Here is a 57,671-nt window from a genome sequence, read left to right on the forward strand (position 1 = left end):
TCCTTTTGTTTGTAAATTTTTTATTTCTCTTTTAATCCTTCCCCTACGCCTTTTAACAAGTTTAAAGAGAATTTAATTGCCCGATTAACATCTGGATCTTTCAATGACCGAGCAAGTTCAAACATACTCATTTTTTTCTCCTCTTTTAATCCTTCTTCCGCTTTTTGCAATCCTTTGGCAAACCCGCTTGCCAGCTTTTCTGTTGTTTGAGGATTAACATCTGTTAGCGCTCCTGCTGCTGCCATAGCGTTATTAATAGCATTTGTCACAGGAGGACGAAGCATCTGTTCAACAGCAATTTTCGTCACGTCTTCTTTGGCTTCTACAAGGTGATTAACTGCTCCTAATATTCCACTCTTATGAAGCTCTTGAAGTAATGTCATCGTTTCTTTCACGCCACCCACATTTTTAGAAAGCTCGTGAAGCACTTCTTGAAGGGTTCTTTCTTGCTCTTCCTCTTCTGTTAATACTGGCTTTTCAATTTTTGTAATAGGTTTCGCCATTATACTCCCCCCTTACCTTACGTTTGTTTCTTTTCTTACAGGTTGGTTTTGATCTGCAATCGGTTCATAATCATCGCGCTTCCATTTTCGCTCAACTTCAACCCCAAGCTGAGGATAACGTTTGGCATAACGGTGATTGTAAGATGGAAGTGGCTTTTCTCCGCTTTCTGCTAAAACATCCATCTTTACTTTTGTTTGTTTATAAGCAGGAGTTTGGGTTTGAAGATCTCCTGCCGTTCCGGTTAAAAGGTTGACGGCATTTTCATGCTGAACAGAGTGCATCGGTACATAAAGTTCATTTCCTTCAACGCGATCTGTGATAAGGGCATGAAGTTTAATCGCCCCATATGGAGAGCGAAGGCGAACGAGCGAACCATCCTTTATGCCTCTCTCTGCTGCCAGATGTGGGGAAACTTCTACAAATACTTTAGGAAGCTTGTACTGAATGCCTTTTGATTTGTTTGTCATATTCCCAACGTGAAATTGTTCTAAAAGTCGGCCATTATTTAACGTTAAGTCATACTCTTTTGGAAACTGAAGTGGAGGTACATATTCTTTGAGTGAGAACCGTGCCTTTCCATCTGGAAAATTGAAGCGTTTTGTATAGAGAAGCGGCTCGTCTTTTCCACTGTGTTGAACAGGCCATACAAGACTCTTCCATCCTTCTAATCTCTCATATGAAACACCCGCGAAGTTTGGGCAAAGGCGAGCAATTTCATCCATAATATCGCTTGGATGGTGATACTTCCACTGAGCCCCGCATCTGTTTGCTATTTTTTGAATAATCCACCAGTCTGGTTTAGAATCTTCTAATGGTGGGATCGCTTGGTAAAGACGTTGAATTCTTCGTTCTGTATTTGTGAAGGTTCCATCTTTTTCAAGGGACGGTGAAGCTGGCAAAATTACATCTGCAAACTGAGCCGTTTTTGTAAAAAACAAATCTTGCACAACGAAGAAATCTAGCTTACTCAGTGCATCCTGAACATGATCTGCATTTGCATCAACTAAGGCCATATCTTCTCCTATTAAATAAATGCCTTTTAAACTTCCCGCTTGCGCTCCTACTAACATATTTACGTTCGTTAAGCCGCTTTCTTTTGAAATAGACACGCCATAAGCCTCTTCAAACCTTTGTCTTGCTTCATCATCTGTAAGAGGTTCATTTCCAGGAAGCGACTGTGGAAGTGCCCCCATATCACAGGACCCTTGTACATTATTGTGCCCCCGAAGCGGATAAGCGCCTGTTCCTGTTCGTCCAAAATTACCAGTTACAAGCAAAAGGTTCACAATCGCGCCTGACGTGTGGGACCCAGCGATATTTTGCGTCACACCCATTCCCCAAAGAATACAGGTTCCGTCCGCTTCATAAATCATTTTTGCTGTATTGTGAAGGGTTTCTTTAGAGAGACCTGTCACTTCTGAGGCATAATCAAGCGTATATTTGTCTAAGAGCTCTACATATTCCTCATAATTGCCAATACGCTCTCGGATGAATTTTTCATCATGCCAGCCTTTGTCAATCATATATTTTGCAAGAGCCGTTAACCATACATAGTCTGTTCCTTGTTTCGGGCGAAGAAATAAATCTGAACGTTCTGCTAATTCGTGTTTTCTAAGGTCAGCTACAATGAGCTTTTGGCCGCGAAGTTTACGAGCGCTTTTGACACGGGTTGCTAATACGGGATGTCCTTCTGTTGGGTTTGCGCCGATAGTGATCACAAGACCAGCATTCTCAATGTCTTGAATTGTGCCAGAGTCTCCTCCATAGCCAACAGTTGCAAGCAATCCATTTGTGGCAGGAGATTGACAGTAGCGGGAGCAGTTGTCAACGTTATTTGTTTCAAAAACTTGACGCGCAAGCTTCTGCATTAAATAGGCTTCTTCATTTGTCGTTTTAGAAGAGCTCACAAATCCAAGGGCATCTCCACCGTACGTTTCTTTTATAAACGTGAGCTTTTCTCCAATGAGCGTAAGAGCTTCATTCCATGATGCTTGAACAAACTGATCACCTTTTCGGATGAGAGGGGTTGTTAAACGTTCATCACTATTTACAAAATCCCAGCCGAATTTCCCTTTAATACAAGTTGAAATACTGTTAACAGGAGCCTGTTCGGTTGGTTCAATCTTTAAGATTTCTCGGCCTTTTGTCCATACTTCAAATGAACAGCCAACACCACAGAAAGTACACACTGTTTTGGTTTTCTTTGTTCGTTTTTCTCGGGCTGCTGCTTCTACTTCCGATAGGGCAAAAACAGTCTTGTAGTCTGGCTCGACTTCTTTCACAAGATCAATCATTGGATTTAATATCTTTTCCGACATCCCCGTTAAAAACCCTGCTTCTCCAATCATCGATTTTTCCATTAGGGCATTACATGGACAAACAGTGACACATTGGCCACAGGATACACAAGAAGACTCGTTAATACTTTTTCCGTTGTCCCACAGAACGCGTGGCATTTTACGTTCCCAGTCAATTGTAAGCGTTTCGTTTACCTGAACGTCCTGGCAAACTTCTACACATTTCCCGCATAAAATGCACTGATCTGGATCATAGCGGTAAAAAGGATGAGAATGATCCTTTTCATATCCTTTTTCACGAAACGGGCGTGTTTGATGTTCAATCTCAAGCTGTTCTGCTGTATTATGTACACGACAGTTTCCATTGTTGTTATCACAAACTGTACAGTATAATAAATGATTTTCCAACAGGCGATCCATCGCTTCTTTCTGAGAAGATTGGGCACGTTCAGATGAGGTTGAAATCTCCATTCCTTCTTCAACTTCAGTAGAACAAGCTCGCATAATATCGCCATTAATTTCACACATACATGTATCACATGTTTGAATGGGACCTAACGTTTCGGAATAGCAAACATGAGGGTGGGGGATATTTTGAGCTAGTAAATAATCTAAGAGCCTTGTCCCTTGTTGAATTTTATGTTCTTCCCCATTAATTGTAACTGCAACCGTCTTTTCCATCTTTTCTCCCCTTTTCTCTTGAACTCCAACTCTCCTCTTTTTTTGAAAATAGTTCACTTACTGAACTATTCTAGTTGTTATTATACTCTTTTCTCTTTTTTTATCTCAAATTACAATAGGCTTTGCATGGCTATCCTTATCTAGAAAAGATCTCTTTTTAGGAAGGAAAAATAATACGTTCACTTCCTGTATAAACATTAAAGCCCTCTCCTCGAATGAAGCCGACGGTTGTCATCCCAAGCTCTTCTGCAAGTTCTAGCGCTAGCTCGGTTGGAGCAGATTTCGATAGCAAAACCTCACAGCCTATCTTATTTGCTTTAAGTAAAATTTCAGAAGAAATTCGACCGCTAAAAGCCACAACTTTCCCATGTAAATCAATGTTATTTTTTAAGCAATAGCCGTAGATTTTATCTAAGGCATTGTGCCTTCCAATATCCATTCTCTCTAGAGAGAAACCGTTTTGGTCATAAAGAGCGGCATTGTGAACACCTCCTGTATGTTTGAACGTATCTGCACTGTTTTGGAGCTTATTCATAAAATGAATACATTCCTCAGAGGTAACGCTTACATGTTTGGAGTTTATCTTCTTAGCCGCAAGCGCGTCTGTTGTAAAAACGAAACCTTGTCGACTTCCTCCGCAACATGATGTAATATAGCGCTTGTTTTGAAAGGTTTCATAATATGTATGAAGGTTTTCAATTTCAACATGAACAAATCCTTCTTTTTCTTGTATCCATAAATTCTTAATATCTTTGTAGGACTGAATGACTCTTTCAGAAGCTAAATAGCCAATTACCATATCCTCTATATACTGAGGTGTGCATACCAGTGTCACAAATTCTTTTTCATTCACTTTGATGGTAACTGGAAATTCTGTAACAACAGAATCTTCTATATTTATTATCTTCCCATTCATAAATTTAATAATATTGCGTCTTTTAATGATTGATTCCATCCTATTTTACACCCTTCAACCTATATTTTCTCTAACTTTTTCCCTTTTTCCCCCAAAAAGAATCCTGCTATAAAACAAAAAGCAGGATTCTTTCTGAGCATTCTATATTGATGTTTATGATAGAATCCATTTTTTTACGCCCCATAAAATGATTAACCAAAGTGGAATCGACATTAGGACTCCATAAAAGCAGCCTGTTGCAAAAGATGGTTCTCTTTTCATCGCTGTATCCTCTACTTTCACTTCTTATTTTATGGTTATTTTTTCATTTTATCATGCTTGCTCTTTCGTTTAAAACAATACGTGACAAAATTCCCTTCAATCCTTCACCAGACTGCTATATTAATTCATTATCTGACACTCTTGAGAGGATTTTTGAAAGAAATTAGAATAAAGCTGAATAAACAGAAAGGAGAAAAAAATATGGAACTTTCATGGCTTTTACCCTACATACTTGTATCCATCACGATTGTCCTTATTCCAGGTCAAGACATGCTTTTTGTTCTTACCCAAAGCATATCTTCTGGACAAAAAGCAGGACTGCAAACTGTAGCAGGCTCTATTACCGGAACAGTGTTTCATACGCTGCTTGCTTCTTTTGGACTTTCCGTTGTTTTTGCAAGCTCGCTGCTTGCTTTTAATATTTTAAAAATCATTGGGGTCATTTATCTTCTCTACTTAGCTTTTCAAGCTTTCCGGGAAAAGAATCCATCAGTAGTGCTTCCTCATAAAAAACAAGGACACTATTTTCGAAAAGGCATGATTATGAACTTATCAAATCCAAAATGTGCCCTGTTTTTCTTGACGTTTCTTCCTCAATTTGTACGTCCAGATCTTGGACATGTGAATTTCCAAATGCTTTTATTTGGTTTTATTTTTATTATCGAAACGTTAATCATTTTTAGCATCATTGCCTTTTTTGCTTCTAAGCTTGGCCAAAAGTTTATTCAAAACTTACGCTTTCAGTATGTTTTAAAATATACAAAAGGAACGGTTTTTGGACTACTTGGTATTAGTTTATTATTTTCAAGTCGTTAAATTTTGCTCAAAGAATTTTCTTTGAGTTTTTTTTATTTAATATCTTTTAGAACATAGTTTTCTTGAATTACTGTTCTTTTTATCAGGTTATTCTTCCTTTTAAACTGATTGATGTTTGTTTTTTGGTTTTTAGAGGAAAATATAATATTGTTTTTTGTTATATTTTTAATAAATCTATTTTGTGATAATTTTCACAAAGTAGACAAAATAATTGGAATTTATTTGTTGTCACCTATAAAAATATGATGTATGATTTAATTGTGAAATGATTCACAAACGAATTTATACATTTTCTTAACGTCAGAAAGGATGAGTTATTCATGGAAAAAGTAAACCGCGTCGCATTAATTGGAACAGGATTTGTAGGATCAAGCTATGCTTTTGCTCTTGTAAACCAAGGTATTGCAGATGAACTAATTATGATTGACTTGAATGAAAAGAAAGCAATGGGAGATGTGATGGACCTTAATCACGGAAAAGCTTTCGCCCCTCATCCGACTCACGTTCGATTTGGTAATTATGAAGATTGTAAAAACGTAGACCTTGTCGTGATTTGTGCAGGGGCTAACCAAAAACCTGGCGAAACTCGCCTTGATCTTGTTGAAAAAAACTTAAAAATTTTTAAAAACATTGTTGATAACGTAATGGCTAGCGGATTTGACGGCATCTTTCTTGTCGCAACAAACCCAGTAGATATTTTAAGCTATGCAACTTGGAAATTTAGTGGCTTGCCAAAGGAACGCGTAATCGGCTCTGGCACAATTTTAGATACGGCTCGCTTCCGCTTCCTTCTCGGTGAATATTTCAATGTTGCTCCTAAAAATGTACATGCTTATATTATTGGAGAACACGGTGATAGCGAGCTTCCTGTTTACAGCTCTGCTGATGTTGGTAGCATCCCTGTTCTTAAAATGATTGAACGCAATGAAAAATACAAACTAGAAGATTTAGATGACCTATTTATAAATGTACGTGATGCTGCTTATCAAATCATTGAAAGTAAAGGTGCTACCTTCTATGGCATTGCAATGGGACTTGTGCGTATTACAAAAGCGATTTTGCGCAATGAAAACAGCATATTAACCGTATCTGCCCTCTTAGAAGGTGAATATAACGAAGAAAACGTCTATATTGGGGTTCCAGCTGTTATTAATCGAGATGGAATTCGAGAAATTGTAGAACTTGATTTAAATAAGGAAGAAGAAGAAAAGTTTGCTCATAGTGCACATGTATTAAAAGAGATTTTAGCTCCACACTTTGAAGAAGTAACAAAATAACACAAAAGAAAGAGTGGGTCATCATGTGGATTCAAAACTATAATCCTTTAGATAATGTTTATTTATCAGCACTACTTGCAGCTCTACCTGTACTATTCTTTTTGCTCTCACTCACCTTATTTAAAATGAAGGGCGTCATAGCCGCCCTTCTTACCTTACTTATTAGTGCTTGTGTTTCTGTGATTGGCTTTCATATGCCAATCACAAAGGCATTAGCAGCAATTGTACAAGGCATCGCGAACGGACTTTGGCCAATTGGCTACATCATTATTATGGCTGTTTGGTTATATAAAATTGCCGTGAAGTCTGGAAAGTTTGCGATTATACGAGGCAGTATCGCCAACATTTCCAGAGATCAACGCCTGCAAGTGCTATTAATCGGATTTAGCTTTAACGCCTTTTTAGAAGGAGCAGCAGGCTTTGGCGTTCCAATTGCTATTTGTGCAGCTCTGCTCACAGAACTTGGTTTTCGTCCACTAAAAGCTGCTATGCTTTGTTTAATTGCAAATGCTGCTTCTGGGGCGTTTGGAGCTATTGGCATTCCTGTTATTGTAGGAGCACAAATGGGAAATTTAAAAACATTGGACTTATCACATACGCTTATATTCATTCTCCCTTTCATTTCTTTTATCATTCCCTTTTTACTTGTCTTCATCTTAGATAAGTGGAAAGGAATTAAAGAAACGCTTCCAGCACTTCTTGTTGTAAGTTTAGTTTTTGCAATTTCCCAAACATTAACAATGTTCATTTTAGGTCCAGAACTTGCCGACATCATTCCTGCTCTTCTCAGCATGGCAGCTCTAGCTATTTTCCTTCGAAAATGGCAGCCAAAGCATATTTATCGAGAGAACAAAGAAGAAAAAATCAGCACACAGCCTCATTTTTCATTTAAAGATATTGTACTTGCATGGTCACCTTTTTATATTTTAACAATCATGATTATGCTATGGAGCTTACCTGTTTTTAAAGCTCTTTTTGCAGAAGGTGGTCCTCTAGCGAAAACAACGCTAATGATTCACATTCCTAGCCTAGATCAAGCGGTTATGAAAATACCGCCTATCTCAGCTGAAAAAATGCCGCTTGATGCTATATTCAAATTTGATATTTTAGCGGCAACAGGGACAGCTATCTTTATTGCCGTATTGTTAACAGCTCTTTTAAGTCCTAATATGAATGGGAAAAAAACGTGGGAAGGACTTGGTGAAACCGTAAAAGAGCTCTGGCTTCCGATTGTGACAATCTGCTTGATTATGGGCTTTGCAAACCTTGCCAATTTTGCTGGTCTTTCTTCTTCTATTGGTCTTGCGCTAGCTAAAACAGGTGACATCTTTCCCCTTCTTTCTCCTGTGCTAGGCTGGATTGGCGTTTTTATTACAGGCTCTGTTGTTAGCAATAATGCGCTATTTGGTAACTTACAAGTTGTAACAGGCGCTCAAATTGGCACAAGCTCATCGCTTCTTCTCGCAGCTAATACGAGCGGAGGCGTTATGGCTAAGCTTATTTCACCACAGTCTATTGCGATTGCAACAGCTGCTGTTAAAGAAACAGGTCAAGAATCTAAACTGCTTACAATGACGCTTAAATATAGTTTATTTTTACTTGTACTTATTAGCTTATGGACATATGTTCTTTCATTGCTTGGTATATAATACAAAAAAGCCCTGATTTTTAGTCAGGGCTTTTTTGTTCTTGGATAACATGGATCATTTTTACGATAAACGTCTCTCTTTTTGCTTAAAAACTCTTAAAAATAGAAAAAGCAGCAAAATGGGACAAAAAGGCGAAAGAAGAATAAGGGTATAATAAAGTGCATTTCCTCTTTCAAATGCCTCATGCATCATAAAATCTCCGTTCCATACAAGCAAGAGCTCGGCCAATAAAAGAAGAAAAATAACTCCGATTTCAGCAGCCTTTATCCGTCGGCGCCTCTTTCTTCGTTCTCTCCAAACTTCAAACTGAACAATTTTCATGAACATCCCTCTTTTCTCTTTTAGAGTTTGCACAAAAAAGATGACAAATTCTGCAGTTTTTCTCCTCTCATTATAATAAAACTATTCTGAAAATAAAATACACGAAAAAAGCTAAGTAGATCTACTTGGCTTTTTTCATGCTTATTGAAGTTTTCCAGCACGAATATCGTCTGTCATTCCTTCATATGGAGCTTTTGAAATGATGTTTTCGTTGTCTGTTCCAACGTTTTTAAGATACGTAATGTCTGCAAATTCAGGTACAACATATTTTGGATATGTTTCGTATTTTTCTCTTGACTCTTTCATTAAATCAAGATGATCGTTTTGGTAACAAACCGTAATCTCTGGATGTTCATGTACCCATTTTGGGAAGAAAATAATGCCGTGCATGCGTTTTTCTTCAGGCATAAAGTTAAGAGATACATCTGTTCCTGTTGGCTCTGTCCATGATACTTTATAAACGCCTTTTGTCAATTTTACAATATCAACTTCTTGATCACGTACCCAGCGTCCGCCAACCATTCCGCTATGAATACGATAATCGATTGTATGGTCATTCTTAATATACATTTCATATTCCCAACCGTTTTCATACGTATAAATCATGTGATTTCCAATAAAGTTTTCCATGTTTCTCTCTCCTTCTTGATTAAAGTATCTTGTAAATATCTAATATTACCTTTGTCTCTGTACGAAGAGCCGCTCCAACAAACAGGGAATTTTCAAGCCATTCGTATTTCTCACTGCTTGTTTCAAACGTCGGAACAGTGCGGAAATAAACGTGCTCAGGATCAATAATTTCCCCTTTTGAAGCGCGATCTCTAAACCGCTCGCTCACTTGGCGTATACCGTTGTTTTCGATATAAATAAGTTCACCATCGTTCGTTTCGATAACGTAACGAGCAGATAAATCTGTTCGTCCGTTAGCACGAATGATTTGCGAGTCGGCTCCACCGTCTATAATATTGCCATTTATCTCTCCGGTTATTTTCCCACCTTTGATTGGAATAAACTGTCGTCTTCCAAGCCTTGTGTGGCCAACAACCATTGGTGCGGCAACTTCAATTTCTGCAGAAGCCACTTTTTTCAATGACGGCTTATTCATAATAGTTTTTCCCCCTTCTTCTTCTAAGTAAGAAGAAATCATGTAACTATTTACATGTTTATATTAACGCTATGATATAATAGTGTCAAATAATAGAGCTGGAGGCAAAGCATGCGGATTTTAAAATATGCGATACTAGGACTTCTCTACAACGAGAAATTAACAGGGTACGATATTACAAGTAAATTTAAAGGACCACTTGGACAGTTTTGGACAGCAAAACACAGTCAAATTTATCCTGAATTACGAAAGCTGACAGATGAAGGATTTATTCAATATGAAGTCGTTGTTCAAGGAACAAAACTTGAAAAAAAAGTATATGAAATTACTTCGCTTGGAGAAAAAGAGCTTTCAGAGTGGCTTGAAAAAGTGGAGCGAGATTCAAGTGTAAACAAAGATGAATTTATGCTAAAAACATACTTTATTTCAGCTATGGAGAAAGAAGAAGCATATGACCTTTTTAACGATCAGCTTGTTAAGAGGAAAGAAAATCTTTCAAAGCTTCAAAAGACGCTATCTTTACTAGAAGAAGATGAAATATCGATTACGTTCTCTTCTCCTCAATTTGGTCACTACCTCGTCTTAACGAGAGCCATTGAAAGAGAAAAAGGATATATTGTCTGGCTTGAAAAGACAATTGACCTATTGAAATAAAAAAAGCCTCCGTCGTTGCGGAGGCTTTTTTTTATCTATTTAACTCTTCTAACAGTGGATATAGTTCTTCTAAATGAGTAATTTCGTACGTTGGAGTAACTTCATTACGTTCTTTATTTTCACGGTTAATCCACACTGATTTCATTCCAATGCGTGAGGCGCCCAAAATATCTGTCATTAAGTTATCTCCTACCATAATCGCATCGTCTTTTTCTAATCCCATTTTTTCAAGAGCGTGTTCGAAAATGGTTGGATCAGGCTTACCACGACCAAATGCTCCTGAAATAATAATCTCGTCAAAATAAGGAGCAATCTCAGGTGTGATCTCAAGCTTTGTATTTTGAAGATCTGGAGAACCGTTTGTTAATAAAAGAAGACGGTAATTCTCTTTTAGCTTATCTAACGTACGAAAGCTTTCTTCATATACAAACGGATGCTTACGACGTTCAAGTGGAAAGCGTTCTGCAAGCTCTGCTCCAAATGCTTCATCATCGATGCCAAGCTCCTTTAATCCTTGTGTCCACGCTTCTTTTCGATAAGCTGGTACAATATCTTTCATTTTGCGAAAGTTATCATCATCATCTAAAAAGTTTCCCCATAGTCCTTCAAAAGGATTGATTCCAATCATTTGAGTAAACTCATACGTTTCATAAGAAGAGTAAAGTTCACGGGCTTTTTCTCTTACCGCTTCTTCTAATTTTTCTACATCTACATTACGTTTCTGACTTGCATATGTACACGTTGCCACAAAGGCTTCCTTTACGCTTTTTTTGTCCCAAAGCAGCGTATCATCAAGATCGAAAAAAACAGCTTTAATCATTCTGCGTTCCCCACTTTTTCATTATGTTTTAAAAATTGCTTTATTTCTATAAGACTACATCGAAAAAATGAATAAGTAAATGAAAATTCTCTATTTTTTATTATTATTTACTCTTTTTCCGAACATTTTTTTGAATAGACGTTTAAATAAGTACCCTAGACCGAACAACACCATTAAAATCAACAAGAACTGAACGCCAATTTTCCCATTATCTCCAATCGTAATTTCTCGTGAAATGAGCGCATCACTTCCCCATACAAGCACTGAACCAATGGTAACAAGCACAACAAAACCAACTAATAAAAGAGCTAGTTCGTAAAAACGGAGCTTTTTTAACATATGTCGGTGTGGCCAACTAAAGCTAATAACCGCAAGTAAAAGCAGCAACAAAAGCCATTCGGACTGGATAAACCAAACGGTAATGCTGTATGTAATAATAGATGTATAGGCAATATTTGTTGCATCAAATCTTTGTTTCACAACTTCCCCTCCACTTGTCTTACACAAGATGTTAAAGATATTCGTATTAAACATTATAGAGCATATATGACGCATTTATCTTTATATGACTCCTTCTCTGTAATAAATATACATTGAAAAGGATGAATAATAAGCGTATAATTAAGATTAGTTAGAAAAATTATAACAGATTTCCTTCACATGTTAACAGTATTCATAAATGTACCATCTTAGCGAATACAAGGAGATATGTGAATTTTTTATTTGTAATGCTTAGACAGGCTGAATCGCTTTCATCTAATGGCAATATAAATTAAGCAAACAAACAGATTCGTTCTCCTTACAAAGCGTGACAAACGTGAACGTACTCTGTCAAAAAAGAGGAGTGGTGTTATGCATTGGAGTAAACGAAATACCGAAGAAGAAGTACAAGAAGAAGTTGCTGTATGGGAATGTGAATCAACGGAATGCGTAGGATGGATGCGAAAAAACTTCTCGTTCGATGAAAAGCCAAGCTGCCCTTTATGTGGTTCCTCAATGAAAAGCGGCGAGCGCATGCTGTCTAAATTGACAAACTTGCAAGGTCGATAGTATCTTTGTGTCTTTTATCTAGCACGAAATGCCTCCCTTTTGAGTACAATAGAGGTGGTGATGTGAAATGAAAAATCGTGATAAAAGTATCCGAAAGAAGCGACTTTTAAAAGAATACTTGAAAAAACAGCTTAAAAATTTAAGACCAAAACCCGCAAAAAAACCCGCATCAAATTATAAACCTTCGGCATAAAAGGAAAAAGGCTTCTCCATCTAGGAGCCTTTTTTTGTTGTAGTATGCGTGAATTCTTTTTTATTACACATACTAGCGTTAACTTATAAAAAGGAGACGCACAATGACTATTTTACTTATCAAACTGATCTTAACCCCTGTTTTAGCAACATTTGCGGCCTTTATTTTCCCCGGTATCTTTTATTCTTCCTACTGGCAACCAATTGTCATTGGTGTGGCGATTGCTCTTGTCACAAGGTATGTGGAACGCATTTTGCTTCGTTCTCATACTAAAATTATTACGCTCATTATCGACTTCTTCACGGCGTTCTTTATTACCTATATTTTGCCGTACGGATTTGAAAATGCATACGTTCTTTTTCCTGGCGCAGTCTTTACAGCTATTTTATTTACAGTTGCAGAGCTTCCGCAACATTATTTTCTTCTTAAAGAAGATGTTGAACAAAATTCAATCGTATAATGTTCTAATAGGTGCATTATAGCAAAAAAAACATAGGAGGTTAACCCCCTATGTTTTTTTGTTGCATCTCTAATCTTTCTTCCTCTCCTTCCACTGATACTATACCCTTCTTCATTTCACCATTTACTTCAACAATCAAAATAAAAAACGAATATCTTGTCCTTCCCAAAACACGGAACCAATCTCCTCCATTCTTATCTTTTTCGTTACTTTTTCTTCTTTCACGGTTGACTTAGCTGACTTGCTTGTTATTATTTTGTCACTGCAAGTAATAAAGAAATAACAAACAATGATAGGACAAGAAATCCTATTTTCTTTATTTTGCTTTCTCCTATCCCGTGGATCTATCCATTATTTTTTCTATACGATGATTTAAGAGAAATGAAGTTAATTAAAAACATTAAAAAACCGCTAAGAATTGGCAAGCCAATCATGTCTCTCCACTCGGGCTGTTTTTGTGGAAGACCGCTAACCAATACATAGAGCGTAAAAAATACAAACATAAATGTAAGAGATTGAAAAAAGATTTTTTCATTTCTCTTTTATAATCGTTGCTGCTAAACGTATCCGTATATTCCATTCCAGAGAAAATATATCTTAAAAAGATGTAGATAACCTGTCCAACTACGACAAAACTAAAAAACATGTTCGTTTCTATTATATGAAGTGGATACGTATAGCTTGCAATTAGAAATAAAAGACTAACACATATCCCTAAAATAGCGGCTTCTCCTAAAAAGTATAAAATCCTTTTTTCTATGTATTCATCTTCTGGTAAAAAGATCGATAGCCACGATTTCTTCATCTTCATTCCCCTTTCCAAAATAGGTCATCTAACGTTTTTCCTAAAGCATGGGCAATATTAAGACAGAGCTTTAGCGACGGATTATATTCTCCTTTTTCAATTAATCCAATCGTTTGTCTTGTCACATTAACTTTCTTAGCTAAGTCTTGCTGAGTCATCGACTTTTCAACGCGCGCTAATTTCACTTTGTTTTCCAGACTAACACCTTCTTAATATAATGCAATATATATATTACTTATTGTTATATATAGATTACATCAAACAAAAGGTTAATTCAATAAATTTCCATAAAAATAAACTTCTCTTATATAATAGGAAGAGAATTAATCAGTTTTTAAGGATGGGAAAAGAGAAATATGATCATTGTTGAAACGCTTTTTGCCCTAATTATTTTCTTTATGCTTAATCTTTTATGTGACAGAAAAAAGAAAGCTCATAAAAAAGGTTAGGCATTGTGTCATGTATGCAAACGATGATAGCAATGATTCTTTTTTCGATATTCTAATTTTTTGAATCTCATATAAATAACAAAGGAGTTTTTAGATATAGATGTAAAAACAGAAAAATTTTAAAGAGCTTTTCATTTCTTTGGCTAATTCTTAATATTAAGGAGCTACCGAAGATTTTGAAGTAAAAGTATAAAAAAAGAGTTCCATATCTAGTATAGAGCTCTTTTTGCTTATGCATCTTTTCATTGTTATCGTGCTTTTTGGATTTAAAGTAAAACACCCCTCTAAAGTAACAGAAACATATTGTAGTAGGTTACTATTGACCTAAACTATGTAAGACATTCTATCTCACTAAAATAGGTTCATCCTCCTGATCCAACAAATTCACTAGAATTACTTTATGATAAAGTGATATAATCTCCACATTCAGATTGTTTAAGTAAATAAAATTCAAAATTATATCTAAATATGAGTATTTATCTAAAAGGAGGCTGTTTCATGTCTAATGTATTATTTATTAACTTACCAGCCGAAGGACATGTCAATCCAACTGTGGGATTAGTCAAAGAGTTAGTTGAGAGAGGCGAAACGATTACATATTATTGCGCAGAACGTTTTAGAGAGCGCCTCGAAAACGTTGGTGCTGTTGTCCGAACATACGAAGATTTTTCAGAAACGATGAATGCAAATACTCTTCCTAGCATGTCAAAAATCTTAGAAGCGAACAGTTTTCTATTAGACAAAATTATGGCTGACATTCACGGGGAAACATATGACTATATTGTTTACGATGAAGTTTGTCTAGCCGGCGTCATTTTAGCGGAAATGCTAAACATCCCTAAAATCTGCAATTGCACAACGTTTGCTTTTACAAAAAACATGTTAGAAGACATGAAAAAACATCTAAATATAACAGAAGATATAGAAGGTTTTGATGAAGAAAGTGAAAAAATATTAACAGATATTGAACAGAAATACAATGTAGATTTAACCTTTATCCGTAATAAAGGTTCCATTATGCCGAATCCTGGGGACCTAACGATTGTCTATACTTCTGAACATTACCAAATGCATCGTGAAGAGCTTGATGATACGTTTAAATTTGTTGGACCTTCTATTGTCAAAAGACAGCATAATATCGAATTCCCATTAGAAAAACTAGAAAACGATTCTGTAATCTTTATTTCTCTTGGAACAATATTCAATGAGAACATTGAATTTTATCAAACATGCTTTAAAGCTTTTTCAGATTTTGAAGGAACCGTTGTGATGTCCATCGGTAAAAAATTAAAAATAGATGAGCTTGGTGATATCCCTGCAAACTTTATTGTGAAAAACTATGTTCCTCAGCTAGAAGTGCTGCAACATACAGATGTGTTCTTTACACATGGAGGAATGAACAGTTCAAGTGAAGGATTATATTTTAATATTCCATTAGCTGTACTGCCTGTAAGTGTTGATCAACCTATTGTTGCAAAGCGCATTGCAGAGTTAGGAGCGGGTATTCATCTTGATCTCAACAGTATTACCGCAGAGAAATTAAAAGAAACAGCTCATACCCTCTTATGTGAATCTTCTTACAAAGAGAACGCTACAAAAATTAGCACCTCTTTCAAAAATGCAGGTGGCTATAAGAAAGCTGTAGACGAAATTTTTTCTTTTAAACGTCAAGCACTTAGTGAAAGTGTGAAATGACATTAAATAAACTAAAAAAGATCCCCCATTTATGAGGGATCTTTTTTTCTATCTTCCTTTATGCTTCGCTTTTGCTTTTTTCTTTTTAAGGAGATATTTTCGCTGTTTTTCTTCTTCACGGTGCTGCTTTGTGATGTGCTTATGTTGCTTTTTTCGTTCTTCATATTCTTGCCTAACTGCTTCTTGGGCTTTTGTTGAGACTCCAGTTCTTCTCATCTCTTTTGCTACTCTGCGCTGTAAACGCTTAGGGTTGATGCGTTTGAGGTCGTTTTGTTTTACATTGACACCTGATTGATGTGAATTATGAATAAAAGTTGAAAGTTCATGATAGATAAAAGTTAACACTTCTGAATCTTTCGGTTCTCCTCCAAACACGTGACGAAATGCTTTTAAATGGCCGTCACTTACAACTTCAATTGTTCCAACCCAAAACTGACCATCATGGTAAATCGTTAATCTCATAACGATTCCCGTTGCCAAAACCTTATAAAATCTATAAAATTTGTTTATTTCCCTGTTCTACGTGTCCGATTTTGCCAAAGCTACTCTCGTTTGGTCTAACACTCCGAGGGCGTAAATTCCGATACAACGAATCGTATACATTAACGATAACATTCAGATGTTAATTTGTTGATTGATAATGCGATGAGTTAATAGAAGCATTCAAATCCCTATCCATCACAAGCCCACAGTCACATTGATATAATCGGTCAGATAACTTTAGGTCTTTTTTAATTTTCCCACAACATGAACACATTTTAGAAGATGGATACCACTTATCAGCTTCAACGACTTCAACGCCATGCTTCTCACATTTATACTGAATTTGGCGTTTGAATTCGTATAATCCTTGTTTGGCAATCGCTTTTGATAAACGCTTATTCTTCATCATTCCTTTGATGTTCAAGGTTTCCATTACAATTCGATATGGTTTGGTTTTCACGATATCGTTTGTTGCTTGATGGAGATGGTTAGTTCTGATATTTGATAATCTTCTATACAGGTGTCGTATCTTACTTTCGATTTTTATAATGTTGCTTGTTTTGATGAACCGGTTTCCCTTCTTGTTCATTTGATATTTTCGAGAAACTTGACGTTGCAACCTACGAAGGCATTTCTCTGTCTTTTTTACTGATTTTGTTTTGTTAATGTTTCTAAACTTTCTACCATCTGAACACACAGCTAATTCTTTCACCCCAACATCAATTCCTACAGATATATACCAGTACTTACCATCGAAACTAATTCTCGGATTTGAGTACTTTCTGCCCATAGGTATTCGTTCAGATGTTTTAATCCAACCAACTTTTTCAATCAATACTTCGCCCTTTTTAACTTTGAGTTTGACGTTATCATTGTAAAAAGACGGTTTAGATTTCTTTCTGTTTTTAAAACGTGGTTTCTCTGTTTGTTTCTTAAAGAATTTCTTATACGCATTACAAGCATCTTTAATAGCTTGTTTTGTGATATTATTTGATACCTCATACAACCAAGCATACTCTTTAGTTTGTTTCAAAGCAGTCAATTCTTTACGAAGGGTGCCATTGGATAAGAATTTGCCACCATTCTTGTGATTTTCTTCTTGTTTCCTCAATGTCCAGTTATATGTCCAACGAGCTGTTCCTGCTGATTTCCAAAGCCTATGTTCCTGTTCTTTAGTTGGTTTTATCCTTATTTTCTTCGTGAGAATCACTTTCCATCAACTCCTTAATCATCCTCTCAGCTTTTTTCGCTCTTTTACCTTGAAGTTTACAGCTAAACACTGTAACACTTTAAATTAAATCTTCAACCAATTTCTGTTCTTCGATCTTTGGAGCGTTATCTATTGCTTCAATATTCGTTCCTTATTTATTACATAGGTTTTCTATTAGTTCAAAACCCAATCTTATCAACCAATCTTTATATAGAATAAATATCTTTTCTACTTTCGAATTAGTAACCTTGTCTATTAGTTTAAATGTTTGTGTTGCTGTTCCTAAAAATGCAGCAAATTCGTCTATTGAATAGTACTTTATTTATAAAACTTAGTTGTTTTATAATCTTTTTTAGACTTATTTTAACTGCTGTTCACCTCCTCTACCAAATACCATGAAATGATGAACATTTCGAGGAGAGGAAGGCTATTGATATTCATTTATCATCATGCATCCAGACTACCAACCGAATTGTGTTGTTTATGAGCAAACCTATATGTAAATGAGATCGCCATTCCTCCATCATGCTCACACTTCTGCCTCCCCTAAATTCTGTAAGAATGCTAATAATACTCCTTTCCTTTTTACCTACTCAAGAAGGTTTTCCTTAATATTCCTACTAAAACAAAAACGTGGTAAAATATGTATAAAAATTCAAAAAGGAGTGATACTTATTGTAAAAAAAGGGTTAATATCAGGCATGCTTATCTTGCTTATTGTCCTTATTACTACCTATTTTATAGGTGAATGGAAATATGTTTACTATGTTTGCGGGGGAGCTGCATCTATTAATATCTTTTTAGCACTAGCCTACTTCCTTGACAGTCTCATTCTAGGAAATAAAGGCACAATGTCTTCTCGTCGAAAAAAACGCAAAATCGGACGTGTGGAGGAATCGAAGAGATTTATATCGATTGCCATTCCAAACATCCTCGCGGTTTTAGTTTATCTAGTTGTATAGTACCTATAAAAACATAATAAAAAAGAGAGAATCCCCTCTCTTTTTTATTGCGCGACTAAGTTCACGTGACTTATCGTATGGTCAGCACTTTCCACAAATTCAAGCGCATAGTCTCCTAAATCATAAATATGATTTGTTTCATTTGTGCCTGTGATAATGTGTGTGCGGTCTTCTTTCCCTAAATGCTTTATCATCATGTCAGGTGTAATGCCGCCAAGATTTGTTTGGCGTTCCACATTTGTTCCAAAGTAGCGCACTTCTTTCAACACTCCTTTTTTATTATAGGAGAAGTCGTAAGAAGCTTGCCCCATTGAACCTGAATAATGTTCAAAGTTACCTTCTACTGAATAAGGCTTACCAATGCTGTTATATACCTCTGTACGCGTTGTTTCTCCAACAACGAACTGATCGCTAAATCCTCCATAAACTTTTCCTTCTTGTGCTTTACTATACAAGCCTAGCAGAGTATTTAGCGCCATTTGTTTTTGCTCATCTTTAATATTTGTTGTTTTTTTTGTTGTTGGGCTCTCTGCATGAACAGTTGCGCCAATGCCGCCTACAAAAGATGCTCCAATTAAAGCTGTAGCAGCGATCATTTTCGCTTTTTTCATGATTTAAACCTCCTCATTTATCTTCTATCTTCAAGTTTTCCACTCCCTATACTTCTACCCTTCACTTCATGTACTCAAACAAATTAGTTCAAACGAATCCCTTATCAATTTAACGTGTTAAAGAGAAAAATTAGATAAGCAATCTTTTTTCTATTTGCATATAGTAAAAAGCGCCTAGTTTCGGCTTTTCGTGCTTTCGAAACTTTCTTAATACTTCCAACGGGGTTTGAAAACAAAATATATGGGCAACTTTAATAAGTATACGGTGAAGTTAGATCTTTAGTGAAATTGATCTTAAAAAAGGGGTTTTTACGATGATTGACAATCAAGAAGTGCTCTTTTTTCGAAAAGAGCTGGCCCGGTTGCTGGACGACTATAGGAATTGTGAAAAACCTTCATTAAAAAAAGAAATTTCAGAAGATATTTCCTTATTAAGCGAAGTCATATACGGTGATGAACACCCTCCACACTCTCTCTGATCATACACTTTTGTGAATAAAAATCTCGTTTAAGTTGGCTGAAAATGAGATTTTCTCTCTTCCTCTTCTCTTTTTTATTGTACTGTGTGACAGTTTCCTTTATAATGAAAGAATATTCGCTAAATATCTCTAAAGTGGGGCTATGGTATAATGGGATTACGCTTGACTGGCAGTCAAGTAATGCGAGTTCGATTCTCGCTAGCTCCATTCTTTCTCCCCCTTCTTATCTGTAAAAAGATGAAGAAGGGGGATTTTCATTTCTTCATGATAAAAGATTGAAGCTCTTTTTTCTTATTTGTTTACTAAATACCGAATATCACTTAATATTTTCCTCTTATCAATTGGTTCCTCCGAGTAAGCCATATCGTAAAGGGCTCTAATTTTGTTATTTTCATCGATTAAATACATCGTTGTAGAATGAGAAAGAAAATTCCCTTCTCCTTTTTTGTACTGCATTTTTAAATCATCTGCAATTTTTTTCGTATCCTTTAAAGAGCCTCTTAACCATTTCCATCCGGAAGAGTCCGCCCCAAAAGATTCCGCATATTTCTTTACAACAGATGGTGTGTCTTGTTCTGGATCAAGTGAAATAGCTACAAGTTCTACCTTTGAAGCAAAGATCTTCTCCTTCTTGAGCTCTGCTTGTAAATCTTTAAAATCAGCCATTGTTAACGGACAAATATCTGGGCAATTTGTATAAAAAAAAGTGGCAAGCTTAACTTTTCCGCTCTTAAAATCATACTCTCCACCATGGACATTTTGTAGTGCTACACTTTTTATTCCATCTAATACGGGGAGTTTTTCATTCTTTGGCCAAAGCCAATAAACAAGCACAAAAGCAACCATACATATGCTTAGTAAAATGAACAATCGATGCTTTTTTGTCATGATATCCACCTTCTCTTATCTAATTAAGAAGCTAATGCTTTTTCTTTAGCATTTTTAGAGGCGGAAGGTTTTTTTGTTGTTTTTTATGCACACGTATAATTCCCCACATGCCTTGTTCAATGTCCCAACGAATATTCCCAGAGCGGTACATATAATCACCAGGAAAGTTAAAAAAGCTTCCTGCTCCGTAATGCAGCTGAATATCAAAGGCGTCTCCTAAGACAATATGATCTCGGATGGACTTCACTTGTGAGAAAATATCTTTGTCATCTGTGTTCCAATAGTGACCATGCACATGAAATCCGTGGGCGCGTCTTCGTTCAGACGGATTTGCAAAGCGAATTGTAATAGGATCTCCAGGATAAGCCTCAAGAATTGGTGTAGACGGATCTCCATGTACTTTCGAACTAAATAAGTCTTTTAATACAGGAACCTGGTTAAGTCGATTAATTAATCGTTCTGTCCGGTAGTTAAACCCTCTTGACCCATTATCATACGTATCAACAAGATCCCCTATTTCCTCTGGATCTACGCCACCTAATATACCGTCAACAGGGTCAATAATTAACTTTCCGTTTTTATCTACTAATCTAGCTCCATCATACATAATAAGCGCAAATTCCCGTGTAGTCGGTAAAAAAGGCTGCTTTATAATAGCTCGATCTGTTGTAATAACAGGTTTTAACGTTTTCTGGCTTAATAATTGAGCCCCTCTTGGTTCCGCAATAAACATCCCGAACGTCCCTAACGAGCGATGATTGCGAATATCGGCCATATCCCACATTCCGCATGCGCCAAGAGGAAGATCAACATACCATCGATACGTAATCTTCTCACCAGGTCCAACGGTCTGGTCTGGATTAAAGCCAACTGTTTCTCCTGCCGAAGATTTCACATCATATTGAATAAGCTGCGGATGCAACGAAATCCGGACAGATGGTGGATAAAATGCCTGCTCTTTTACAGGAGGATATGGCCAAATCCCATCAGGAAATGGGAATTCATCGAATTCTAGTCGGCTTTCTAAGTTAATTTCCACCACATCACCTTGATTTGCACGGATAATGAGCGGCTGAATTTTTTTCTTTCCAGCTAAAATAGCTTTTACATCTTTTCTATGTGCAAAGACGATACCAAACGGGTCTTTTTCGCCCCATTTGCTGTAAGGAATCGGGATATGAAACGCAACAATATCAAAGCGCTTCACAGGGGCATTAGGAGGTGCATCTACTTCAACAAGTTTTGCTTTTTCTGGCGGTTTTCCTGTGCAAACAGGTAAAGGCTTTGTTCGCTTTGGCGGATCAGACCTATCTGGAAGAGGAATAAGAAAATCTACTTCCTCGTCAAATGCACGCACTAGCCCCCAGCAGCCGTTCCACAAATCTTCTTCTGTTTCAAACGTCCAAAGATAATCTCCTGAATTTGGCACAGTCAATTCGAATGTAAAGGACTCAGATATTCCAATATGTTCTTGACAAACAAAGGATGTTTCACTATCAGGCCGCTCTGCTTTCCAGCGTAAACCATGCATGTTAAAACTGTGAGATTCTTCTTGAGATCCTTGCAGTACGCGAATTCTAATAGGGTCTCCTTCATAGCAGTTTAAAATAGGTGTGACGGGATCTCCGTTCACAAAGGAGCTGAATGAATAAGCGGGATCACAGTCTTTTCCTAAGCGAAACTGTAGTGGTTCATTTTTATAGTTCACTCCGAACAAACCAGGGTCATCTTCAGATCCAGGAAATTCCGGTGCTTCAAGTGGACAACCGTTTTTATCAAATAAAAGGGTGAAATCTTGGACCATTAGGGCAAAATCTCGATAATCTGGAATTAAAGGATGTGTGATAGTCACTTGTGCGCCTGACTGTACTTCCTCCCCTGTTTTCGAATCTAACACTTTTGAAAATCTTGCATGCACATTTCCTGACCCAAATACACCATGTTGCTGATGAAAGCCCGGAAAAAGATGGTCATGAAAAAACCATGCTTTCAGTTCTGTGTCTGCAAAATATTCATAGCGAATTGTTTCACCAGGAAGAACGCTTGAATCATAATTCCAGCCAACATTAGCTGCATCGCTTACTAAAACATCAAGTTTAACAAAGTGAACGTGAAAGCCTACTTCGTACGTTCGCGTAACAAGCTGAAACGCATCTCCACCTGCTACTTCATTAAGGCGATTTGTAAAGTTAACAGATATACATGATCCAGCATTCATATGAAGAATAAGCGGTTCTGGTTCCTTCCGTCCTGCTAAAATGTCATCTATATCTTCATCAAGAACGTAAATTCTTCCTTTTGGGTCATTCCATCCTTCTCGGTTATAGACAAGAGGAATTTCAATAAGAGAAACATTGAATTCCTGCACAACAGGATTTTCTTCAATAATACAAGGATCTGCAAAAACAGCTCCTGGTCTTGCAGTAGGAACAGCTGCATTTCTCTCAAGCTCTGTTAACCCACGTCCCCCAACAATTCCAAGTGGCGGCCTTGGTGCTTTACAACCTACTTTTCCTGGAATAAAGTTAGGAAACCCTGGTCTTTCTTTCGTTGGTTTAGGTGGACTAGGACGATCTGGCAAAGGTTGAAGCGGTTTAATTGGAATTCCATTTGGATAACATTGACTTCCGTCTTGAAGAGTATCAAAAATCCGATTAATTGCCCACATGCCAACCCCAAAGTGAGGATACAAGTGACAGTGAACAATAGCATCTCCAATCGCTTCTTGAAGGGAGCCTAACCCGTAAAGAACATCAATTGTATACCAGTTTTGTGGACTAATAGATTGAGCATCAAATATAACAGAATCTGTATTTAGCGGATCCCTAAACCATGTATGAATATGGTAATGAAAAACATGCGTTTCTTTTACACCACCATGCACAAGTCTAAACTTTACAGGATCTCCCTTGTACCCTCGATAAATAGGAGTTGCAGGATCTCCAAATACCCATGAATCATGATGAACTTCCTCTCCTTCACAATCCGGACATACAACTCCTTCTTCAATTAGCTTTCTACGGTTTTGAAGGGGTTCATAACGATAGTTAATCGCATGAGTAGATTCTCTTTCTTGATTTGTGACAGGATCAAGAGGCCTGTTTCCTGTAATATCTTGCGTTGGCATTTCATCATGAAAAATAAAGCCAAACTCTCGAAATGATGGAGCAAAAGGGTGATGAACATCTGCAATAGCTCCACTCTTTAAAGGGCCACCTGTCACAGGATCTGTCCAGGTGGATCCCGTTTTTTGCACGAATAAAGCTCCAAACAAGCCATTGATATTTGTGCCATCGTCACTGCTATCAGGATCTCCTAAGTCAGAAAAAAAATAGATTCCCTCATGATTTGCTGTTAAACGATAGAGAATCTGCTCTCCAGGCTTCACAAGTGTATTCGGATTAAATCCTACATTTGCTCCGTCTGAATTTAATACATCATAGTCTGCTTCTTGAAAATGCATCCCTGCTGAGGTTTTAATTTGATTTTCAAACAAAATCTCAATTGTATCTCCTTTATTGGCTCGAATGCAAAGTGGTTCAACTAAGTCAACAGGTGTAAACGGGTTTTTATCGACAGCTTTTCTCACTTTATCAACATTTTCTTTTAAGATATACATTTTCCCATGTTCGTTGTGATCTCCAAAAGTGTTTAACACAATGCGAATGTCAATAGCTACCACATGGTAAAATCGTTTCATATATCCTCCCCCTTTTACATATCGTCTCTTAATTCTGGAATTGGCGGCAGTCCTTCTTGTTCAATATAAAACACTTCAATTTGGTGAATATGAATAGACCAAATTCGGTTCTCTAATTCCCCAATTGTTGTTGTTTGAACATCTACTACAACATTGTCTCCTACTACTGCTGTAATCTCTCCAATGAAGACGAATGGAAAAGAGGGTGTTAATATAAATACTTGACTCCCAATCCCTCTCTCAAACTCTTGAATAAGCGCTTCATCATGAATCTCATTGTTTGAAGGTAACTGTATTTCTGTGACTCTCTCATCCTCGTCTATCATTCTCTCATCCATTACTTTTTCCTTTTTTTCATACTGCTTCATCTGATAACTCCCCCCTGTTATTTTCCCTGTCCTTATGTAAGCGGTATTCTCGCATCACAATCAAAATTAGGGGTAAACTGGGCAATTTTCTCTAAAGGAATACTTAATGGTGTTGGAAACTGGAAAAATGGAGCAGTTACCATTTTAATTGTGACAGGGAATAATGTGATATTTCCTTGTTCAACGCTAAAGATGGTTCCGCAAAAGATCGGTCGAAATGCTTGCCCAAATAAATTCAGCTGATCTGATTCTGTGATAATTAGAATGGATTCTCCAATTAATCCTTGTAATTCATCGAATAATGGATCTTCGACAGCTTGCACGTCTACACGTACAGGAGCTTCTAGCATTCTTTGCTCTTTTCTTTCTACCTTGTCTTCTTTTTCTATCTTCTCTTCTCTCTCTACTTTATCTACTTTCTTTTCGCCAAAACGATACTTTTCCTGTTCTTTATACTCACTCTTTTTCTTTCCCTGTTCCTTTTTATTTGATGACATGAAAAGTCCTCCTTTACTTCCCTACTGGTTACCTTCCTTATGTGAGAAACGTTTGAATACATGCGAGAATAAACTAGTAAGCCTTATTGTGTTAACGTATTTGATATCTTTCAAATTAATACGCTCTTTTTCTTTTAAAAAAGTAAGGGTGAGCTGCTGATTTTCGGCGCTTAAAATTTTACCTATTTTTCGTACATTCTCATTAAGGTGCACCGTCACCCATGTTTCCTGCCAAGAATCTAAATTCGTTTGAAGCGTTTCTTCAAAAAATTGTTGTCTTAAAATATCCCGTTTTGAAATGGTTTCCCCAAATTCATACAGTAATTTATTTCGTAAATTATTATCAAAAATATAATGTTGATGGGTATTAGAGTAGTTTGGAATCCCAAACGGAATGTTCGCAGATTCAATCACAGGATAAGGAATCCATTTTCTTTCCTTTAAATTTGTAAGCATTACAAAATCTCGCCCAACTGTACTCACTTTACCTTCTGTGTAAAGTGATTGAGTTCCACATTTAAAATAGATTTCAACTTGCTGATTTCTTTTCGATTTAAAAAACTTGCGGTATTTTAAAGTTTTCCCTCGTTTTTCATCTTGCTTAGAAATATTAAATAAATTAGCTCTGTCAATGTATTCCATTAATAACCGTGTTTCTTCCGTTGTTGTAGGTGTTGTTGGCGATGTTAACCCTTTTCCACTTTGACTGTTGAACTCGTTAATAATATCGTTTTTTAGCTCTTCGGTTTCTCGTTTTTCTAACAGTTTCTTTCTATATTCATCTAACCGAATTTTTTTATCTTCCATTTAGGCTCCTCTCCTGACGTGAGTATCACACTCTAAATGAGTAAAGAAGTAGACTTGCTGTAACGATGACGAGAACGGTGCTAAACAAACTAAACATCACTATACTTTGTTCAACAGTATATAGAGATTCAGAAGGTAAATTACATAAGGAAGGGTTTTTCACAACAGCGCCAAACATCGTTCCCATTATTCCTCCTACAGTCCCTTGAAAAAAACCTGAAAGCAAAGATTGAAACTTTACAAGAGCTCCAAAAATAATTCCAAGCATCCCGCTTATTACAAGCACGAGAATAGACATAACGATGGAACCATTTTTATTCAAAAATTCAATGACTATTCCTAATGCAAAGCTCAACACTCCACTTGCACACATCGCCATAATCATTCCATATCGATCGCTAAATATTTTTCTTTTCTTGTGCATCATGATATAAAGGAAAGCACCAATTAAACAATTGAGAATAAGCACTCCATAAAGAAAGAAACCCATATTTTACTCCCTCCTTTAAGCTATGTACGTTTGGCAGAAAAGAGGAGCAAAAAAAGACTACATATAAAAATGAGTTCAATAAAAACCAAAAAGAGAAGATTGTTTTGAGAGGCTGCACCAACCATCGGAGCCATAACTCCCATCATCAATCCATTAATCATTCCTGTTAATAACGTTTGATAATCAAATAACCCTCCAAAAAGTGCTCCGACAACCATTCCGATAACGGTTGTGATCATTGTTACCCAAACAAAATGTAAGGGAAATTGATAAATTAAAATGATGCCTGTCACAATAGCAAAGAAGCCTCCAGCTAAATTTGAAATATTCATTCCTAACTGAAACCCAATAAGTTTTCGAATTTTAAAAAGGAAAAGATAAGCAGAACCTGTTAAAAGAAGATTGACACAAAGCAAAAAACCAAGGTTTTGAATCAGCAAGTATATCACCCCAACAATGTGCATCATTCTTTCCCTCTTTATGTTGAGTTCCCTCTGTCTCCCCTTTATTCCCCACTGAGGAAAAGTAAAAGCACTGAAGTAAACTCTATAAACAATTATGAATAGGAGGCTTGCCTTATTCTTCAATATTTTCTATTTCGGATTAAAGAGTATAACAGTACTCACCAAAAACAAAAAGAAAACTCCATGCAAGTACCTTCTATTCCTTGTAGACATTTTTATGATAATCCGGGTCACTATGGGATATTCGCCCAACCAGATTCACCTATTCACCATATATTAGGTGTATGAATTAAGGAGAGGGTGTTTATTATTCGATATTCCAAACCTATAAATCTTAAGAGAAAACGTGAGGTAATCCCTAAAATAGAGAGAGAAGAAGAATGCTTTGATTGTAAACCTGGAGGAACAGAAGATGATTTTTGTCTTCCTGATACATGTCCTGAACGGATTATACAGCCACAATTTCCTTCAGCAACAAGTTCTTTTCCACCTAAGCAATTAGCAGAAATCGATGCATGTATAGAAGAGGCAAATGAACTGCTGTTAACGCTTGGACTTCAGCAGGAGGAAGAGGAAGAAGATGATATTCTTCTACAGAACTTGCATAAGTTAAAAGGACAGATGATTGAAGTTACAATAAGTTGTACAGAAGAAGACATAGAGCCTGAAGGAACGTTAACATGTGAAAGCCACTATGAAAAAGTTCATGGGAAATTTATTTATAACGGGATAGACTTTATTATTTTACACACAAAGAATGATGAAACAGTATGGATTCCTTTTGTAAAAATTAGATGGATGATCCAAAAAGAACAAGAAGAAATACTTAATGAAGATCAACCATTGTTAAATATTGATCCGTGTCTCAGAAGAGAAATTACGTTTAATTTCGGTCAAATTGTTCCTAAAAGTCCTTTTCTTTTAAAGCTGTTCTTTCCTTTGCAACTTTCTTTTTTATTAAAAAGTTTTATAGACTGCACTCTTTATGTAAAAACATTTGATAATAAAGAAACTCGAGGGACTTTAGTAAAAGTGACAGAACGCTCTTTATTGATTGAAACTCCAAGAAAAAAACAAGGGATAGACTTTGAAAAAATATGCTTCATTAAGATGAAACAACCAGAAATAGCTTCCTTAAAGTGTTAACCCCTTCAATAGAATAACAACTTAAAAAGGAATCCATTATTGGATTCCTTTTTAAGTTACAGAACGTGCAGTTTCACTTTGCTTCCTTTATGACGGAATAATTCAAACTTCAGATTATCTGTTAAGCCACCTAGTCGTAATTCAACCCTTTTATCGCAAAAAGGAATCACACAGTCTTGAAATCTTATAAACTTTTTCTGGCAATTACAGTGAGATTTATGTTCGCAATTACATGGACGAGGATTAAGCACTCTTTTCTCAACGCACTTACACTCTTTTTGATTACAATGTGGGCAAGTGTCTACTTTATCACAGTCATCGAAACGGGAAAATACCTTTTTTTCTAACCACTTCACGTTTTCAATTCGATTCATTGGAATACTAATTACGGTATGATCTTGCTTTATTAATTCAACAAAATCTATTCCTACATTCTGAATAACTCCCACTATGTCTGTTGAACAATCTTCTACTTCTTCTGGCTCACATCTGAATGTCTTAACATCTTCGCCTACTTTAAATGGTTGTTTTTTTACATAAGGGTGCTCTTTTTTTTTGATTTTCTGCTTCATACTCAACCTCCTCTTTTCTTTTGTAATATATGACATTACAAAAGGAGGTGTTCAATGAAGTCAAGCTATCTCGTGAACATTAAAAAAATCCTTTATCATGAACGTCCCGATCTTTACATTCTAAAGAGTAAGGAGATGTTCGTCCCCCAAAAAGAAGGCTCCCTCCTTATAAAAAACCTTTCTGTTTTCTTTAAGAAACTTCAATTTCTCCATCATAACCCATACGGATATTATTTTTTTTCATATAGTAATACTAGCTTATTGAGAAAAGAGGAGTACGATGTCTAGTAAATCATTCAAAACTAATAGAAAAAAGAAAGTTGTTCATTTTAACGGAAAACGTAATCATTTTGCTCTTTCCTCAGGAATCTCATTTCCGGAAAGTATCAAATTTACCAAAAGGGAAGCGTTTTTTCGATTTTTAAGTAACTATGAAAATATTTTATTGAAACCTACTTCTAATCATAGTTTGCCTACCTTTCAAGTTCTAAAAGATGAGAAAGGTTCTTACAAAGTGCTTACTTCCGAAGGGTCTTTCCTTTTCGTCGACAAAGAAAGCCTATTCACTTTTTTAGCCTCTAAAATCAAGACTCCTTATCTTATTCAACAGTATATCCCCTTCCTTCAAATAAAAAATCGATCTTTTTCTTTAAAGCTAAAAGTTGAAAAACAACCAGAAGGAAATTGGGATATAACAGAAAAATATGTAAAAGTAAAAAGTATATCACAGCAAGAAACAGATATTTTGACCGTAAAAGAGACATTTTCCCTTTTAAACCTTCCGCTTGAAACGCTTACCTCTCTTGATGAGAACATTCTAAAAGTAATAAAAAAACTTGAAAAGAAAGCTCTGAGATATCCTATGTGGGAAATAAGCATTGGAATTGATGAGCAAAAGAAGCTTTGGGTCACAAAAGCAAATTCAAAGCCCCTTCATATTAAAGGACAAAAACAAAATGTTTATACTGTCTTAAAAAGTGAGGAGTCTCTTCAACCTGTTTTACCCCAAACACACGTTATGAACAGTGAGGAAGTTTTATGGAATATACTTGATGAGCATAAAACAATTATTTTAAAGCCTGTTTTTGGAAGCTTAGGGTCAGGGGTTATTAAAGTTTCGGCTCAACCACTTTCTTATCTTATTCAATACCGAAACGAGAATAAGCAATTTCTAACAAAGAAAGAAGCTTTTACATTTTTACAGTCTATGATAAATAATCAAACTTATCTTGTTCAACAATACATTGATCTTGCTACGATTGAGGGACGTCCACTTGATTTGCGTATCATTGTCCAACGAAACGAGCACTCGGAGTGGGTTGTGACTGGAAAGTATGCGAAAGTCGCAAGTCTTGGCTATTTTACAACAAACCTTGCAACAGATGCCGATGTATTGTCGATCGAAGAAGCTGTTGAAAAGTCAGGGCTTGGTCATCTCAATATCACTAAACTTCTTCAAGATTTAGACTCTATTGCCCTTAAAACAGCAGGAAAACTTGGAGATATTTCTCTTCATCAACGGATTTGGGGACTTGACGTTGGTATTGATCAAAAGGGGCGTATTTTCATTATTGAAGTAAATTCCCGTCCAGGTACAAAAGGATTTCGAAAACTTAAAAACCTAGATATGTATAAAACCATTCGGCGCTACAAACAGTTATAACTCCTTCACGGCCAAAAAGCAGCTTTACGCTGCTTTTCTATCCCTTTGCTTCTTTTTTATTTTCCCACGTTACTTGCTCTCTCTTTGTTTCATTTACCGTAAGATGAAACACATCTGGTCTTGCATAGTGGCCAACAACATCAAAATCAAAGCGACTTGCTGCAATTTCCTTTAAATTTAGATCAGCTATTATCATTTCTTCTCTTCCCCATACAGGCTCTTTTATATAGTCTCCAAGAGGGCCTACAATTGCACTTCCCCCCCTGCACATTTCATCAGGAGAAGATTCCAAATCAGAAAAGCATGCTAAATCTTTTGGATACATCTCTTTATTCACATATTGATTACATGAAAGTACAAAGCATCGCCCTTCAACTGCAATATGGCGAATTGTGGATTGCCATACCTCTCTTGCATCTGCCGTTGGAGCAATATAAAGATCGACTCCTTTTGCATACATTGCAGCACGAGCAAGCGGCATGTAATTTTCCCAGCAGATAAGCGTGCCAATTCTTCCATAAGGAGTATGGAAAACAGGGAGCGTGCTTCCATCTCCTTCTCCCCATATTAGACGCTCTGAACCTGTTGGCTTTAGCTTACGATGCCTGCCAAGAAGCTTGCCATCTGGTCCGAAAAATAAAACAGAACAATAAAGCGTGCTTCTGCTTCCATCTCCTTCTCGTTCAATAACGCCAATAATTAAGTAGACTCCCGCTTTTTTAGCTGCTTCACCGAGAATATCCGTTTCTTCACTTGGAACAACAATCGCGTTTTCCAAGTAGCGTAAAAAATCTTTTCTTCCCTCTTCAGAACGACTGCCAACCGTTGCTCCGAACGTTAAGCCCCTTGGATAAGCAGGGATAAATGCTTCTGGAAAGACAACAATTTTTGCCGATTTTTCTCCTGCTTCTTTTGTTAAAGATACGGCTTTTTTGATACTTTCTTTTCTATCCATAATAACAGAAGCTGCTTGTACAACTGCTACTCTCACTTTTTCCATATTTATCGCTTCCTTTCTTTTACGGTTATTTTAAAAGAGAGCGATCATTTTGTATGCATCCAATTGGACTATCATTGACTAATCCAATTTCTAAAACTATAATCAAGAAAAAATAAGGAGCATTCATATGGAATGGAAACTAGATAAAATAAGCAGTACCCCTTTATATCAACAAATTGTAGATGAGCTTGAACGAAAAATATCCTATGGTGAATATACGCCAGGAACACGCCTTCTCCCAGAACGAAAGTTAGCCGAAAAACTTGAAGTGAACCGAATGACTGTTGTACATGCCTACGATGAGCTTTTTGCTCGAGGATTTCTAGAACGAAAACGTGGAAGCGGAACGATTGTTAGTTCAACAAACTGGCGTCGCTATGTTGAAGGTGGGTCTTTTCGAACTTCCTATCCTCTTGTACAAAGGATCCGCGAGATGGCAAGCGAAGGAGATATTGACTTTGATTTAGCAAGTGGCGAACTTTCAAAAGATTTGTTTCCGACAGAGCTTTTGCAACATTGTCTAAAAACTTGCCCTTTCCCAGAAGACTTAAGCTATGTTCATCAACAAGGATTCTTGCCTCTAAGAAAAACGCTCTCTTCTCATCTGAAGGAAGCCTATAGCATTAAAGCATCACCTTCGTCGATTTTAATTACATCAGGCGCCCAGCAGGCTCTCTATCTTATTACACAATGTTTGCTAAGCCCTGGCGATGCCATAGCGATTGAATCTCCTTCCTACCTTTACTCGCTTCCTTTATTCCAATCAGCAGGTTTAAGGATTTTCGGACTTCCTGTTGATGAAAATGGCATCATTCCAGAACATGCCCAAAAGCTCTACAGAGAGAAAAACATCCGTATGATTTTTCTAAATCCAACCTATCAAAACCCAACTGGAACCGTCTTACATAAAAAACGGAGGAAACACATTTTAGAAATAGCTGAGTCTCTTGGCATTCCGGTTGTGGAAGATGACCCATTTAGTTCTCTTTCATTCGGAGAACATCATCATAAACCAATCAAATCATATGATACAAACGGAAATGTTTTGTATATCGGTTCCCTCTCTAAAGTAGCCGCTTCAAGTTTACGAATTGGTTGGATAACAGGACCTGAAGCTGTTATTCAACGGCTTGGAGAAGCAAAACAGCAAATGGATTTCGGACTAAGCGTGTTTCCGCAAACTATCGCAAATGAACTTTTACAATCCTCTTCTTTCCTTATTCATCAACAACATCTTACCCAGCAATTAAAAGAGCGACGAGATGAGATGATACAGGCTTTGAAAGACATATTGGGAGATGAAATAGCTTTTTCCATCCCAATGGGAGGTCTTCATATTTGGGGGCAGTTAAATAAAAAAGCAAGTGATAAACAGCTTGTAGAACAAACGATAAAAAACAAGCTTTTATATATGCCAGGAAGCATATATGGAATGGATGACGGCTACGTTAGATTCACATTTGCACGACTACAAAAGGAAAAAATAAGAGATGCTATTGGACGATTTTCTCAATCGTTGCATTCGTTATAATAGAAACTTTAAAATGAAGATCTTTCCCCTTCATTTTAAAATTCACTCATAAGCAAATGAGAAATTTCATGATACTAAACTACAATCAAATAACACTTGATTTTTTTTACAATCGGACAATTCTTATTCAGTAAACGAAAAATATAATTTTTGTTTACTAGAATCAAATTATGTAAACTAAATAAATTAGCAATTTAGTTTAAAAGTTCTCATTCTTGCGGTAACATAGGGATAAGGTTAATTAGAAAGGAACTATAATATGGCTTCTCCACAAAATTATAACAAGTTTATTATCATTTTTAATATCATTATCTTTGTATTTGCTGTGCTGCTGACAGTTGCAAATATCGTGAACTACCAAAATACAGATAATGGATTAGCTTTTATTATTTTAAGTATTTTAATTGCTGTAGCAAGCGCTGTGAGAATTTATAAACTTTTCAAAAAGACAAAATGACCATCACTCCCCCCTCTTCTTTATGTGAAGATGGGGGTTTCTTTAGTTCAATTTCTATTTCTCCATTTGTTTATCATGTTCGACAAGCTCCGATAATAGGACATGAAGAACGCTTAAAATCAACAGAGCCTAACAAGGAGTTGACATGATGACGTATGATTTTATGCTAACGTTCATTATTGCTTTTTTAGTTGTTAGTATAACAGGATTTTCATTAAACCTTTTCCTCTTACGCAAAAAAGAAAATAAACTAAAGGTGCGGATTGTTCATCTTGTTCAAAGTATCCTAATTGCTGTGCTTTTTCTCTTGTTTATTTAAACAACCTCGCATAAGAGCGTATTTTTCCTTTCTATGCTTTTATGCGAGGTTTTACCGTCTTACTCTTGAACTAACGAAACACTCTAAAAGTTCTCCAACTCCTGTCTTTATCCTAAAGGTGTTTTCTCCGATTGTTACGCCTCCTGTTACCACTATCGTGATTCCCCTAATTATAAATAGCCGGTTTTTTATGCATTTTTATTCCCTTATTTTTACAAGCATTTTAATTATCCCCTTTCTCACGAATTAAACGAAAAAGAGAAGACAGATGTTGTCTTCTCTTTTTTACATTTATAATGCTATTTGAACAGGGAGATCATCGCCTTTCCCATGCCCAATTTATTTTTCTACCCATTTTCCATTGTCTGATTTTTTATACTTCTCTTCAACTGCACTCCAAGTTTCTGACTCCTTTTGGAAGCTCTTCTAGCGATTGATAAGGCATTGTTATCTCTCCTTTACTTGTCTTGTTTTATAGTTTTTGTTTCCCCTAATTATAAAAGTTAAACAATACGAGATCTTACAACGGTTTATATAAAAAATAACATATTCAATGTTCAGGATTGGATAATAAAGTGATTAAAGGAAAGAAAAACGGGGTAGATGAGAAGGGACATTCTATTAAACAAGAGGAGGAATTTGTGTTATGTTTCGTCATCAAAAAGAGTTACAGTTCGAAGTAAAAGTGGATAAGCCAGCCCCAATGCTAGCAAAACAAGTACAAGAAGTTTTAGGCGGACAATTTGGAGAAATGACGGTTATGATGCAATATCTCTTTCAAGGGTTTAACTGTCGAGGAAATGAAAAGTATAAAGATATGTTAATGGACATTGGTACAGAAGAGATTGGTCATGTTGAAATGCTTTGTTCTCTTATTAGCCAGCTTTTAGATGGAGCTTCCCCAGAAGATCAAGCAGAAGCAGCTAAAGATCCAGCAACATCAGCTATTATGGGTGGAATTAACCCTCAACATCTACTTGTAAGTGGATTAGGCGGTTTACCATCAAATTCTCAAGGAGTACCGTGGAACGGAAACTATATTGTAGCAAGCGGCAACCTTTTAGCAGATATGCGTTCAAATTTACATGCGGAAAGTCAAGGATGACTTCAAGTAGCGCGTTTATATCATATGACAGAAGATGAAGGGGTACGCAAAGTGTTCCGTAAAATGCTTGCTCGTGACCGTTATCATCAATATCAGTGGATGGAAGTTATCAATGAATTAGAAGAAAAGAATGGTGTTGTTGTTCCTTCTTCATTTCCACCTGAAGCTGAAAAAGAAGCTCAAGAAGAAGCATATAAATTCTGGGATCTCTCAGAAGGAACAGCTTCAAAAGAAGGTCCATGGTCACAAGGAACATCACCAGACGGAACTGGAAAGTACGTTCATGTCGAAAATCCTCAGCCGCAGGGACAAGCTCCAAATCCAAATGTTCCAGATCCTGCGCTTCATCATGATTTAACAAAAGAAAAAGTAACATCTAAATAAGTAAAATATCCCGCAATCATTTGATTGCGGGATATTTTTGTACAGGAAACAGTTCAATTTCTTTTATTACTTTCTCTATGTACCCGAGTAAACGCTGTTCTCTCCCGTTATTTGTGAAGTTGAAATCTCTGTTCATCTTCCTTTTTCACCCTATCACCTATAAGTTCAAGCGCAAAGAATATAGCGTACATAATGGTATAGAACAAGACTTCTGAAACGATAGAGTTGAATGTTGCAATGTTCATAAAAGCTACCATTGTTTTCATATAAAGAAAAAATAAAAGAAACTGAAAAATGTGAGATAAAATAATCCTCTTTTTGTTGTTTCCTTGAAAGTGTCTCATAACATCTTCTAAAATAACGTCCACAGGTACAAGAATTAGGAACCCAAGACAAACGTGCAAAGATAAAAAAAGCGAACTATATTGATGTGTATAGTGCACGTCGAGAAAAAGACTCAGAATGTACTGAAGACCTGTGAGAAGAAATAAAACAAATGAAAGAGCAAAAAGCCCAAAAACGAAAATTAACGAAATATTTTTCATATAACAATGTAGAGAAGAGTTTGTATGAAAATATACTTCTCTCATCCCTCCTCTCGTTTTTTGAACACCATCCATACTTTCTATAAGAATTGGGAATGTTCTTATTTTAACATATTTCCCTCAACCTTTTTATGATATAGCACGAGGGCATTTTCTGTTCCTCCTGTCTTGCAAGTAAATTCCTTTTCATCCCTCCTTCACACTTTTAAAACATGATAAATTAAAAAAGGTCTTAGTCATAACTTCTGACCTTTTCTTCTGATTCCTTCAAATATCTTTATATTTTCTAAAAAAGGAGCTATCTTTTGAATACAAATGAAAGAGCACTACAATTAAAGGAAGCTATCACTTGGTATGAGAAAGGTTGAAATGACTATTTTAAAGATCCTCATTAGGTTAGCGGATTTATGTATGCTCTCTTTCAAATGAACGATATGCCTCGTGCCCAAGATTTATTACAAAGCCTCATTACGGAGAAAAAGCAAAACATTAAAGATGCTAAGGAAGATAGGGATGAAAGCTGATCAGAAGATCATCGTAAAGAATATATAAAAGACGAATTGAAGCATCTTAAAGAATTTGAAAATATGATAAAAATGTTGCTTCCCTTTCTCATCCCGAGCTTGAATTCACTCCTTCTTTTCAAACTGATTGTTACTTATTTGGATGTCCGCGCCATCACCATCCTGAATATAAGAAATAGAAAAGGAGCCTCCATGTAGGAAGGCTCCTCTTTTACTTATTCTTCTCTTTTCTTACGGCGAAATGGCCACCAGTTTCCTTCATAAAACGTAACAGTTACTGCTGGGATAAGCAGTGGTAAAATGACAATTCCGTATAGAAGCAACCCAATGATAATGACTGTTGCAACTTGAACAAGCGTAAGAACGCCTGATGGAATCATAGCTGCGAACGTTCCTGCTAAAATAATGGATGCTGTAATAATGACAGATCCCATTTTACGCATTGATATTACCATTGCATCTGGTATGCTTTCCTTAACTTCTTCTTGGAAACGATCAAGTAAGAAAATAGAATAGTCAATTCCTAATGCAATTAAAATAACAAAGCTAAAGAATGGAACAGCCCAGCTTATACCACTCTCACCCATCACATTTACAAATAGAAACTCCGAAATCGAAATCGCTGTGTAGTATGTGACAAGCAGTGAAGCAATCATATATACAGGCATGATCATCGAACGGAATAAAACGGTAAGCACAACGAAAAGTCCAACCATCATAATAATCATGGTTCTTGAAAGATCTGTTGTGGAAATATCGTTTAAGTCTGCATTCGAACTTGAAATGCCACCATACACAATTTCAGCATCTTCAAAAGGTGTATCAATAACAGCACGATCTACCGCTTCTTCAATATCTTTCACCGTTGTGATTGCTTTTTCAGAATACGGATTTGAATCTAACACAACGCTTAGTTTTAAACCTTTTCCATCATCAAATGAATAGGTGTCAATCGATTGTTTAAAATCTTCATTTTGCATGGTTTCTTCTGGAATATAAATGCCTGTTTCACGAACAGTTTGACTGTTGCTCATATTCCCTAACGTGTCTTTTGCTTTTGTAAGACCATCCGAAATTTGTGTTAATCCATCATTGGCATCTTTCACACCTTGAGAAAGTTTGCTTAAGTTTTCACTTAGCGCTTTTGTTTGTTGTTGTGCTCCTTCAATTTGCGTGTTTGCTCCTTGTAGACCTTCTGCAATTGTGCCAAGTTGTCTATTAATCGCTGTGATTTGCGGAAGAGCTTCGTCAACGTTTCCTGTTAAAGCAAGTTTTTGACTTACAAGTCCAAGCTGTTCATTTGCTTGTGTTAAGCCGTCCGCAGCTTGTGAAAGAGAACTTCCGCTGTTTCCTGATGAAGCACTTGTTTCACTTGAAATTTGGTTTAATCCGTTTTGGACTGTTGTTAACCCTTTTTTCACATCGTTAAGACCATTAATTGTATCTCCAAGCCCATTTGAAACAATCCCTAGCTGTGAATCAACGTATAAATCTTTAATACGCTCACCTGTTGGCTGTGTAATTGTCATAACTGAGTCAACGTTATCTACTTTTTCAATCTCTTTGCTGAGATTTCCTAAGTATGGAATGCTTTTGGCTGTTGTTAAGTCTTTCTCGCCTTTGATGACGACTGTAACAGGAAATGCCTTTCCTTCTCCAATCGCTTCACTCATAGCATTTAATCCTTTAATGGATTTATAATCGCTGCTAATTTCCGCCGTTGAGTCAAATGAAATTTCTTCATCATATGTGAGAATAAACGGTACTGTAATGATCGCTGTGATGACTAGGAATAAAAATGGTCTTTTTACAGAATGCTTCCCTAAAAATCCCCAAAGCTTATTTTCACTATGTGAAATAACTTTTTTCGATGGCCAGAAAAGTTTTGGACCAATCGTAACGAGAAACAATGGTAAAAGAGTAAATAGCACAAGAAGTAAAATAGCAACTCCAACGGCTACACCGACAGCAGATTGGAAAATCGCAAATTTTGCAAATCCAATGGCTGCAAAACCAATTAAAACGGCAATCCCGCTAATAAATAATGTTCGTCCTGCTGTGCGGTAAGCAATTAATGTTGCTTCTACTTTATCATGTCCGTTCGCAAGCTCTTCACGGAAGCGAGTGAGAATTAAGATACAGTAGTCTGTACCAATTCCAAACAGGATGGCTACTAAGAATGTTTGTGTAAACGTAGAAATTGGGAAGTCAAAACTGTGCACTAAAATGGCCAACAATGACTGACTAATTAAATACGTAACACCAACAATCAAAATAGGAACGAATGGCGTTACAATTGAACGGAATACAACAAGAAGCAATCCTAAAATTAAGAAGACTGTAATGACTTCTGTTTTCTTCAGTCCATCTTCAGAACTGTGGGCAAAGTCTTGATTAATGAGCGATGCCCCTGTTACATAGGTTGTTAAACTTTTTGGTATTTCTTTATAAATATCCTCTGCAATTTTTTCAACTTCTTCATCAGATCCTTCAACAGTTGCCGGAATAAGTACAGTTTTTTCATCTTTTGACATCAGCTGTTCTCGTACTTCTTTGTCTTCTGTTAAAGGAGTTGTAATCGACTTCACCCCTTTAATATCTTCCATTTTCTCTATTAAGCTTTGAATATCTTTTTCTTGCTGTTCATTCAACGCTTTATCTAGCGTAACAACAACGCTTATCGTGTTATTGTCTTCTCCTGCATCTTTTAAGATTTCGGCGGCTCGCTGAGAAACCGCATCATCTGGAAGCTGTGTTTGCCCTTTTTCACTCGCAAGCTTTGCTAAGTTAGGAGCCGTTAGCATCAACACAGCTGTTAGGACAATCAATAAAGCAGCGATTACCCATTTAAATTTAATGATTAGTCTCATCTGTACTATCTCCTTTTGCAATTAACGTTTCTTTTACGGTTGTGAAAACATCGATAAATGTATCAATTTTTTCATCTTCTATATTGCTTAATATGTCCTCAATGACACTAAAAATCGCTTTATCCATTTCACTAATAAGCTTTTCACCTTGAGGTGTAATGCTTACTAATTTTGAGCGCTTATCGTCATTTCCATCAGAGTTTTCCCATTGAACCAAGCCTTTATTTAACAATTTTTTCAATCGGTTTGAAATCGCACTTTTATGTACGCATTGTACAAGAGCCAAGTTTCCTGGTGAAGAAGGACCTTTAATTTTAAGAGTGTTTAACAGTTCATACTGCTGTTTAGAAACGTTGTCAAATAAATTTTGGTCCACTTTTTTACTAATCACTTCAGAACCTGTAAGCAAAACGTCTTCAAAAAGTTTAACCGCTTGGTATAAGTTCCTTTTAGCCAATTTTCTCTCCTCTTCCTTTACATAGTTTATAGGGATAAACAATACTACGAAGTATAGTTTATAGGGTTAAACAATCTATTGTCAATCCTAAATGTTCAATTGCAACTCCTTTAGTTATTTATCCCTCTTTTTAATCATTAATATTTGAGAATTTTTCATAGAAAGAGCTCTTAACATTTTCATGGTTATCTGTGGACAAACGGAGAGAGTGTGGTCGGTTTTAATTAGAGAAGCAAAAAAAGCATCTAATTATAATATTAGGTGCTCTTTTTGCTAGCGGAAGTTGGTTTCATATGAATGTTTGCCATTTGTGTATTTTGTGTAACAAAATAATAAACACTCTAGAACAGACCTCCAAGCTTAACATGTCTAGTTACTCGTTATTTATACAGCGTTCAAATATAGAATAGGTTCATAAAAATAAATTAGATCTACTCCTCATTGTTGTTACATTCATTTAGCTTTTCTTATGTCACCTAATTTATTTTCCCTTAAGTGATTAGGCGATTTAATAAGGATAGCTATAATAAAAGATAGAATGCAAAGAATCCCTATGATAATAAATGTTAGTTTGAATTCTCCTAGAAATGCTCCAATGAAAGAGCCAGCAAGTGCACCTAAACCAAAGCCTTGATAGACAATTCCATAGTTTTTATTATGATTTTTCAAACCGAAAAAATCTCCTACAATAGCAGGAAATATAGTAATATTTCCACCAAAACAAAAAGCGATGACTGCGACACAAGCGAAGAAAATTCCATAATTCAACTGAACAAAACTCAGCATAAGCACAGCTATAGCTGTAATTAAAAACGTGGAGGCAATGACTTTCAAACGACTAACCTTATCAGATAGTGAACCGAGAATAAGACGACCGACTGTATTAAAAATAGCAATCATAGCCACTGCATTAGCCGCCACAGCAACATTTAAATTAGCTAATTGAACACCTATGTCTTTAACAATGCTAATCAAATATAAACCACTCATACATGCTGTAAAGAACATAATGAAAAGTAGGTAAGCCTCTTTCGTTACTAACATTTCTTTAACCGTATAACCCCGTTTATTCTGCGTATTCTCTGCATTCATAGGTGTTTCCTCTATAATAGCTTCTCTTAGAAGTAAAGATCCTCCAACTACCATGACCATAACGATGATACCCCAGTAGAAGAAGGTTTGGGAGATACCTACATGATTAATGAGAGCTGTATTAATGTATTTAAAAATTAAGCTTCCTAATCCATATGCAGATACAGAAACTCCAGAAATGAGCCCTTTACGATTCGGAAACCATTTAATTAAGTTAGATAAAGAGGTAATATAGGCTGTTCCATCAGCAAAACCTACAACAATACCCGCCAGCAAATAAAGCATTAGGAGTGAAGAAACTTGTGAAGTAAGGATTAACCCTAACCCAAGAATAAAACCAGATAAAGCAATTAATTTACGAATTCCCCATTTTTCTTGTAGCCTTCCCGCAAATAAAGTAGCAAAAGCTAAAGCAAAACTCGTGATAGAGAACGTTATAGCTACAGAACTAAGCTCCCAATCGAATTTATTAACGAAGGGTTGGTTGAATAAACTCCATGTGTAAATTGTCCCGAGTCCCATTTGGACAATAATTGTTCCTAGAATAAGAAACCCAGGGTGAATATCCTTGCTTTTCATCATAACCTTCCTCCATCTTGATATTCAATGTTCTTAGTTGTAGGAGTTTTAGTATTAATAAAACGTCAACCTATAAGTCAAAGGTTATTGTATCCAAGATAAAGAGGAAGATACGCGGTCTTCTTAGGATTTATCTTGATGAATAAAAACAAGCTGTATATACGATTGTAGATTCATTCATTCTACTCTTAGTTGCTGAACTACATAATATAGATTAAACCCATTTGTAAAAGTATATCTAAATAAAAAGAAAAAGCGTAAACCCGTTGTCACTCAATGGATTTACGCTTTTTCTTCTGATAACCAACATAATGTGCCCGCCATTCTTTATATGATGGCAGACATTTTTGTATTTGATTCTTAAAAACGTTTAAAGCAAAGCCTAAAGAATCCTCTTCATTTACAATGAATATTCCCAGTTATTATTATATAAGGAATATCGTTCACCACGATACGCACGGGCACCTGCTGGAAAATCTGTAATATTTGCTTCAAAGACAACTTCCCCATTTTCACTTACTTCAAATATAGCACTATGAGTATCTTCATCTAAATAACCAAAGTTTACTAGACGGTTACCTGTTTGAGGGAAGAAACGCGTACTTCCAACAATATTGGTAAAGTGATCAGCACCTAGTTCTTCACCAAAACTCCAAATTTCTTTTGCTGTAAGTTTCTTTTCGTTAATACGATATTGGACACCACGGCTGTAGTCCTTTGAAAGCGATTCATTACCGCGTGTTACCACAACATTATTATCATATACAAGAAGATCAATTGTATCTTCATTATGATCTTGATCTGGTAAAATTACCGGGGCGTGTTGACCTGCAGTATACTTGAAGCTATCACCTGTTCCAGCTACTAAGTATTGTTTATAATCATCTGGCCAGCCTTCTTCATCTGCCATAATCCATATAATTTTGCTTGTTTCATAATTAATTTTCATTATTAAATCTTGGTTGCGGCTAGAGATAATAATACTGTTGTCCGATTCATCAAAAACAACCGCATTTTGGTGAAACCAATCAACTTTGCCATCCTCACGTGTAGTTTCATCATATTCTTCATAAAACTCACTTGGCAATAGCTCCTTCAAATCGATTGTTTTGACGATTTCTCCAGTCTCACGGTCCAATTCAATCATAATATCTTCAATGTAATTTGTATCTCCGTTTACTGTTAGCAATAAATTACCACTCGGTAGTTCAATCGCATCGTGATGAACCATTGTCATTTCTTCCGATTTACCTTCATTAATCGCATTATCGGAATTCAATTCGTAAATTTTATAGTACTTACCTAGATAATCCATTTCTACTAATTCGTTATAAGTGTCATCACTATTGTCTGCTTTCGTTAAGTATAAAATATGACCATTTTTAAGTTCTTGGAATACATGACTGTTGTATCTTATACTATACCAACGTACATCTCCATTTGTATCATATGCATATGGATACTTTGTACTTGGGACGAAGAAGGTAAGTGAACTATTCCCCAGTTCCATTTTTTCTGTATTAGCTTTTTCAACATTTATATTTCCAATATAGTCAGGCAATTTTTCTGTTTTCATACTCAGCGTTTTTTTCGTTACATTTCCGTTCTCATTTTCAACGGTTACAGTAACCTTATTTGTTGTATTAGCTAGTAATCCTAATACAGGAATTTCATGTGTTGTTTTACACTCTTCATACGTATGTGTAATGGTTGTCTTTTTCGTACGGCCAGGCACTTCAACGGTTACCTTTGAAGGTTCTTCTGTTTTGAATAATACAAGTGCTGTTAATGGTGAATTACCATAAGGGTCTTGTATGACCAACATGTTATCCTCATTGTACTCTCCACTTTCTAGTTCCTCTCTATACGTTTGCTCTACTTCTTCTTGATTTTCGATTTCGTCTGTTAATAATTTTGTAACAACGCCTTCTGTTTTACTTGTAGATTCTGTTGTTTCAGTTGTATTTCCTCTAAAAGAAGAACCTACAATGAAAGCAATTGTTATAGTAGCAATTACTATAGTAAAGAAAGCCATAATAGCTTTAGAAATATATTTGTTCATTTTCATACCTCCGACACTGTCTATAACAACTATATATTTTGAATATGTCGGGAGTGTATCAGCTCTAAAAGTCTGAAGATTACAAACAATCATTTGTGATGAAATGATTATTATAATTTTTAATATCGATAACCAAAATTATGGTGACTAAGATTGTATGAAGGGCTTCAATGTATAATCGGATAACTAATTACACTTTATTGTATGATTAAAGGAAAAATAATAGTTCGCCATCTTTAGAAAGTTTATTAGTAATTGCTATAAGTTTAATAATAAAGATCCTAAATAAAAGACAGCAAAAAGAACCTTTTGCTTATCACTAGCAAAGGATTCTCAAATTTATATAAATGGGAAACATGTTATTAATCTGAGCAGTTTTATAGATTCATATACATTAGATTCTACAACAAATAGGAAGCATTCTCCGTTTGTGCTCTTCTTATCTAATCAAAGGGATCATGTCTCCCTACTATCTAAACATCAAAAAATCCATTGGTTTATATTAAGGGATTTAAAAAGTGCCTTCTATATCCCGTATTCTTGAAATCATTGTGATATTTCCCCCCTGTATAAACGTGTTCATATCCGAGTAAATTAAAGATGCCTTACTCTTTACGTTACATTTACACTTTTTTTAATTAAAGTTGGATAGATATCAGGAAGATTCAAGACATTCTAATTCATCAGGACATTGAAATGACGATGTTATGCTTATATGGCATAGGAGATAAATTACTTTTTAGGAGGATAAAATGAATAATCATATTAAAACTGAATTATCATTATTCAGTGAGCTTTTATTGTCTTTACTGTTAACACTTTGCTTTGGTATTTATTGTTTAAAAACCTTTGATCCATTCCCATGGCTTTCCTTTATCGGAGTTCTAATTGGAATTGCCCTTATTGTTACTTGCTGGAAAGAGAAAGAAAACCAATGGACTTTTTTGGTTAGTGGCTTATTAGTTAACGCCATTGTTTGGTCTGTCATTTTTAATTGGTCCTCTCTTTTCTAACTATATTCATTTTATAAAATATAAAGCAGCTTGAGTCGCATTTATTAGGCACAGGCCGCTTTGTATTTTATCTATTTCTCCATCGTTCCATGTATGATTATTCCTTTTTCTGTGATAACCATTCAGCCACAATTTTAGCCTCTTCCGCAGAAATAACCCCACCTGGCATAGCGCCTTTACCATTATTAATGATATCTTCTATTTCATTTTGTTGATATTTTAAACCTACTCTATTTAAAGGAGGTCCAGACCCACCTTGTAAGTTGTCTCCATGACAAGCTATACAGTTTTGACTTACAATTTCTTCTGGATTACCGGTTGTTGCTTCCCCGTCCTCATTTTGTAGATCTTGAGTTCCTTTATAAAAAAACAGTAAAAATAATAGACATCCTATGAGAACAATATTGATTCCAGAAGTAATCAATATTTTTTTCATATTATAACCTCCGAATTGAAATTTTCTATAATAACTTAATTATGATAAGCAATAAAGGTGAAACCTATTTTCTGATTTAGTAACGTCAGCACCTGTTTCGTTCATATTTTATTATTTACATCCAGAGCAATTATTATCGCTATTATCTATCTAAATAAAGAACCATTAAGCCAAAAGTTAATGGTTCCTTGTCCTTTGTCGCTTCTTTTTTCTTTATGTTATGCAAGCTTATTTTTGAGGTTGGCTTTCACAAGTTGCCCGCCTTTTTCTAAGTATTTTTGAATACCTTCAGCAGCCCGATACGCCAATGCACCTACTGTTCCTGTAGGGTTATAGCCTCCGTTATGTGGAAAAGCAGACGCACCAATAACAAAAACATTCTCTGCATCCCACATTTGGAGATAATTATTGAGTGCAGATGTTTCTGGATTGTCTCCTAAGATAACTCCACCAGTGATATGGTCATTCCATCCTGGTACGATATCAAAGTGTTCACTTATTTCCCCTTTCTCGACTAATTCCGCGCCCATTTCTTCTATAATTTCCGCAATTCTGTCGGTAAGAAAATGAAAAATTTTAGCATCATGTTCAGTGAAATCATAGGTTAATCGGGTCAGTGGGAGTCCATATGCGTCTTTATAGGTCGGATCCAAACTAATATAATTATTGCGATGTGGCAAAGAAGTTCCCTGAGCCCAAGCAGCAATAGAACGGTTATAGTACTTGATGGATTGTTGTTTAAATTCTTTCCCCCATGGTTTAGTTCCTTTAGGAACCGCATTTTCTAAAATTGGCCGTTTGCCTAATTGTTTAATTGAAATGGACCCACCATGAATGAAATCTAGATCAGTATGATCAAAGAAATCGCCGTTATAGTCATCCACTGTTACACCGAGGGCTCCTGCCCCCATAGAAGCATTATATTTATCCTTAAAGAAGCCTGTTGCTTTTGCGGTGATGTGATAACAGTAGTTTTTACCGATCACACCATCACCGGTTTTTGGATCATATGGGCGACCAAGTTCAGACAACAGCAACAACTTGGAATTATTCATTGTATAACTTGTCAAAACAACTACATCTGCAGCCTGTTCAAATTCTTCTCCTGTTTGCACATCTACATAGCGTACTCCGGCAGCTTTTTTTCCATCATGAATAATACCCGTTACGTTGGAATATGGACGCAAATCAAAATTACCAGTTTTCTCAGCTGCCGGAATGACTGTCACAACCGGAGTAGATTTTGCTCCGTATTCACAACCGAATTTTTCACAGAATCCACAATATTGACACTGATTTAGCGTTTGACCATCCGGATTTGTATAGGTTTGTGAAAGATTACCTGATGGAAGACGGAACGGATGAAGTCCAAGGTTTTTAGCAGACTTTGTAAAAAGCTCCAGCATTGGTGTAGTTTTCATTGGTGGATTAGGATATGGATTCTTTCTTGGTGGTCCAAGAGGGCTCTCTTCCCCGCTTGTGCCAGCTGTTTTTTCAAATTTATCATAATAAGGTTCTAATTCGTCGTATGTAATGCCCCAATCCTGAATGGTATACTCATTAGGAATTTTATTTTCCCCATATTTTTTTTCGGTCATTGACTTCAGCTCGAAATCATATGGAAGAAAACGCCACGTATCCCCATTCCAATGGGTACTCGCTCCGCCTACTCCAGTTCCAAGCAGAAACGCTCCAAGCTGCCTCATCGGTAATGCCTGCTCATCTGGGTTATTTCTGAAAGTAATAGTCTCTTTCGACAGATCTTGCATTAACTCATAACGAACAGCATATCGATACTCATCATGCACCATTTGGTAATCTTCAGTTGTTTTATATTTTCCTCGTTCAAGGCCAACGACTTTTAAGCCTTGTTTTGCCAGTTCCGCAGAAATAATGCCCCCTGCCCAACCGATACCTACTACTACAACATCAACCTTGTCCAATTTTGTAACCATAGACTTTCTCCTTTACATATGATCATTTAATGCGATTGGTCCTTTTTTTATAAATTTTTCTTCTTCGATCTCATTCAAATAGCTCATTTGGGCGCCCGGAAATTCTTTCATATTCCAACCTTCCATATCGGCATTTCCGCCATACAGAGGATCGGCATAAGCACCGGAAAAAGTAGCAGATATTAACGTATTAAAGAAAAATGAAGCTTTTACGCCTTTTATCTCTACCTTATCTTCTTCAAACTTAGTCAACAATTCATCTTGCTGTTCATCCTCCAGATCGACAAAGGAAGCATTATAATCATTTTTACTGACCTCTTCAATTTTACGAAGCCCTTTTAAGAAAAGGTCACGTCGTTTGAGGGGTGATTGGTAACCTTGAAATTCACTTCCTAAGAAAAAAGGTCCTTTCATATATTCTCTATCATTATGTCCATATCCGCTTGCCAACTCATGGTCAATAAAATAAGGAACGCCTAATTGAATAGCTCCTGGGCCATTTTCATCTTCAGGAAAAATGCGTTCAGTGGCAGCGCTTAGCGTATCAAAATCCTCACGACGGGTGAAAAATTTTAAAGCTCTGTTGTAATTTTTCTTTTCGCTTGTTGGAGGAGGAGGTGACTGTTGGTTATTCCCCTGGACACTAGTGCCTATAAAGGTTCCTAATAGGGTACCTCCCACTACTAAACCAGACTTTTTTATAAAGCGTCTGCGCGAGTGATTTATGGTATCTTTTTCATTAGTCATGTAATTTCCTCCATTTTTACATTTATTAATAAAGTATCGGTATCTCTAGGTAATTTAATACAAATATTACAACTTTTCTCATGAATTAATGTAGTAGAGGGGTTTATGTTGATATGGAGAGGCATAAAGGGTAAGAGTGAATAAGTTATTGCTTCTTTTGCCTCCCATCCTTTATTTTTAATCAACTCCTAAAATTATGGCCTTGTTAAAGAACCATGCTGATTTTTGAGACTTTAATATAGCCAAGATTATAAAAAAAGAAACTCTGATTCAGAGTTTCTTTTTTTATCGTTCTATTAAAGCATTTTATTCATTCTCTCTCTTATTTTCATCGTTCAAATCTTCTAGATCTCCTACTGGATCTTCTGGATCTGGAACTGCATCTTCTTCTACATTATTGTCCTCATCAATTCCAGATGGCATTTCGTTTTCTTTATCACCATTAATATCATCTACATCTTCCGTTGTATCATCTATATGGTCATTCATCTTATCAATATTATCCGCATTTTCATTTTCATCCACCTGATTTTGATCGTCTTGAGGATTAGGATCCTGATTTGCATTACAGCCCACTACTATCAAAGTGGATAAAAATATACTTGTCATGATAAGATACCGTTTTTTATTCATGATCATTCCCCTTTCTTGATTTATATCATCTTTAATTCTTTACTTTACGATTCCCTATGTAATAAGAAACATGTATTACTAGATTAAAGTACTTAGAAAAAGCCTATACTTTTGTCATTCATTCATAAAATATGTGGATAGAATTGTTAGTCTTTTTGAATCACGTATAAAAAATGAACAGCTTTGGGAATATATGAAAAGAATTATAAATAAACGGTGTCCTTACGACTGTCAACCGTGAGAGAAGCGCTAGGTGATCCTACCCGAAAACTTTGAAAAGTAGTGCCCTAGAGCTTATGTACAGAAGAATCTTTTTGAATGGAGGATTTAAGTGATGTTTCAAAATATCGGTATTCCAGGCTTGATTCTAATTCTTATTATTGCCCTTGTGATTTTTGGACCTTCTAAATTACCTGAGATCGGGCGAGCTTTTGGTCGGACTTTGACCGAATTTAAGAGCGCAACTAAGGGGTTAGTTTATGAGGATGATAAAGAGGAAGAGAAAAAACCTCAATTAACGGCTGTTGAAAAGCCGCAAGAGAAATCGGTAATTAAATAAGGAATATATAGACGGGGTAACTCGTCTATTTCTATTTTATCTCACACTTATATGATAGCAGGAGGCAACTGACATGGAAAACGACCATGGAGAACTTATTGGACATTTGAATGAACTTCGTCAAAGAATTATTAAAATCTTGTTTACCTTTATCATTTTCCTTGTGGCTGCATTCATTTTTGTAGAGGATATGTATAATTGGTTAGTTAGAGATCTTGATGGGAAATTAGCTATCTTGGGTCCAGGTGATATTTTATGGGTATATATGATTATCTCGATTATATGCGCCATAGCTTTTACTATCCCTGTAGCTGCATACCAGGCGTGGCGATTTGTAAAGCCGGCTCTAACAAGAGAAGAGAGTATGGTGACTTTAAGCTTTATCCCAGGGATATTTGTTTTATTTATTACGGGGATATCTTTTGGATATTTTGTACTGTTCCCGACCGTATTAGGATTTTTAACAAACTTGTCCGTTGGGCAGTTTGAAACAATGTTTACGGCAGAGGAATATTTTCGCTTCATGCTTCATTTGAGTTTACCCTTTGGTTTCTTATTCGAGATGCCTTTGGTTGTAATGTTTTTAACGAGACTTGGAATTCTTAATCCAATGAGATTAGCTAAAGCAAGGAAACTCTCCTATTTCGCCCTTATTGTTGTGTCAGTTTTAATCACTCCGCCTGATTTTATCTCGGATATTCTAGTGATTGTTCCTTTGCTGCTTCTGTATGAATTGAGTATCACCATTTCCAAGTTTGTTTATAAGAAGCGAATTGAAAGTGATGTTTCGATATAATCCAAACAACTATGATAGACGATGGACTTATTGCCTTATTCAAAGTGCACAAGTTTGAACAAAATGAAGCAAGGTGTTTTTTATAGAAATCGGGCACAAACCGTCCGTTTTTGTTTAGCGGAAATCCGGTAGTTTGTGCTCATAATCATGAACATTTTCGTAATACCTAGGATGGTTCGGTTCTAGTGCAAATCTTGAAGCTTCTCAAAACATAAAGATAATGACGATATTTAAAGTAAAAGTCCAGATCCCTTTTAGACAAAGGATCTGGACTTTTCTCACTTCCCCCAAGATACATTATGTGAACCAAAAATTAGAAATGATTTTTACGCTCTCGCTCCATCTTTTTAACAAATGATCTATATACTAAAATCTTCATATTAATCTTTTATTAACACAGCTCTAAAACAATTTAGCTCTCCCCATATTGTTGAAACTAAAACATTAGAGGGTTTATCAAATGAGTAATCACCATGAAATTTCAATTTCACCTTATCAAGCAGTACCTTTAATTCCCCTAAATTAATAGCAGGATAGTCAAAGGTAACGATAAGTAAGCCTTGATCTTTTAATGTTCTCCTAAATTCTTTAAAGGTTTGCTCCATATCCTCTTTACTTAGATGTTCTAAAACAGAGATACAGAAAATTTTATCAAAACTCTTGTTTTGATATGGGAGGTTTGTCAAAGAGGACTGAGAAAAATGGATAGGATTGAAAGAATGATTAAGAAAAGAGTCGTCAATTACGGTTCCATAAGTATCCTCAATATCTTTAAGGATAGAGGATTTGGATAGAATTCTGCCATCAATATCACAAGCGTATACTTCTTTGCATTTATCAGCTAAATAAAATTTTAATGGATGAGAAAGTCCACAGGCTGCATCTAATACAATATCCTCAGTCTCAGCAAAATTCTTTGCCCATTCATATTCATGTGGTCTAGTCTCCCAGGTATTTGGCAAGTTAAAGACAAAATGCTTTGAATACGGATCAGTTTCAAGGATAAATCTTGAAGTAAATATACTCATCGTTCTCCTCCTTTGGCTGAGGATAAATCATATTGCTAAACTTTTTCTAAGATAATAAAACTTGCTCCTGACAATTCTTTATATTTTTGCTCAATAATTTCCATGACTTTGTAGTCTCCGTATTTAGATAAGCAACTTAAAATATCGCGATCCTGAATTGTTGGAATACCATACACAAACTCTTCTGGTTTAGTAATCCTCGTATACAAAATAATATAAGAAGCTTTGCAAGAAAAAATATCATCTAAAGTTTTCCAGAAATCTTCTTCATTTGTAATATGATATAAAACGTCTAAACACACTACTAAATCGCTTGTGAAATAGCCATTATTCATAAAATATTTAGGATTATATAGGAGAAAACTTTTTGTCTCCTCTTTTTCAAACGTCTTTGAGCATATATCTATAGACGTTGGTGAAATATCCATCCCTAAGTAGTTAGGATAATTCATATATTTCAATTGGTTTCCATCTCCACATCCAAATTCGATCACCTTGTGAATTTGTTTCTTATTTATAAACTGATTAATTATATTCGCCTTGAATTGTGCTAAAACTCCGTAAGACCCTTTTCCCGAATTCCCTCCATTTGAATAATTCTCTTCCCAATAGTCAATATAGCTAAATTTTTCTCCAGTTTTATCGCCCATACTTTCACTCCCTCAAAAATAATTGAAAGTGAATTCCCCTTACTGTTAGCCCTTCACTCCTGTTATAACTGTTTTTATACAGCTTTATTATTCATGGATTCGTAATTTATACCTTGCTATTCATATGCTATTGATAAAAGAAAAAGAACTCTCCTTATTGCCCGGAAAAGCTCTTTTTTCCCCTTCTTAAATTGAATATATATATCTTCTGTATATCTAACGAGGGACCTCTCATTTTATTTAAACGGTTTTTCCCCTTACGTTCTTCGCTTTTATTAAAGTACGATCATTTATTTTATGTCTTTTTCTTAGAAATGGAGACGAGACTTGTTATTGTAGTGAGATGGTTATGACGAACCTTATAAATATTAGGGATAATTTCACTGCTCTCAAACTGTCCCTTGTTTTCCAAAAAGTTTTATGCCTTTACATTCCCAAAGCATTTCTTTTATCCTTAGATCTGTCAAACATACTGAGATATATTGCTACTATACTAATGAGAATGATTACTGCTCCCGAGATAATTAAGGATGCATTTAATAATAAAATAAACCCTAATCCTGCTACAGAAGTGATCGTGGAAAGTATGGTCCATGTTGAAAATGTTTCCTTCATGCTTAACCCAAAATATTCTTTAATCATCCAAAATCCTGCATCATTAACATGAGAGCAAATTGAGCTACCTGCTCCAGTTGCAAGAGTTACTAAGGCTAAATTAGCATCGTATTGAGCCAGCATTGGAATAACTAATCCTGAAGTAGATATAGCTGCAACTGTAGCTGACCCTAAAGATATACGTAATATCGCGGCAACTAACCAAGCAAGTATAATAGGTGACATTGAAGTTCCTTTAAATAATTCTGCTACATAGTCCCCTACCCCTCCATCAATTAGTACTTGCTTGAAAGCACCTCCACCTCCGATAATTAATAGCATCATACCAATTGATGCTATTGATGATGTACAAGAATCCATCACTTCTTTTATTGGAGTATTTCTCGCTATTCCCATTGTATAGAATGCAAGAAATAAAGATATTAACATTGCAGACGAAGGGTTTCCTATAAGACGGACAATTTCTATTAATGTATTATCTTCAAATCTTACTGATTTTTGAACCATATCAAGAATTGTAGATATAGCCATTAATAAAACAGGGAACATTGCAGTCAATACACTTATCCCAAAACCTGGTGTTTCTTCAAATTGGAATGTTTTTTGTTCGCCTAAAGAAGCTATATTACCTGTTTTGTTAAATGCATTAGGTACAATTTTTTTAGCAAGCTTCGTATATAGAGGACCTGCTAAAATGACGGTTGGTATTGCAACAATAATACCGTAAAGTAAAACTAATCCAATATCTGCACCATATTCACCAGCTATTACTGTTGGTCCTGGATGTGGAGGTAAGAAACTATGAGTTGCTAATAAGGCTGCAGCTATAGGGATACCTAGGTGTAAAATAGAAACTCTTAATTCTTTCGCAATTGAAAATACAATTGGAATTAATAAAACTAATCCTACTTCAAAAAATAGTGCTATACCCACAATAAACGAAGCAACTACAACAGCCCACTGAATTCTTTTTTCTCCAAATTTGTTAATTAAGGTTATTGCAATACGCTGGGCTCCCCCTGCATCAGCAATTAACCTACCAAGCATTGCACCAAGTCCAAATATTAAAGCTATATGACCAAGTGTACCTCCTAATCCGCCTTCAATTGATGTAACAACATTTCCTAGAGGCATTCCTAGTGCTAAAGATACAATAAAAGATACAATAATTAATGAAACAAATGTATTTAATTTGAATCCAGTAATCAAAATTAGCAACAGAATAATCCCAATCGCTACTATAAGTAATGGCATAAGAAACCCCCAAAAAAATAATCAAAATACTTTTATTTTTTCAACTTACTAAAACGCTGATCCTATATTTTAATTAGTAAGTAACTCTAGGATGTTTATGCTATTTTGTTTACTAGTCATAAAGTTTATTTATTTGAAAAAACAACTCTTAGAAACCGCTTTCATTTAAAACCATAACAAAATTTTAACGTACACCTATAACCATTCTCCTAACTACTTAATAAACCAGAAGAATAAACTATAAAGTTTAAAAAGCAAGGTCTTAAATGTGCTTTAAAGTTGTGCAACAATAGATTAATTTTGAACTAGTGTTTTTTCTTCACCTAATGCTTTTACTCCAGCTTTTAGAACTTCAATAATTCGATCTGTATCATAGATATTTCCGCGCCAAGTTCCTCCACTTACGGATTGAAGCGCAGCCCATAAACGAGTATCATCTGGAAGACCAGGATCCGGTTTGAGGTCTGGATGAAGGTCACGTTCTTTCAAGACTTTAGTTGCTTTTTCTAAAGAAAGTCTTTCGTTCTCCGTTCCAACAAAATTAATGGAACCTACTAACTGATTGCGGTCAACAATGATTTCAATTACATCTCCATCACGCAATTTCCCAATTGCTCCCCCAGCCAATGCCTCAGGTCCAACATGTCCAATACATGCGCCAGTGGAAACACCTGAAAACCGCGCATCTGTAATCAAGGAGACATGTTTTCCAAAAGACAAATGTTTTAATGCCGATGTTAGTTGATATGTTTCCTCCATCCCTGTTCCTGAAGGACCACCGCCCATAACAACCATTATATCTCCTGCTTCAATCCCTCCTGTTTTAATCGCTTTTATGGCTGCTTTTTCCGAAGTAAAGACCTTAGCTTTTCCTGTATGTCGATACACTCCGTCTTCGTCTACCATAGATGGATCAATGGAAGTTGATTTAATTACTGACCCTTCAGGAGCGATATTTCCTTTTGGGAATGTAACTGTAGAAGTTAGACCTTTTTCTTTTGCTTTGACTGGGTCCATGATAATATCATCAGGATTAATTCCATCAGTTTCTAACAAGTGTTTTTTCATCATTGCACGTCTTTCTGATTTTTCCCACCAATCGAGGTTTGCACCAAGGGTTTCTCCGGTAACTGTTAATACATCTTCATGTAAGACACCTAATTTTTTCAAATGAAGCATAACCTCTGGAACCCCGCCTGCTAGGAATGCCTTAACCGTTGTGTGACCAACAGGACCATTTGGTAGTACATCAACTAAGCGAGGAACTTTCTTATTGATTCTAGTCCAATCTTCAACAGTGGGTATCTTACACTTAGCTGCATGAGCAATTGCTGGGATATGAAGTAATAAATTTGTTGAACCTCCGAAGGCCGCGTGAATCACCATAGCATTTTCTATCGCTTTGTCCGTAATAATATCTTTGGTAGATATGTTTTTCTTCTCCAATTCTAAAGCTGCATGTGCTGATTGCTTAGCCATCTCAATCCAAATTGGCTGACCTGAAGGGGCTAATGCCGAGTGAGGTAAAGCCATTCCAATAGCTTCTGCAACGACTTGGGAGGTGCCAGCTGTACCAAGAAATTGACATCCTCCTCCTGGTGTAGCACAAGCACGACATCCGAGGTCAGCAGCTTCTTGTAAAGTAATTTCGTTGTTTGCATATCTCGCTCCAATTGTTTGAATCTTTCCTGCGTCTTCTCCATTTGTAGGTGGAAGAGTAACACCTCCAGGGACAATAATAGTTGGCAAGTCATGCATTGATGCTAAAGCTATCGTCATTGCTGGAAGACCTTTATCACATGTAGCTACCCCAATAATTGCACGACGTGTAGGCAATGATCGAATTAATCTTCGATAAACTATAGCCGCATCGTTTCGAAAAGGAAGAGAATCAAACATACCGGTAGTTCCTTGAGAACGGCCATCACATGGATCACTTACGAATCCTGCAAAAGGAACCCCTCCTTGTCTATTAATCTCTTCAGCTGACGCCTTCATTAATAAACCTATTTCCCAATGGCCAGTATGATAGCCTAATGCAATTGGAGTACCATCATGATTCCTAATTCCACCTTGAGTACCTAGGATTAAAACTTGTTTTCCAAGTAGGTTTGAAGGTGTCCATCCCATTCCAACATTTTGAGATAATCCAAAAAGGTCACCACTTGGTGAATCTAGCAACATTTCTGATGTAAGTGGGAGTGAACCATCTGCCCCTTTTGAATGAGTTTGAACTTTATAAAGAGATACATCCTCTTCGCCAAATATCGATTGCAATGACATATGTATTCCTCCTTTAATAAGATTTTTTTATTTTAGTTTCTTACATAGCTTACTGTTAATTTTGGACCTATATTTATAGTAATTACTATCATGCTTGCCTACTACTAATTCAATAACATTAAATATTCTTAGGACTGTCTATCTTTGTATATTTTCTATATAAACCTCCTTTTGTTTTATAATATAAAACAAAGTTTATCTATATTAAACTTTTGTTGCCATTTAATAATAATCATATTTTTTCTGAAAAGTCAATTAATTTAATAAAGCCAATTATAGAGTAAGATTTCATGTTACTTACAAGAAACCGCTACATTTTACTCATATCTACATTAGTATTCTAAAAAGGAATCTAATTGTTTTAAAAAATAGAGGGTATAATTCTAAAAAATACTAGTTTCTATCAAGATTTTAACTCTTATAAATCTTGCGTAGATAATTGTATGACTTAATAACTTTGTTTTGTAGAATAAGAATTATAAATGAATCCTTTAGAATTTTTCTTTGTCCGAAAGATATTCAAGTATTTAATTATGTTTCTTGACTTTTTTAAAAAACTAGTATTATATTTGAATTGTAAGAATAGTTTGTAATAATAAAAACAAGTTTTATAATTTAAAACAAGTAGGTGAAATTCATGCCTGTTATTCAATCAGTAGATCGTGCTCTTCGTATTCTTGATCTGTTTGACGAGCATACAACAGAATTGAAAATAACAGATATAAGTAATCAGTTAGGACTTCACAAGAGTACTGTTCATTCTTTATTGAAAACGCTTTTAAATCATGGCTATATCAGTCAAAACCCTGAAAATGGGAAGTATAGATTGGGAATGAAGCTCTTTGAAAGAGGAAACTATGTCATTCAGTCTTTAGATGTTAGAGGTTTATCAAAAAAATACTTAATGGATTTATCAGTGAAAACCGGACAGACTGCCCACTTAGTTATACTCGATGGTAAAGAAGGAGTTTATATTGATAAAGTTGAAGGCCCTATGGCTGTTATTCTTTATTCCAAAATAGGGAAACGAATCCCCCTTCACTGCTCCGCGGTTGGTAAAGCTTTAATAGCTTTTAAAGACCAGGAAGAGATAAAACAAATTCTAAATGAATATGACTATTTTAAACAAACTGAATTTACCATTACAAATGAATCTGAATTTTTGCGTGAGCTTCAACGAGTTCAATCTCAAGGGTATGCAGTTGATAACCAGGAAAATGAGCCAGGTGTTCGCTGTATTGCAGCACCTATTCGAAATCATGAGAATAAAGTCATTGCGGCTATTAGCCTTTCTACACTTATAGCTCGTGTGGATGACGCTCAGTTAGAGACTTTTAGTAAGCAACTGAAACAAACAGCTTTCCAATTATCAGAACAAATGGGAAATGGGATACCAATTTCATAGAGATGGTTCCCTTCTCTTTTGTCCATATATAAAAACTCAGTTTTATAATATAAAACAATAGGAGGCTATTTTTATGCGTATTATCCGATATTTAAATGAGCATTCACAAGCAATTCTAGCAGCTGTTACAAATGAGGGAAAAGTATACCCTCTTCCTCAAGAAGGATTAATTGAATTAATTCAACAGGCAAACGCACAAAATGTTTCTCCACTTTCTTTTGTAGAATTTACTATCTCCAAGTCAAAACCTATTCAATACTCTGTAGAAGATTTATCGTTACTTGTTCCTATTGTAGCTGAAGAAGTATGGGCGTCCGGTGTTACATATGAGCGTAGTCGCGATGCACGTAACTATGAAGCAACAGGTGGAAAACTTGATGCAACTACTTTCTATGACAAGATATATGAGGCTGAACGTCCAGAAATTTTCTTTAAGTCTACCGCTGCTCGTACAGTTGGTCCAGGACAAGAAGTTTACATCCGTAGTGATTCTAATTGGCAAATTCCTGAGCCAGAATTGGGCCTTGTTATTAATCGAGATGGTGAAATTCTTGGATATACGATTGGAAATGATATGAGTTGTCGTGACATTGAAGGAGAGAACCCGCTTTACCTCCCGCAAGCAAAAATGTGGAAAAACTCTTGTTCCATTGGACCGGCAATTCTCCTTGCAGAGTCCGTAAAAGATCCCTACAATTTTGACATCACATGTCGAATCTACCGCAATGACGAGCTTATAGTAGAGGGAAAAGCGAATACTAACCAGTTAAAAAGAAAATTTGATGAATTAATCTCTTTCCTCATCCGCGACAATGAAATTTTTGACGGTACTATATTATTAACTGGTACGTGTATTATTCCATCAAATGACTTTACCTTATTAGATGGCGATCAGATTGAAATTGAGATCTCTAATATTGGTGTCTTGAAAAATCGTGTAAAGTTACCAAATAACATTTTAGTTTGAGTAAATCAGATAGCACAATAACCATATAGAAAAACACTGGTCTAATTTTACTTTTCTAAATTTTCGATAAAGTTAACTATAATAAAGACTTTAGCATTCAATATTTCGGGAT

The 57,671-nt window shown here is 35.9% G+C and carries 55 protein-coding genes, 1 tRNA gene and 2 pseudogenes; 22 read left to right on the plus strand and 36 right to left on the minus strand.

Going from position 1 to position 57,671, the window contains the following annotated elements; translation table 11 throughout:
- Positions 1-20: 20 nt before the first annotated feature.
- From MOC86_RS11385 to fdhD, 3 genes are all read right to left on the minus strand, one after another.
- On the minus strand, positions 21-503 hold the full coding sequence (locus MOC86_RS11385; RefSeq protein ID WP_268584296.1) for a DUF1641 domain-containing protein: 483 nt from the start codon (positions 501-503) through the stop codon (positions 21-23).
- A gap of 12 nt (positions 504-515) precedes the next feature.
- A complete protein-coding gene (fdhF, locus tag MOC86_RS11390; protein WP_268584297.1) occupies positions 516-3,482 on the minus strand; it encodes a formate dehydrogenase subunit alpha in 2,967 nt (988 codons plus the stop codon).
- 157 nt (positions 3,483-3,639) lie between these two features.
- Positions 3,640-4,437, minus strand: a complete 798-nt coding sequence (fdhD, locus tag MOC86_RS11395; protein WP_268584298.1) for a formate dehydrogenase accessory sulfurtransferase FdhD — start codon at positions 4,435-4,437, stop codon at positions 3,640-3,642.
- 423 nt (positions 4,438-4,860) lie between these two features.
- Between fdhD and MOC86_RS11400 the strand changes: the two genes are divergently transcribed.
- From MOC86_RS11400 to MOC86_RS11410, 3 genes are all read left to right on the plus strand, one after another.
- The gene (locus MOC86_RS11400) at positions 4,861-5,475 is read left to right on the plus strand and encodes a LysE family translocator (RefSeq protein WP_268584300.1); all 615 of its coding nucleotides are present in this window, start codon (positions 4,861-4,863) and stop codon (positions 5,473-5,475) included.
- A gap of 320 nt (positions 5,476-5,795) precedes the next feature.
- Positions 5,796-6,752: an L-lactate dehydrogenase gene (locus MOC86_RS11405; RefSeq protein ID WP_268584301.1), complete on the plus strand. Its 957-nt coding sequence runs from the start codon at positions 5,796-5,798 to the stop codon at positions 6,750-6,752.
- Between the two features lie 23 nt (positions 6,753-6,775).
- The gene (locus tag MOC86_RS11410) at positions 6,776-8,401 is read left to right on the plus strand and encodes an L-lactate permease (RefSeq protein WP_268584302.1); all 1,626 of its coding nucleotides are present in this window, start codon (positions 6,776-6,778) and stop codon (positions 8,399-8,401) included.
- A gap of 60 nt (positions 8,402-8,461) precedes the next feature.
- Here the strand turns inward: MOC86_RS11410 and MOC86_RS11415 are convergent, their stop codons facing one another.
- The 3 genes from MOC86_RS11415 to MOC86_RS11425 all read right to left on the minus strand — a co-directional run bounded on the left by MOC86_RS11415 (position 8,462) and on the right by MOC86_RS11425 (position 9,827).
- Entirely contained in the window at positions 8,462-8,722 is a 261-nt protein-coding gene (locus tag MOC86_RS11415; RefSeq protein ID WP_243509524.1) for a hypothetical protein, read from the minus strand.
- A gap of 141 nt (positions 8,723-8,863) precedes the next feature.
- A complete protein-coding gene (locus MOC86_RS11420) occupies positions 8,864-9,352 on the minus strand; it encodes a phenolic acid decarboxylase (protein WP_268584304.1) in 489 nt (162 codons plus the stop codon).
- Positions 9,353-9,371: 19 nt separating this feature from the next.
- On the minus strand, positions 9,372-9,827 hold the full coding sequence (locus tag MOC86_RS11425) for a DUF3237 domain-containing protein (RefSeq protein WP_268584305.1): 456 nt from the start codon (positions 9,825-9,827) through the stop codon (positions 9,372-9,374).
- A gap of 111 nt (positions 9,828-9,938) precedes the next feature.
- Between MOC86_RS11425 and MOC86_RS11430 the strand changes: the two genes are divergently transcribed.
- The gene (locus tag MOC86_RS11430) at positions 9,939-10,481 is read left to right on the plus strand and encodes a PadR family transcriptional regulator (RefSeq protein ID WP_268584306.1); all 543 of its coding nucleotides are present in this window, start codon (positions 9,939-9,941) and stop codon (positions 10,479-10,481) included.
- Between the two features lie 31 nt (positions 10,482-10,512).
- Here MOC86_RS11430 and MOC86_RS11435 read toward each other — a convergent pair whose 3' ends face one another.
- Positions 10,513-11,301, minus strand: coding sequence for an HAD family hydrolase (locus MOC86_RS11435; protein ID WP_268584307.1), 789 nt, complete (start codon positions 11,299-11,301; stop codon positions 10,513-10,515).
- A gap of 90 nt (positions 11,302-11,391) precedes the next feature.
- A complete protein-coding gene (locus MOC86_RS11440) occupies positions 11,392-11,781 on the minus strand; it encodes a hypothetical protein (RefSeq protein WP_243509533.1) in 390 nt (129 codons plus the stop codon).
- A 372-nt stretch (positions 11,782-12,153) separates the two neighbouring features.
- Here MOC86_RS11440 and MOC86_RS11445 point away from each other — a divergent pair, with 372 nt between their 5' ends.
- The 3 genes from MOC86_RS11445 (at position 12,154) to MOC86_RS11455 (ending at position 13,004) form a co-directional block, all read left to right on the plus strand.
- The gene (locus MOC86_RS11445) at positions 12,154-12,351 is read left to right on the plus strand and encodes a cold-inducible protein YdjO-related protein (protein WP_019394327.1); all 198 of its coding nucleotides are present in this window, start codon (positions 12,154-12,156) and stop codon (positions 12,349-12,351) included.
- 67 nt (positions 12,352-12,418) lie between these two features.
- Positions 12,419-12,544 (plus strand): hypothetical protein, encoded by a 126-nt coding sequence (locus MOC86_RS11450; RefSeq protein WP_264158241.1) that lies wholly within the window; start codon positions 12,419-12,421, stop codon positions 12,542-12,544.
- A 103-nt stretch (positions 12,545-12,647) separates the two neighbouring features.
- Positions 12,648-13,004: a DUF2512 family protein gene (locus MOC86_RS11455; protein ID WP_019394329.1), complete on the plus strand. Its 357-nt coding sequence runs from the start codon at positions 12,648-12,650 to the stop codon at positions 13,002-13,004.
- Between the two features lie 430 nt (positions 13,005-13,434).
- Here the strand turns inward: MOC86_RS11455 and MOC86_RS11460 are convergent, their stop codons facing one another.
- Positions 13,435-13,809, minus strand: coding sequence for a hypothetical protein (locus MOC86_RS11460; protein WP_268584308.1), 375 nt, complete (start codon positions 13,807-13,809; stop codon positions 13,435-13,437).
- A gap of 2 nt (positions 13,810-13,811) precedes the next feature.
- The gene (locus MOC86_RS11465) at positions 13,812-14,006 is read right to left on the minus strand and encodes a helix-turn-helix transcriptional regulator (RefSeq protein WP_268584411.1); all 195 of its coding nucleotides are present in this window, start codon (positions 14,004-14,006) and stop codon (positions 13,812-13,814) included.
- 750 nt (positions 14,007-14,756) lie between these two features.
- Here MOC86_RS11465 and MOC86_RS11470 point away from each other — a divergent pair.
- Positions 14,757-15,953 carry a macrolide family glycosyltransferase gene (locus MOC86_RS11470; protein WP_268584309.1) on the plus strand — a complete coding sequence of 399 codons (1,197 nt, stop codon included), beginning with the start codon at positions 14,757-14,759 and terminating at the stop codon, positions 15,951-15,953.
- Between the two features lie 48 nt (positions 15,954-16,001).
- On the opposite strand, the gene MOC86_RS11475 is transcribed toward MOC86_RS11470, so the two are convergent.
- The 3 genes and pseudogenes from MOC86_RS11475 to MOC86_RS11485 form a co-directional block, all read right to left on the minus strand.
- Positions 16,002-16,415: a YjdF family protein gene (locus MOC86_RS11475; protein ID WP_268584310.1), complete on the minus strand. Its 414-nt coding sequence runs from the start codon at positions 16,413-16,415 to the stop codon at positions 16,002-16,004.
- 160 nt (positions 16,416-16,575) lie between these two features.
- Entirely contained in the window at positions 16,576-17,646 is a 1,071-nt protein-coding gene (locus MOC86_RS11480) for an RNA-guided endonuclease InsQ/TnpB family protein (RefSeq protein ID WP_268584311.1), read from the minus strand.
- Positions 17,609-17,908, minus strand: a pseudogene (locus MOC86_RS11485) (IS607 family transposase); the annotation flags it as partial. The gene MOC86_RS11480 and the pseudogene MOC86_RS11485, both read right to left, overlap by 38 nt.
- A gap of 439 nt (positions 17,909-18,347) precedes the next feature.
- Here MOC86_RS11485 and MOC86_RS11490 point away from each other — a divergent pair.
- A complete protein-coding gene (locus MOC86_RS11490) occupies positions 18,348-18,608 on the plus strand; it encodes a hypothetical protein (RefSeq protein WP_268584312.1) in 261 nt (86 codons plus the stop codon).
- Positions 18,609-18,652: 44 nt separating this feature from the next.
- Here the strand turns inward: MOC86_RS11490 and MOC86_RS11495 are convergent, their stop codons facing one another.
- Positions 18,653-19,219, minus strand: a complete 567-nt coding sequence (locus tag MOC86_RS11495; protein WP_268584313.1) for a YjgB family protein — start codon at positions 19,217-19,219, stop codon at positions 18,653-18,655.
- A gap of 314 nt (positions 19,220-19,533) precedes the next feature.
- On the opposite strand from MOC86_RS11495, the gene MOC86_RS11500 reads away from it, so the two are divergent.
- Entirely contained in the window at positions 19,534-19,698 is a 165-nt protein-coding gene (locus MOC86_RS11500; RefSeq protein WP_268584314.1) for a hypothetical protein, read from the plus strand.
- Positions 19,699-19,834: 136 nt separating this feature from the next.
- Positions 19,835-19,905, plus strand: a tRNA-Ala gene (locus MOC86_RS11505).
- Positions 19,906-19,989: 84 nt separating this feature from the next.
- On the opposite strand, the gene MOC86_RS11510 is transcribed toward MOC86_RS11505, so the two are convergent.
- The 7 genes from MOC86_RS11510 to MOC86_RS11540 are packed head-to-tail and all read right to left on the minus strand — an operon-like array spanning position 19,990 to position 26,915.
- A complete protein-coding gene (locus MOC86_RS11510; protein WP_268584316.1) occupies positions 19,990-20,586 on the minus strand; it encodes an SCO family protein in 597 nt (198 codons plus the stop codon).
- A gap of 31 nt (positions 20,587-20,617) precedes the next feature.
- Entirely contained in the window at positions 20,618-24,286 is a 3,669-nt protein-coding gene (locus tag MOC86_RS11515) for a multicopper oxidase domain-containing protein (protein WP_268584317.1), read from the minus strand.
- Positions 24,287-24,300: 14 nt separating this feature from the next.
- Positions 24,301-24,654 (minus strand): hypothetical protein, encoded by a 354-nt coding sequence (locus MOC86_RS11520; RefSeq protein ID WP_268584318.1) that lies wholly within the window; start codon positions 24,652-24,654, stop codon positions 24,301-24,303.
- 32 nt (positions 24,655-24,686) lie between these two features.
- Positions 24,687-25,151 carry a hypothetical protein gene (locus MOC86_RS11525; protein ID WP_326847724.1) on the minus strand — a complete coding sequence of 155 codons (465 nt, stop codon included), beginning with the start codon at positions 25,149-25,151 and terminating at the stop codon, positions 24,687-24,689.
- 21 nt (positions 25,152-25,172) lie between these two features.
- The gene (locus MOC86_RS11530) at positions 25,173-25,958 is read right to left on the minus strand and encodes a hypothetical protein (RefSeq protein WP_268584319.1); all 786 of its coding nucleotides are present in this window, start codon (positions 25,956-25,958) and stop codon (positions 25,173-25,175) included.
- 25 nt (positions 25,959-25,983) lie between these two features.
- Positions 25,984-26,448: a hypothetical protein gene (locus MOC86_RS11535; protein WP_268584320.1), complete on the minus strand. Its 465-nt coding sequence runs from the start codon at positions 26,446-26,448 to the stop codon at positions 25,984-25,986.
- A 20-nt stretch (positions 26,449-26,468) separates the two neighbouring features.
- Entirely contained in the window at positions 26,469-26,915 is a 447-nt protein-coding gene (locus MOC86_RS11540; protein WP_268584321.1) for a hypothetical protein, read from the minus strand.
- 297 nt (positions 26,916-27,212) lie between these two features.
- On the opposite strand from MOC86_RS11540, the gene MOC86_RS11545 reads away from it, so the two are divergent.
- Positions 27,213-28,058, plus strand: coding sequence for a hypothetical protein (locus tag MOC86_RS11545; protein ID WP_268584322.1), 846 nt, complete (start codon positions 27,213-27,215; stop codon positions 28,056-28,058).
- A 56-nt stretch (positions 28,059-28,114) separates the two neighbouring features.
- Here the strand turns inward: MOC86_RS11545 and MOC86_RS11550 are convergent, their stop codons facing one another.
- On the minus strand, positions 28,115-28,630 hold the full coding sequence (locus tag MOC86_RS11550; RefSeq protein WP_268584323.1) for a hypothetical protein: 516 nt from the start codon (positions 28,628-28,630) through the stop codon (positions 28,115-28,117).
- A 280-nt stretch (positions 28,631-28,910) separates the two neighbouring features.
- Between MOC86_RS11550 and MOC86_RS11555 the strand changes: the two genes are divergently transcribed.
- Entirely contained in the window at positions 28,911-30,293 is a 1,383-nt protein-coding gene (locus MOC86_RS11555) for a YheC/YheD family protein (RefSeq protein WP_268584324.1), read from the plus strand.
- Positions 30,294-30,330: 37 nt separating this feature from the next.
- Here MOC86_RS11555 and MOC86_RS11560 read toward each other — a convergent pair whose 3' ends face one another.
- Positions 30,331-31,293, minus strand: coding sequence for a carbon-nitrogen hydrolase family protein (locus MOC86_RS11560; protein WP_268584325.1), 963 nt, complete (start codon positions 31,291-31,293; stop codon positions 30,331-30,333).
- Between the two features lie 127 nt (positions 31,294-31,420).
- Between MOC86_RS11560 and MOC86_RS11565 the strand changes: the two genes are divergently transcribed.
- From MOC86_RS11565 to MOC86_RS11580, 4 genes and pseudogenes are all read left to right on the plus strand, one after another.
- Entirely contained in the window at positions 31,421-32,824 is a 1,404-nt protein-coding gene (locus tag MOC86_RS11565; RefSeq protein ID WP_268584326.1) for a PLP-dependent aminotransferase family protein, read from the plus strand.
- 259 nt (positions 32,825-33,083) lie between these two features.
- Positions 33,084-33,281: a hypothetical protein gene (locus MOC86_RS11570; protein WP_019394356.1), complete on the plus strand. Its 198-nt coding sequence runs from the start codon at positions 33,084-33,086 to the stop codon at positions 33,279-33,281.
- Positions 33,282-33,429: 148 nt separating this feature from the next.
- Complete coding sequence (locus MOC86_RS11575) at positions 33,430-33,600, plus strand: hypothetical protein (protein WP_268584327.1); 171 nt, start codon at positions 33,430-33,432, stop codon at positions 33,598-33,600.
- Positions 33,601-34,246: 646 nt separating this feature from the next.
- Positions 34,247-35,089 (plus strand): annotated as a pseudogene (locus MOC86_RS11580) (manganese catalase family protein).
- Between the two features lie 107 nt (positions 35,090-35,196).
- On the opposite strand, the gene MOC86_RS11585 reads toward MOC86_RS11580, so the two are convergent.
- The 5 genes from MOC86_RS11585 to MOC86_RS11605 all read right to left on the minus strand — a co-directional run bounded on the left by MOC86_RS11585 (position 35,197) and on the right by MOC86_RS11605 (position 43,218).
- Positions 35,197-35,679: a hypothetical protein gene (locus tag MOC86_RS11585; protein WP_268584328.1), complete on the minus strand. Its 483-nt coding sequence runs from the start codon at positions 35,677-35,679 to the stop codon at positions 35,197-35,199.
- Between the two features lie 694 nt (positions 35,680-36,373).
- Positions 36,374-39,028 (minus strand): MMPL family transporter, encoded by a 2,655-nt coding sequence (locus MOC86_RS11590; protein WP_268584329.1) that lies wholly within the window; start codon positions 39,026-39,028, stop codon positions 36,374-36,376.
- Entirely contained in the window at positions 39,012-39,485 is a 474-nt protein-coding gene (locus MOC86_RS11595) for a MarR family winged helix-turn-helix transcriptional regulator (protein ID WP_268584330.1), read from the minus strand. The genes MOC86_RS11590 and MOC86_RS11595 overlap by 17 nt, the downstream gene beginning before the upstream one ends.
- A 453-nt stretch (positions 39,486-39,938) precedes the next feature.
- Entirely contained in the window at positions 39,939-41,156 is a 1,218-nt protein-coding gene (locus MOC86_RS11600) for an OFA family MFS transporter (RefSeq protein WP_268584413.1), read from the minus strand.
- A gap of 400 nt (positions 41,157-41,556) precedes the next feature.
- Positions 41,557-43,218: an aryl-sulfate sulfotransferase gene (locus MOC86_RS11605; RefSeq protein ID WP_268584331.1), complete on the minus strand. Its 1,662-nt coding sequence runs from the start codon at positions 43,216-43,218 to the stop codon at positions 41,557-41,559.
- Positions 43,219-43,970: 752 nt separating this feature from the next.
- Here MOC86_RS11605 and MOC86_RS11610 point away from each other — a divergent pair.
- Positions 43,971-44,231 carry a hypothetical protein gene (locus tag MOC86_RS11610; protein WP_268584332.1) on the plus strand — a complete coding sequence of 87 codons (261 nt, stop codon included), beginning with the start codon at positions 43,971-43,973 and terminating at the stop codon, positions 44,229-44,231.
- A gap of 97 nt (positions 44,232-44,328) precedes the next feature.
- Here the strand turns inward: MOC86_RS11610 and MOC86_RS11615 are convergent, their stop codons facing one another.
- From MOC86_RS11615 to MOC86_RS11630, 4 genes are all read right to left on the minus strand, one after another.
- Positions 44,329-44,667 (minus strand): c-type cytochrome, encoded by a 339-nt coding sequence (locus MOC86_RS11615; protein WP_268584334.1) that lies wholly within the window; start codon positions 44,665-44,667, stop codon positions 44,329-44,331.
- A 218-nt stretch (positions 44,668-44,885) separates the two neighbouring features.
- Complete coding sequence (locus MOC86_RS11620) at positions 44,886-46,622, minus strand: GMC family oxidoreductase (RefSeq protein ID WP_268584335.1); 1,737 nt, start codon at positions 46,620-46,622, stop codon at positions 44,886-44,888.
- A gap of 12 nt (positions 46,623-46,634) precedes the next feature.
- The gene (locus tag MOC86_RS11625; protein ID WP_268584336.1) at positions 46,635-47,369 is read right to left on the minus strand and encodes a gluconate 2-dehydrogenase subunit 3 family protein; all 735 of its coding nucleotides are present in this window, start codon (positions 47,367-47,369) and stop codon (positions 46,635-46,637) included.
- A gap of 306 nt (positions 47,370-47,675) precedes the next feature.
- Positions 47,676-48,002 (minus strand): hypothetical protein, encoded by a 327-nt coding sequence (locus MOC86_RS11630; protein ID WP_268584337.1) that lies wholly within the window; start codon positions 48,000-48,002, stop codon positions 47,676-47,678.
- A 334-nt stretch (positions 48,003-48,336) separates the two neighbouring features.
- Between MOC86_RS11630 and tatA the strand changes: the two genes are divergently transcribed.
- Entirely contained in the window at positions 48,337-48,561 is a 225-nt protein-coding gene (tatA, locus tag MOC86_RS11635) for a twin-arginine translocase TatA/TatE family subunit (protein WP_019394379.1), read from the plus strand.
- 73 nt (positions 48,562-48,634) lie between these two features.
- Entirely contained in the window at positions 48,635-49,357 is a 723-nt protein-coding gene (gene tatC, locus MOC86_RS11640) for a twin-arginine translocase subunit TatC (protein WP_268584338.1), read from the plus strand.
- Between the two features lie 380 nt (positions 49,358-49,737).
- Here the strand turns inward: tatC and MOC86_RS11645 are convergent, their stop codons facing one another.
- From MOC86_RS11645 to MOC86_RS11660, 4 genes are all read right to left on the minus strand, one after another.
- Positions 49,738-50,385, minus strand: a complete 648-nt coding sequence (locus MOC86_RS11645) for a class I SAM-dependent methyltransferase (RefSeq protein WP_268584340.1) — start codon at positions 50,383-50,385, stop codon at positions 49,738-49,740.
- A 35-nt stretch (positions 50,386-50,420) separates the two neighbouring features.
- Entirely contained in the window at positions 50,421-51,035 is a 615-nt protein-coding gene (locus MOC86_RS11650) for a class I SAM-dependent methyltransferase (protein WP_268584341.1), read from the minus strand.
- Between the two features lie 426 nt (positions 51,036-51,461).
- Positions 51,462-52,904 carry a GntP family permease gene (locus MOC86_RS11655; protein ID WP_268584342.1) on the minus strand — a complete coding sequence of 481 codons (1,443 nt, stop codon included), beginning with the start codon at positions 52,902-52,904 and terminating at the stop codon, positions 51,462-51,464.
- A 294-nt stretch (positions 52,905-53,198) separates the two neighbouring features.
- Entirely contained in the window at positions 53,199-55,187 is a 1,989-nt protein-coding gene (locus MOC86_RS11660; protein ID WP_268584343.1) for a YjhG/YagF family D-xylonate dehydratase, read from the minus strand.
- A gap of 637 nt (positions 55,188-55,824) precedes the next feature.
- Between MOC86_RS11660 and MOC86_RS11665 the strand changes: the two genes are divergently transcribed.
- Both MOC86_RS11665 and MOC86_RS11670 read left to right on the plus strand, forming a co-directional pair.
- On the plus strand, positions 55,825-56,592 hold the full coding sequence (locus tag MOC86_RS11665) for an IclR family transcriptional regulator (protein ID WP_268584344.1): 768 nt from the start codon (positions 55,825-55,827) through the stop codon (positions 56,590-56,592).
- 73 nt (positions 56,593-56,665) lie between these two features.
- Entirely contained in the window at positions 56,666-57,559 is an 894-nt protein-coding gene (locus tag MOC86_RS11670; protein WP_268584346.1) for a fumarylacetoacetate hydrolase family protein, read from the plus strand.
- The last annotated feature ends 112 nt before the right edge of the window (positions 57,560-57,671 follow it).

Origin of the sequence: Priestia endophytica (assembly GCF_026790145.1) — a bacterium.
Classification (GTDB): Bacteria; Bacillota; Bacilli; order Bacillales; family Bacillaceae_H; genus Bacillus_I; species Bacillus_I endophytica_A.

Excerpts from the sequence above, each read along its gene's own strand:
- MOC86_RS11665 (WP_268584344.1), top strand. The coding sequence starts at position 55,825 with ATGCCTGTTATTCAATCAGTAGATCGTGCTCTTCGTATTCTTGATCTG.
- MOC86_RS11410 (WP_268584302.1), top strand. The coding sequence starts at position 6,776 with ATGTGGATTCAAAACTATAATCCTTTAGATAATGTTTATTTATCAGCA.
- MOC86_RS11535 (WP_268584320.1), bottom strand. The coding sequence starts at position 26,448 with ATGGGTTTCTTTCTTTATGGAGTGCTTATTCTCAATTGTTTAATTGGT.
- MOC86_RS11625 (WP_268584336.1), bottom strand. The coding sequence starts at position 47,369 with ATGACTAATGAAAAAGATACCATAAATCACTCGCGCAGACGCTTTATA.
- MOC86_RS11540 (WP_268584321.1), bottom strand. The coding sequence starts at position 26,915 with ATGATGCACATTGTTGGGGTGATATACTTGCTGATTCAAAACCTTGGT.
- MOC86_RS11660 (WP_268584343.1), bottom strand. The coding sequence starts at position 55,187 with ATGTCATTGCAATCGATATTTGGCGAAGAGGATGTATCTCTTTATAAA.
- MOC86_RS11455 (WP_019394329.1), top strand. The coding sequence starts at position 12,648 with ATGACTATTTTACTTATCAAACTGATCTTAACCCCTGTTTTAGCAACA.
- fdhF (WP_268584297.1), bottom strand. The coding sequence starts at position 3,482 with ATGGAAAAGACGGTTGCAGTTACAATTAATGGGGAAGAACATAAAATT.
- fdhD (WP_268584298.1), bottom strand. The coding sequence starts at position 4,437 with ATGGAATCAATCATTAAAAGACGCAATATTATTAAATTTATGAATGGG.
- MOC86_RS11510 (WP_268584316.1), bottom strand. The coding sequence starts at position 20,586 with ATGACAAAAAAGCATCGATTGTTCATTTTACTAAGCATATGTATGGTT.
- MOC86_RS11425 (WP_268584305.1), bottom strand. The coding sequence starts at position 9,827 with ATGAATAAGCCGTCATTGAAAAAAGTGGCTTCTGCAGAAATTGAAGTT.
- MOC86_RS11430 (WP_268584306.1), top strand. The coding sequence starts at position 9,939 with ATGCGGATTTTAAAATATGCGATACTAGGACTTCTCTACAACGAGAAA.
- MOC86_RS11590 (WP_268584329.1), bottom strand. The coding sequence starts at position 39,028 with ATGAGACTAATCATTAAATTTAAATGGGTAATCGCTGCTTTATTGATT.
- MOC86_RS11550 (WP_268584323.1), bottom strand. The coding sequence starts at position 28,630 with ATGAAGCAGAAAATCAAAAAAAAAGAGCACCCTTATGTAAAAAAACAA.
- MOC86_RS11520 (WP_268584318.1), bottom strand. The coding sequence starts at position 24,654 with ATGAAGCAGTATGAAAAAAAGGAAAAAGTAATGGATGAGAGAATGATA.
- MOC86_RS11515 (WP_268584317.1), bottom strand. The coding sequence starts at position 24,286 with ATGAAACGATTTTACCATGTGGTAGCTATTGACATTCGCATTGTGTTA.
- MOC86_RS11405 (WP_268584301.1), top strand. The coding sequence starts at position 5,796 with ATGGAAAAAGTAAACCGCGTCGCATTAATTGGAACAGGATTTGTAGGA.
- MOC86_RS11490 (WP_268584312.1), top strand. The coding sequence starts at position 18,348 with ATGCTTATCTTGCTTATTGTCCTTATTACTACCTATTTTATAGGTGAA.
- MOC86_RS11385 (WP_268584296.1), bottom strand. The coding sequence starts at position 503 with ATGGCGAAACCTATTACAAAAATTGAAAAGCCAGTATTAACAGAAGAG.
- MOC86_RS11435 (WP_268584307.1), bottom strand. The coding sequence starts at position 11,301 with ATGATTAAAGCTGTTTTTTTCGATCTTGATGATACGCTGCTTTGGGAC.
- MOC86_RS11600 (WP_268584413.1), bottom strand. The coding sequence starts at position 41,156 with ATGAAAAGCAAGGATATTCACCCTGGGTTTCTTATTCTAGGAACAATT.
- MOC86_RS11655 (WP_268584342.1), bottom strand. The coding sequence starts at position 52,904 with ATGCCATTACTTATAGTAGCGATTGGGATTATTCTGTTGCTAATTTTG.
- MOC86_RS11565 (WP_268584326.1), top strand. The coding sequence starts at position 31,421 with ATGGAATGGAAACTAGATAAAATAAGCAGTACCCCTTTATATCAACAA.
- tatA (WP_019394379.1), top strand. The coding sequence starts at position 48,337 with ATGTTTCAAAATATCGGTATTCCAGGCTTGATTCTAATTCTTATTATT.
- MOC86_RS11575 (WP_268584327.1), top strand. The coding sequence starts at position 33,430 with ATGACGTATGATTTTATGCTAACGTTCATTATTGCTTTTTTAGTTGTT.
- MOC86_RS11445 (WP_019394327.1), top strand. The coding sequence starts at position 12,154 with ATGCATTGGAGTAAACGAAATACCGAAGAAGAAGTACAAGAAGAAGTT.
- MOC86_RS11620 (WP_268584335.1), bottom strand. The coding sequence starts at position 46,622 with ATGGTTACAAAATTGGACAAGGTTGATGTTGTAGTAGTAGGTATCGGT.
- MOC86_RS11585 (WP_268584328.1), bottom strand. The coding sequence starts at position 35,679 with ATGAGAGAAGTATATTTTCATACAAACTCTTCTCTACATTGTTATATG.
- MOC86_RS11610 (WP_268584332.1), top strand. The coding sequence starts at position 43,971 with ATGAATAATCATATTAAAACTGAATTATCATTATTCAGTGAGCTTTTA.
- MOC86_RS11605 (WP_268584331.1), bottom strand. The coding sequence starts at position 43,218 with ATGAACAAATATATTTCTAAAGCTATTATGGCTTTCTTTACTATAGTA.
- MOC86_RS11500 (WP_268584314.1), top strand. The coding sequence starts at position 19,534 with ATGATTGACAATCAAGAAGTGCTCTTTTTTCGAAAAGAGCTGGCCCGG.
- MOC86_RS11630 (WP_268584337.1), bottom strand. The coding sequence starts at position 48,002 with ATGAATAAAAAACGGTATCTTATCATGACAAGTATATTTTTATCCACT.
- MOC86_RS11415 (WP_243509524.1), bottom strand. The coding sequence starts at position 8,722 with ATGAAAATTGTTCAGTTTGAAGTTTGGAGAGAACGAAGAAAGAGGCGC.
- MOC86_RS11555 (WP_268584324.1), top strand. The coding sequence starts at position 28,911 with ATGTCTAGTAAATCATTCAAAACTAATAGAAAAAAGAAAGTTGTTCAT.
- MOC86_RS11420 (WP_268584304.1), bottom strand. The coding sequence starts at position 9,352 with ATGGAAAACTTTATTGGAAATCACATGATTTATACGTATGAAAACGGT.
- MOC86_RS11525 (WP_326847724.1), bottom strand. The coding sequence starts at position 25,151 with ATGTCATCAAATAAAAAGGAACAGGGAAAGAAAAAGAGTGAGTATAAA.
- MOC86_RS11470 (WP_268584309.1), top strand. The coding sequence starts at position 14,757 with ATGTCTAATGTATTATTTATTAACTTACCAGCCGAAGGACATGTCAAT.
- tatC (WP_268584338.1), top strand. The coding sequence starts at position 48,635 with ATGGAAAACGACCATGGAGAACTTATTGGACATTTGAATGAACTTCGT.
- MOC86_RS11560 (WP_268584325.1), bottom strand. The coding sequence starts at position 31,293 with ATGGAAAAAGTGAGAGTAGCAGTTGTACAAGCAGCTTCTGTTATTATG.
- MOC86_RS11475 (WP_268584310.1), bottom strand. The coding sequence starts at position 16,415 with ATGAGATTAACGATTTACCATGATGGTCAGTTTTGGGTTGGAACAATT.
- MOC86_RS11495 (WP_268584313.1), bottom strand. The coding sequence starts at position 19,219 with ATGAAAAAAGCGAAAATGATCGCTGCTACAGCTTTAATTGGAGCATCT.
- MOC86_RS11460 (WP_268584308.1), bottom strand. The coding sequence starts at position 13,809 with ATGAAGAAATCGTGGCTATCGATCTTTTTACCAGAAGATGAATACATA.
- MOC86_RS11645 (WP_268584340.1), bottom strand. The coding sequence starts at position 50,385 with ATGAGTATATTTACTTCAAGATTTATCCTTGAAACTGATCCGTATTCA.
- MOC86_RS11400 (WP_268584300.1), top strand. The coding sequence starts at position 4,861 with ATGGAACTTTCATGGCTTTTACCCTACATACTTGTATCCATCACGATT.
- MOC86_RS11530 (WP_268584319.1), bottom strand. The coding sequence starts at position 25,958 with ATGGAAGATAAAAAAATTCGGTTAGATGAATATAGAAAGAAACTGTTA.
- MOC86_RS11670 (WP_268584346.1), top strand. The coding sequence starts at position 56,666 with ATGCGTATTATCCGATATTTAAATGAGCATTCACAAGCAATTCTAGCA.
- MOC86_RS11450 (WP_264158241.1), top strand. The coding sequence starts at position 12,419 with ATGAAAAATCGTGATAAAAGTATCCGAAAGAAGCGACTTTTAAAAGAA.
- MOC86_RS11570 (WP_019394356.1), top strand. The coding sequence starts at position 33,084 with ATGGCTTCTCCACAAAATTATAACAAGTTTATTATCATTTTTAATATC.
- MOC86_RS11650 (WP_268584341.1), bottom strand. The coding sequence starts at position 51,035 with ATGGGCGATAAAACTGGAGAAAAATTTAGCTATATTGACTATTGGGAA.
- MOC86_RS11615 (WP_268584334.1), bottom strand. The coding sequence starts at position 44,667 with ATGAAAAAAATATTGATTACTTCTGGAATCAATATTGTTCTCATAGGA.